Raw genomic sequence first — 55,204 nt, forward strand, 5'->3', positions numbered from 1 at the left:
CCAGTCGGTCGCCGTGTCCCCGGCCCAATGCCACAGGTGGTCTGCGCTCTCCCACGCCAGTTTCAGCCCCAGATCGGCGTTGGTCGGCAGGGCCAGGAAGGCGGCGCAGCGGCGCGTGGCCTCCAGATCGGCGGCCCCCGCCTCCATCCGGGCCGAAACGGCGCGGGCGATTCGCTCGCGCATCTTCAGCGATTTCGCATCGACCTCGGCCAGCACCGCCAGCGCCCGGTCGTCGTGCCGCCGCGACAGCAGGGCCGCCAGATCCCGCGCGCCGTTGGGCAGCAGCAGCTCTTCGTCCCCCGACGACAGGCCGTTTTCGGCGCAGGCCCGCCTCACCATCCGGCTGTTCCATCCCAGCGCGGGGGCCAGCCGCAGGGCCGCGTCCAGCACGGACTGCTCCATCCGGTCGCCCCAGTCTCCTTCAGGCGCGTCGTTCGACAGGTGTGGCGCATCGGTCATGGCGACAGCATATGCCCGTCTCGCGGGCGTTTCGACCCTTCAGATTGAGGCGCGACGATCTGGACAGCGGGGGGGCAAACGTGTATCAGCCCGCCTTCATCCGCGGACCCTGTCCCCGGAAGACGATTTTATTTGTCTGCCCGTCTCCCTTTCGAGGTGCGCGGCGGGCGGCCAAAGGAGAGTTCAACCTGGTACAGATTTTCGTTCGCGATAATAACGTCGAGCGCGAAGGCCTGCTGCCGCCTCCGAAGCCCCGCGTGCCGGGCGTCGGCGGTCCGCGCTCCTGAGCGAACGCTGCACCAGACAGATCAAGGGCCGCTCCGGGAAACCGGAGCGGCCCTTTTTCTTGCTCGGGCTGTCTCCCGGGGCGACCTAGGTCCCCCCGCCCCTGATCGCCGTCCCGAACGCCTTCCAGCTCAGCTTCACATCGGACAGGGCCCCGGCGCGGAAGGCGCGGCCGGCGATCCAGACCATGAACAGGGCGAAGGCGAACATGCCCACGATGGAGCCGATCAGCTCGATCATCGGCGGCTCCGACGGCAGGCGCGCCATCATGACGAAGGGCGTGAAGAACGGGATCATCGAGATGATCTGGATCGCCGGCGCATCCGGCGTCCTGAGCGCCATCTGCATGGTGATCAGGGGGATGATCAGGACCATCATTATGGGCCCCATCAGGGTCTGGGCGTCGCGCGGCGTCTCGCAGAAGGCGCCGACGGCCGCGAACAGGACCGCGTACATCATGTAGCCGCCGACCATGAAGGCCGCGAACCAGCCCAGCATGCCGCCGTTCAGCAGGACGTCGCCGACGTCGCCCGCATACTGTGGCAGCAGCCCGATCATGCCGACCGCGCCGATCGAGCCCCAGGCCGCCAGCACCGTCAGGGTCAGCAGAGCCACCCCCAGCACCTTGCCCGCCAGGATCTCGGTCGCCGAGGCGGACGAAAGCAGCACCTCAAGGATCTTGTTCGACTTCTCCTCCATCACGCTGTTCAGCAGGATCGAGGCGCCGGTGATGATCAGCGACCAGAGCAGGAAGCCGGCGATCAGGCCGATAAGCTGGGGCAGGCGGTCACGGAACGAGACTTCCCCCCCGCTCGCGGACCTCGGCGAGAAGGCCGTCACCTCCGGGCGGAAGGACTCGGTCGCCTCCACCACCGTCCCGTCGATGCCCGCGGCCTCGAACACGGACCGGCGGTTGGCGGCGCGCAGCGCGTCGCGCACGAAATCCTCGACCGTGTCGTCGGTGGCCCGGGCGGTCCAGACGCGGGCGCCGGGCTTTCCGGCGGCGTCGCGGGTCAGGAAGACGATGGCGTCGAGCCGCTGTTCCTTCGGCGTATCCTCGTCGAGGAACCGGCGGACGACCTCGGTCTGGGCCTCGCCGGGCGCGGCCGCCGTGATCTCGGCCGGCGTGGCGACGATGCGCATCCGGGTCCGGTCCAGCGAAGCCAGCGCTCCCTGGGCGGCGTTGGGCGGCGTGGCCATGCCCGTGACCTCCCTCGCCTTCTCCGCCGCTTCCCGGGCGCGTTCGGCCTGACGGTCTGCTTCGCGACGCAGGGCGTCGCTGACCGCGCGGGCCAGTCCGGCCGCGGCGGGGCCCTCCTCGATGACAGCCACTTCCCGGACAGGCTCCGAGGTGCGGATCAGGATCGGCACCGCTCCGCCCAGCACGCCGAACAGCGGAAAGGCCAGCAGCGACAGCCAGAAACCCACGGTCTTGGCGTAGGCGGCGTATTCGCGCCGGGCGATCAGGAAGGTGCGGTTCATCGGGCGGCCTCCGCCACTTTCACGGATTGATCGACGTCAGGATGGTCCCCCGTCAGGTTGATGAAGGCGTCATGCAGGCTGGGTTCGCGCAATTCGAACCGCCGCACGTCCAGCCCCCCGAGGAAGGCCGCCTTCAGCGTGTCCTGCCCCTTGCCGCCCTGGCCCAGCGCGGCCTTCAGCACCCGCACGCCGTCGATTTCGGAAACGACCTCGACGCCGCTGACGCCCGGCAACGCCGCCGCCTGCGCCGCGTCAATCGCGCCTTCCAGCTCGAGAAACCGTTTCGAGGTCGCCCGCGCCTCGGTCACCGTGCCCTCGAACGCCTTCTGGCCGCGGGCCAGCAGCACGACCTTGTCGCACAGGCGTTCGGCGTGCTGCATCACATGGGTCGAGAACAGCACCGTCGCCCCGTCAGCCGCCAGATCGCGGATGACCGCTTCCAGCCCCTGCTGGTTCACCGGATCCAGCCCCGAGAACGGCTCGTCCAGGATGACGAACTCCGGCCGATGCACGACCGAGGCGATCAACTGGACCTTCTGCGCCATCCCCTTGGACAGCTCCTTCATCTTCTTGTTCCTCGATGCGCCCAGCCCCTGGGCTTCGAGCATGTCCTTTGCGCGCCGACGGCCCTCGGCGAGCGGCAGACCTTTCAGCGAGCCGAAAAAGGCGATCGCGTCCACCGGCGTCATCTTCTTGTAGAGGCCCCGCTCCTCCGGCAGGAAGCCGATCCGGTCGCGCACCTTGCGCCCGTCGTCGGCGCCCAGAATCTCGATCCTGCCCGCGCTGACGCCCTGCAAGCCCAGGATCATCCGGATGGTCGAGGTCTTGCCGGCCCCGTTCGGACCCAGAAAGCCGCAGATGGCGCCCTTCTGGACCTCGAAGCTCAGGTCCTCCACGGCCCGGAACTCTCCGTACCGCTTGCTCACCCCGTCCAGCGTCAATGCCGCCGTCATCATCCCCTCCGGCCGAACTCGATATATTTGCACGATGGATAAGAGTGTAAAGGACGTTTGACAACCCGTTGCGAGGGCGGACGATGCTCCGCTGTCATGAATTCCGTGTCATGTTCGCGGGATACGAGTCGCCCGCGCCAGCGAAAGCGTGAATGCCCTACGAAGTCTCATCCTCACCCGTCGCACCGCGAACCGGATCGCGTCTGTGGACGGTCGGCGCCAGCGCCGGGATCGCCATCGTCGCCCTGCTCGTGGCGGCCATACTCCAGCCCGGGGCCGCGGTCTGGCTGTTCGGCGCCGCCGTGCTGATCGGACTCGCCACCTGGACGATCCACCGCCTGCCCGAGGTCGCTGTTGAACCCGTGGGCGCCGCGCAGACGGAGCCGCCGGCCGACCGGCTTTTGCTGGACAGCGTCTTCGAGGCCCTGGCCGACCCTGTGCTGGTGGTCTCGGGCGGCGAGCCTGACGACATTGCCGGCCGCCGCATCGTCCTGGCCAACACCGCCGCGCGCGACCTGCTGCGCATCCAGACCGAGGCCGCCTTGCTGGTCCCCGTCCTGCGCGATCCGGCCGTGCTGGAAGCGGTCGACGAAGCCCTGTTCGGCGGGGTGACCCGCACCACCGACTACGCCGGCGTAGGCGCTCAGACACGACACTGGCGCGCCCTGACCCGTCCCCTGCCCTCGCCCGACGGCCAGACGCTGGCGCTGCTGGTCCTGCGCGACGAGACCGATGTGCGCCGTATGGAGCTGATGCGCGTCGACTTCCTGGCCAACGCCAGCCACGAGCTGAAGACGCCGCTGGCCTCGCTCGCCGGCTTTATCGAAACGTTGAAGGGGCACGCCCGGGACGATCCCAAGGCGCGGGACAAATTTCTCGACATCATGGCGACCCAGGCCGACCGCATGAGCCGGCTGGTCGCCGACCTGCTGTCGCTCAGCCGGATCGAGCTGAACGAACACATCCCGCCCGCCGGCCGCGTCGATCTGGCCCGCGCCGCCGCCGACGTGATCGACGCCGTCAGCGTCCTGTCCGCCGACCGCGCCGTCACCGTCAGCCTGCAGGACCGCGGACTGGGCGCGCCGGTGAACGGCGATCGCGACGAGATCCTGCAGGTGGTTCAGAACCTCGTCGACAACGCGATCAAATACTCCCCGTCCGGCGGCACGGTCGAGATCGTCATCCAGCCCGATATCGCCCTCGACGAGGCCTCCGCGCCCTGGTCCGGCGGCAATCGCGGCGACGGCGCGACCCGGCTGCCGCTGGTCACGCCGGATCGCGAGACCGGCCAGCGCTACGCCGCCATCACCGTGCGCGACCACGGCCCCGGACTGGCCCGTGAGCACCTGCCCCGGCTGACCGAACGCTTTTATCGCGTGGAGGGCCAGAAGAGCGGCGAGCGCCAGGGCACGGGTCTGGGCCTCGCCATCGTCAAACACATCGTCAACCGCCACCGCGGCGGCCTGACGGTGGAAAGCGCCCCCGGCCACGGCGCCCTCTTCACCGCCTATTTCCCCGTCGCGGCCGCTCGCTCCACGACCGCTGTATGACAGCCCGGCGTCACGGGGCCGTGCAGCGTAACAGAACTGTCATTCGCCCGTCGTAATCCGCTGACCATTCCGGGGCAGTTATCGCGACGGGGGCGTACGGGGTGCCGGCGTCCTGATTCCTGTTGTCCCGGACGTCCATGACCTGGCTTTTCCTGCCGATCCTGATCGCAGCAGCCGTTGTCGCCTATCTGGGCGGCCGCAGGCTCGCGCGCCGGCGCGGTGAGGGCCAGCGGCCCCATTCCCGTCCCGGCCAGCACGGCGCCTACGCCCTGATCTGGACCGTGGTCCCGGCGATGGTCATCCTGATCGCCGCCAACGTCTTTTCCGCCCCGATCGAGCAGCAGCTGACCGCCTCTGGCGCGCCCGAAGCCGTGCAGCAGCTCGAGCCCTTCCGCCGCGAGGCCTTCTTCGCCGACGCGCGCTCGGTCGGCGCCGGCCGGCCAGCCGTGCAGATCTGGCCCGCACCCTATGCCGAGCTCCTGCCCGTCGAGGGCCGGCGCGTCTCGCGCATCGCCCTGATGCTCGAACTGGGCGCGGTCGCCGCCGCCGTCGTCGCCGCCCTGCTGGGCGCCCTGTTCGTCTTCAGCCAGATCCGCCCCGGCATGCGCGCCCGCAACCGGGTCGAGGGCTGGATCATCGGCCTGCTGTTCGTCTGCTCGGCCGTCGCCATCCTGACCACCGTCGGCATCATCGCCTCGCTGGTCTATGACTCGATCCGGTTCTTCTCCTCGGTGCCGATCACCGAGTTCCTGTTCGGAACCCAGTGGAGCCCCCAGACCGCCATCCGCGCCGATCAGGTCGGCTCGACCGGTGCCTTCGGGGCCCTGCCCCTGTTCGCCGGCACCTTCCTGATCATGCTCATCGCGATGTTCGTGGCCGCGCCGGTCGGTCTGTTCTCGGCCATCTATCTGTCGGAATACGCCGGGCCCACATTCCGCGCCGTGGTCAAGCCGGTGCTCGAGATTCTCGCCGGCGTGCCGACCGTGGTCTACGGCTTCTTCGCCGCCCTGACCGTGGGCCCCGCCTTCCGGGTCTTCTTCAACGAGATCGGCGCGTTCCTCGTCGGCGGCCCGCTGGACGGTCTCGGCCAGTATCTGATGCTGGTCCAGAACCAGATGGCTCTCGTCGCCGGCATGGTCATGGGCATCATGCTGATCCCGTTCGTCAGCTCCCTGTCCGACGACATCATCAACGCCGTGCCCCAGAGCCTGCGCGACGGCTCCTACGCCATGGGCGCGACGAAGTCCGAGACCGTCAAACGCGTCCTCCTGCCCGCCGCCCTGCCCGGCGTCGCCGGCGCCATGCTGCTGGCGATGTCGCGGGCCATCGGCGAGACCATGATCGTGACCATGGCCGCGGGCCTGGCCGCCCGCCTGACCCTGAACCCGCTGGACACCGTCACAACGGTGACCGTCCAGATCGTCACCCTTCTGACGGGCGACCAGGAGTTCAACAGCCCCAAGACCCTGTCCGCCTTCGGCCTCGGCCTGACCCTGTTCCTCGTGACGCTGGCGCTGAACATCGTCGCCCAGCGCATCGTCCAGACCTATCGGCAGCAGTATGACTGACGCGACCGTCACGCCCGAGATGCGCGCCGACCGCCTGCGGGCCGGTCTGAAGCGTCGCTACGCCCGCGAGGGCCGGTTCAAGCTGTACGGCCTGCTGGCCATCGGCGTGGCCGTCGGCTTCCTGCTGCTGCTGCTGGGCCGCATCATTGAACAGGGCCACACGGCCTTCTACGCCCACACGGTCACCGTGCCGGTCTATATGGACCCGGCCCGCATCGACCGCGGCTATCCGCAGGGCACCAATTTCGAGCTGCTGGTCGCCGAACAGCAACTGGCCCGCTTCGGCATCGCCGATGACGCGCAGGGCTCCAAGGCGACCGCCATGCGCAGCCTGTTCTCCTCGGAACTGAAGTTTGCGGCCGCCGACCGCATCCAGAGCAACCCGAACCTGATCGGCCAGACCGTGCCGATCGCGGCCCCCGTCTCCGACGACGCCGACCTGTTCTTCAAGGGCGAGATTTCGCGCGACACCCCCGCCGACCAGCGCCGCCTGACCGACGAACAGATCGGCTGGCTGGACCGGATGAAGGCCTCGGGCCACGTCGCCGCCCACTTCAACAGCGACCTGTTCACCAAGGGCGACTCCACCGAGCCGGAACTCGCCGGGGTGCTGGGCGCTGTCGTCGGCTCGGCCCTGATGCTGCTGGTCACCGCCATCATCGCCATTCCGCTGGGCGTCGGCGCGGCCCTGTATCTGGAAGAGTTCGCGCCGCGCGGGCGGCTGACCGATCTGATCGAGGTCAACATCAACAACCTCGCCGCCGTGCCGTCGATCATCTACGGCCTGCTGGGTCTGGCCCTGTTCATCAACTGGATGCACCTGCCCCGCGCCAGCCCGCTGGTCGGAGGGCTCGTACTGGCCCTGATGGCCCTGCCGACCATCATCATCGCCACCCGCTCGTCGCTGAAAGCCGTGCCGCCCTCGATCCGCGAGGCCGCCCTGGCCATGGGCGCGTCGAAGACCCAGACCGTCTTCCACCACACCCTGCCGCTGGCCATGCCGGGCGTCATGACCGGCGCCATCATCTCCATGGCCCACGCCCTGGGCGAAACCGCCCCCCTGCTGCTGATCGGGATGGTCAGCTTCATCCCGGGCATTCCGCACAGCATCGGCGAGCCGACCGGCGCCCTGCCGTCCCTCGTCTACATCTGGGAAAACGCCTCCGAACGCGCCTTCCATGAGCGCACGGCGGCCGCCATCCTTGTCCTTCTCGCCTTCATGATCGTCATGAACGCCGCCGCCATCTTCCTGCGCCGGCGCTTTGAACGCCGGTGGTAGTCCGATGAAATTCAACCTTTTCCGGGCTCCCGACGGCGTCGAAGGCGGCAGCCCCTCCGACACGCCCGTCATCGCCGCGCCCCCGGTCGTGCACAACTCGGCCCCCGTCGGCCCGACCAAGATCGCCGCCCGCGACGTGTCCGTCTTCTACGACGGCAAACAGGCGCTCTATGACGTCTCGCTGGACATCCCGGACAAGACCGTCACCGCCCTGATCGGCCCGTCGGGCTGCGGCAAGTCGACGTTCCTGCGGACCATGAACCGCATGAACGACACCATCACCGGCGCCCGCGTCACCGGCCGCATCGAGATGGATGGCGCGGACATCAATGCGAGGTCCGTCGACCCCGTCCTGCTGCGCGCCCGCGTCGGCATGGTCTTCCAGAAGCCGAATCCCTTCCCCAAGACCATCTACGAGAACGTCGCCTACGGTCCCCGTATCCACGGTCTGGCCGCGTCCAAATCGGAACTGGACGGCGTGGTCGAGGCCTCGTTGAAGCGCGCCGGCCTGTGGGAAGAGGTCGCCGACCGCCTGCACTCGCCCGGCACCGGCCTGTCGGGCGGCCAGCAACAGCGTCTCGTCATCGCCCGCGCGATCGCCGTCGAGCCCGAAGTCATCCTCATGGACGAGCCCTGCTCGGCTCTGGACCCCATCGCCACCGCCCGGATCGAGGAACTGATCGACGAGCTGCGCGAGCGCTACTGCATCGTCATCGTCACCCACTCGATGGCCCAGGCCGCGCGGGTCAGTCAGCGCACCGCCTTCTTCCACCTCGGCCGCCTGATCGAGACGGGCGACACCGAGGACATCTTCACCAATCCCCGCGAGCGGCGCACGCTGGACTACATCACCGGAAGATTCGGCTGATGAACCAGCACACCGTCAAGGCCTATGGCGACGAACTGAACCAGCTGACCGCCGAGGTCGCCCGCATGGGTGGTCTGGCCGAGGCCCAGGTCGCCGACGCCGTCGATTCCGTNGAGTTGTTCCGCTCCGCCAGCAACGCTGGACTACATCACCGGAAGATTCGGCTGATGAACCAGCACACCGTCAAGGCCTATGGCGACGAACTGAACCAGCTGACCGCCGAGGTCGCCCGCATGGGTGGTCTGGCCGAGGCCCAGGTCGCCGACGCCGTCGATTCCGTAGCCCGCCGCGACATCGCCCTTGCCCGCGCCGTGGTCGAGCGCGACGGCCGCCTAGACGCCATGCACCGCGACATCGAGCGCAAGGCCATCCGCCTGATCGCCCTGCGCCAGCCCGTCGCCTCGGACCTGCGCCGCACCCTGGCCTCGATGAAGCTGGCGGTGGATCTGGAACGCACCGGCGACCTCGCCAAGAACATCGCCAAGCGCGGCCTGATCCTCGCCGAGGGCGATCCCATGCCGCCCCTGACCCGCTCGATCGAGCGGATGGGCAAACTGGTCTCCATGCGCCTGCGCGACGTGCTCGACGCCTACGCCGCCGCCGAAATCGACCGCGCCATCGCCGTCTGGAACACCGACGACGAGGTGGACGAGCACTACAACGCCCTGTTCCGCGAGTTGCTGACCTACATGATGGGCGACCCGCGCACGATCACGGCGGGGACCCACCTGCTGTTCATGGCCAAGAACCTCGAGCGCATCGGCGATCACGCGACCAACATCGCCGAAACCATCTACTACGAGATCACGGGCCAGGAATTCACGGGCGAGCGTCCCCGCTGGAGTCCTGACCAGACCGCCGACGCCGACCCGACGCCCGACCCGACCAAGTCCGCCTGACCGGAGAGTTCGACGTGCAGCCTTATGTTCTGGTGATGGAAGACGAGGACGCCCTGGCGACCTTGCTCTCGTACAATCTCGAAAAGGAAGGCTATCGCGTCGTCGTCGCCGCCGACGGCGAGGAAGGCATGCTCCAGATCGACGAGCGCCTGCCCGATCTGGTCCTGCTGGACTGGATGCTGCCCAAGCTGTCGGGCATCGAGGTCTGCCGCCGCATCCGGGGCCGGGCCGAGACGCGCAACCTGCCGATCATCATGCTGACCGCCCGCGGCGAGGAAAGCGATCGCATCCGCGGCCTCGACACCGGCGCCGACGACTATCTGACCAAGCCGTTCTCGATGAGCGAGCTGATCGCCCGCATCCGCGCCGTGCTGCGCCGCATCCGCCCGGGCCTGGCCGACCACCTCGGCCCCACCGAATTCCGCCTGCTGGACCACCTGATGCAGCACCCGGGCCGGGTGTTCAGCCGCGAACAGCTGCTGGACGCCGTCTGGGGCAGCGACGTCTACGTCGAGGCCCGCACCGTCGACGTGCACGTCGGCCGCCTGCGCAAGGCCCTGAACGTCGAGGGTACGGTCAATCCGATCCGCACCGTCCGCTCGGCCGGCTATTCCCTCGATCTGGGCGGCTGAACCCGAACCGGCGGCGGCGTGCGTCCCAGCTCGCGAATGAAACCGTCCTGCCGTCCCGGAAGGCCGTAGGAAATCGGTGCAGGACAGCCCCTGACCGTCCGGTCCAGCAACAGATAGCGGCGGACCTCGCCGTCCTGCCGGTACGTCAGATCGGGGCGCAGTTCCGGGGACCCGGACGGCTCATCAATCCTTTGAAATCCACCGCCGTCGCAGCGAGCGAGGGTCACGCCGTTGGCGTCGGTCACCCGCAAGCGAACCCGGGGCTCCGGCGGCGCGACGGTCGCGGCGGTCGTGAGGGGGTCCTGTATCAGCATCAGCAGAAGCGGCAACATGACAACGTCTCCGTGCGCGCACAGCCTACTCCCGATCGCAGCGCGCGTCATCCGGTTGCAGACCCGCAAGGATCGGACTTCCCAGCGCCGATGAAGCGGCTAGGGTCCCCTCCTCAGTTCCGGGAGCCGCCCATGCGCCGTCGCACCTTCCTCTCCACCCTGCCCGCCGGCGCCCTTCTCGCCGGCGCCGGCGCGGTAACCGCCGGCGCACCCGCCACAGCCGCCCCTCCTCGCCAAACCGCACCCGCCGACCCCTTCGCCGGCGTAGGTCCCGGCAACCGCAACAGCGGCGTCCAGTTCGTCGGCCGCTCGACCGTCTGGGGACAGAACGGCGCCGCCGCCACGGCCCATCCGCGCGCCACCCTGATCGGCATCGACACCCTGAGGCGCGGCGGCTCGGCCATAGACGCGGCCATCGCCATCAACGCCGCCCTCGGCTTCCTCGAGCCCACGGCCAACGGCATCGGCGACGTCATGAGCACACGCCCCAAGGTCATCNACGGCGCCGCCGCCACGGCCCATCCGCGCGCCACCCTGATCGGCATCGACACCCTGAGGCGCGGCGGCTCGGCCATAGACGCGGCCATCGCCATCAACGCCGCCCTCGGCTTCCTCGAGCCCACGGCCAACGGCATCGGCGGCGACGCCTTCTGCATGCTGTGGGACCCGGCGCAGCGGAAGGTCGTCGGCTTCAACGGCTCGGGNGGCTTCCTCGAGCCCACGGCCAACGGCATCGGCGGCGACGCCTTCTGCATGCTGTGGGACCCGGCGCAGCGGAAGGTCGTCGGCTTCAACGGCTCGGGAAACAGCCCGCGCGGCCTCTCGCTGGAAACCGCGCGTTCGAAGAAGGCCGAGGACGGCTACCTGCCCCCCTATGGCGCGGTCACCGTCAACGTCCCCGGAACGGTCGACGCCTGGTGGAGCGCGCACCAGCGCTACGGCAAGCTGCCGTGGAAGGACGTCCTGCTGCCCGTCGCCGAGCTGTGCGAGGAGGGCGTGCCCATGCCCCAGCTGATCGCCTGGTACCTCGAGCGCAATATGGCCAATTTCGATCGCCGGTCCGCGATCATCGAGGAAAACTACAACCGCAAGAAGGTCTACGCCCCGGACGGCCGCACCCCGAAGGTCGGCGAGGTCTTCGCCAACCCCGATCTTGGCCGCACCCTTCGCCTCATCGCCGAGGGCGGCCGCGACGCCTTCTACGACGGCGTCATCGCCGACCACATCGAACGCTATTTCCGCCGCATCGGCGGCTGGATGACGAAGGCGGACCTATCCCCCCACCGCACCGAATGGGTCGAGCCGATCCGCACCGACTACCGCGGCGTCGACGTCTACGGCCTCGGCCCCAACACCCAGGGCCTGTCGACCAACCAGATCCTCAACATCTGCGAGAATTTCGACCTCAAGGGCATGGGCTTCCAGTCCGCCGCCTCGGACCGCGCGAAGTGGTTCGCCGACGAGCGCTTCAGCCGCACGCCCGTGGAGTATCTGAACTCGAAAGCCTACGCCGCCGAACGCGCCCGCCTGATCCGCCCCGACCGCGTCATGGACCGCGCCTTCCCGGGCGACGCCCCGACACAGGGCGACACCACCTATTTCAGCGTCGCCGACAAGGACGGCATGATGGTCAGCTGGATCCAGTCCAACTACCGCGGCATGGGCTCGGGCCTCGTCCCCGACGGCCCCGACGGCTCCACCCTCGGCTTCATGTTCCAGGACCGCGGCGAGTTGTTCGCCCTGACCGACGGCCACCCCAACGTCTACGCCCCCGGCAAACGCCCCTTCCACACCATCATCCCCGGCTTCGCCTGCAAGGGCGGCGAACCTTGGATGGCCTTCGGCGTCATGGGCGGCGGCATGCAGCCGCAAGGGCAGGCCCAGATCATCATCAACATGGTCGACTACGGCCTTGATCCGCAGGAGGCCGGCGACAGCCCGCGCTGGCAGCACGAGGGTTCGTCCGAGCCGACCGGCCACCCGTCGGAGGGCGTCGGGACCCTGTTCCTCGAAACCGGCGTCCCCGCGGCGTCAAAGGCGCAGCTGGAGGCCATGGGCTGGGTCCTCGGCGGCCCGAACGGCGGCTTCGGCGGCTATCAGAACGTTGTGCGCCAGTCGAACGGCCGCGGGCCCTGGACCTATGGCGCGGCGACGGAGATGCGGAAGGACGGCATCGCGCTGGCTTACTGACACCAGAACCATGCATCCAGGCGAACCGGGATGCATGGAGTTGAAACGCGATCAGCCTTCCGCCGTGATCTCTTCCGGCTCGAGCTCATAGACCGTCGCGCAGTATTCGCAGGTCACCCGGATCTTGCCGTCGGCCTCGACCATTTCGGCCCGCTCCTCGGGCTTGAACGAGGTGAGCACGCCCGCGATCCGGTCGCGCGAACAGCGGCACTGGGCCACCAGCGCCCGCGCGTCCTCGAGCCGCACGCCGTCCTCGTGGAACAGGCGGAACAGCAGGGTCTCGGGCGTGATGGTCGGGTCCAGCAGCTCGTCGTCGCCCAGCGTCTGGAAGAAGGCCCGCGAGCGGTCCCACGCCTCTTCCGTGGAGCCGCGCGCGTCGTCGCCCGCGATCAGCTGGATCAGCGCCCCGCCGGCCCGCCAGCCCGTGCCCTCGTCGGTCGTGATCGAACCGACCGACAGCCGGACCTTGGTCGGGATCTGCTCGGACTGCTGGAAATAGTGTTCGGCCGCCAGCGACAGGCTCTCGCCCTCGATCGGCGTGATGCCCTGCGTCCGCTCGAAGTCGGGGCCGCGGTCCAGCGTCATCACGAACACGCCCTGCCCCAGCAGCGAGCGCGCGCCCGGCCGCGCGAAGCCCTGCGACGCCTCGGCCACCTCGGCCTCGTCGAACCGGCAATAGCCGCGCATATGTCCCTGGGTATCGTAGTCGGCGACCACGTAGCGCACCGGCCCGTCGCCCTGCGCCTGCACGATAAGCCGGCCCTCGAATTTCAGGCTCGATCCCACCAGCGCCGCCAGCGCGCAGGCCTCGCCCAGCAGGGCCGCGACCGGCTCGGGATAGTTGTGGGCCGACAGGATGGCGTCGATCGTCTCGCCCAGACGCACCAGCCGCCCGCGCACGGGCCAGCCCTCGATCTGGAAGGCGGCGGCCAGATCGTCGGCGGGATTGGCGGGCGTCGTATGCGCGTGATCGGTCACGGGCGATCCTCGAAGGGGAAAAGGGAGCCCGCCAAGATAGGGAGCCGATGCAGCGATGATAAGGCGCCCCTCAACGAGGTGAATCGCAGGAGCCAAGCTTGCCCGCCCCCGGAATGACGGGGATACAGGTCATACGCCCCAACGATGAGTCCGCGACCATGACCAAAGCGACCCTCAAGCCCCTGAACCAGCAGGCCATCGTCATCACGGGCGCGACCTCCGGCATCGGTCTGGCCACGGCGCGTCGGGCGGCCAGGGCCGGGGCCTGCGTCTTCCTGATCGCGCGCGGCGAAAGCGACCTGAAAGCCCTGTGCGAGGAACTGCAGGGCCTCGGCGCCCGCGCCGCCTGGGCCGTCGCCGACGTGTCCGACCACGCCGCCCTCGCGGAGGCGGCGGAAAAATGCGTGCGTCTGTTCGGCGGCTTCGACACCTGGATCAACAACGCCGGCGTCTCGATCTACGGCAATATCAGCGCCACCAACCTGGACGACCAGCGGCGGCTGTTCGAGACCAACTACTGGGGCGTGGTCAACGGTTCGCTGGTGGCGGCCGAGCACCTGCGCGGGCGCGAAGGCGGCGGCGCCATCGTCAACGTCGGCTCCATCATGTCCGATGCCCCCCTGCCGATCCAGGGCGTCTATTCCGCCTCCAAACACGCGGTGAAGGGCTTCACCAACGCCCTGCGCATGGAGCTGATGCACGAGGGCGCCCCGATCACCGTCAGCCTCGTCAAGCCGGCCGCCGTCGACACGCCGTACAGCAAACATGCCCGCAATCTGACCGGCTATGCGATCCAGCGCCCCCAGCCGGTCTATGCGACCCACGTCGTGGCCGACACCATCCTGTACTGCGCCAGCCACCCGATCCGCGAGATCACCGTCGGCGGCGGCGGGCGGCTGATCGCCAGCTTCTATTCCGCCCTGCCCGGTCTGGCGGAACCACTTTTGGCCCGGTTCGCTCCTAGCCTCATGCGGGACAGGAGTTCCGCCTATCAGCCGTTCGACGACGGTCTTTACGACCCGACCGACGACGGCCTCGATGAAGAGGTTTACTATCCCATGGTCCGCCAGTTTTCCGCCCTCGCCGAAGTTCGCAAACATCCGGGCATCACGGGCGGCGTCGTCGCCGTGCTCGCCGGCGTCGGCCTCGCCGCCCTCCTGCTGAACCAGCGCTCCGGCCCGACCCGCTACGAGCGGCTTCGCGGCCGTATCGACCCGCGCGGCTGGGTCGATACGCATGCCCTGCGCGATCGCTTCGGCGATCTGGCCGAAACGGTCCGTCACGGCTTCGCCGACGCAGGCGAACGCGCCTCTGACCTGAGCGAGGAGGCCCGCCACCGCGGCGAGCGCATCCTTCACGGCGCACGACATTCCTCGCGCAAGGCCTTGAAGAAACACGGCAAGACGGCGCGCCGCTATGCCCATGACGCCGGCGCCTACGCCAAGGATCATGCCCGGGAGGGCGGCGCCGCCCTCGCCCTGCTGACCATTGCCGCCGCCATCGGGGCGGCCGCCATGGACGCCCGCCGCCCCGACAGCCGCCTGCGCAGCCTCGGGAAGTTCTGACCTGCGTCCGTTTCTGACGTAGCAGTCTGACAGGGTGATCGCCGGTCGTCCCTCACGGGGCGGCCGGCGCTTTCATGTCCACCGGCGTCCCGACGGAGCGAATGAGACTCATGAGACTCATGAGACTGTTTTTTTGAACCGCCCGCGACCCGTTGCTGCAACTGCGAAGGTAGGCCAAGCTCCCGCCATGGCTGATCCGGCGACCTTCATCTTCGACTTCGATTCCACCCTCGTCCGCATCGAGACGCTGGAGGCCCTGGCCGATATTGCGCTCGCCGGCGCGCCTGACGCCGAGGCGATCCGCGCCGAGATCGTCCGCCTGACGGATCAGGCCATGACCGGCGAGATACCCTTCGGCGAGGCCCTGCGCCGCCGCCTCGAACTGCTGCCCCTCACCCGCGACGACGTCGCCGAACTGGCCGCCCGCATCTTCGACGAGGGCACGCCGTCGGTGCGGCGCAACCTGCGCTTCTTCCACGAGAACGCAGACCGTATCGCCATCCTCTCCGGCGGCTTCCGCGAAGTCATCGCCCCCTTCGCCGCCCACCTGCACATTCCGCCGGAGCGGGTCATCTGCAACGACCTGACCTATGACGCCGGGGGCCGCGTCACCGGCGTTGATCAGGACAATCCTCTCGCCCACGCGGACGGCAAGTCGATTGCGGTCCGCGCCGCCGACTTCCCACACCCGGTCGTCATGATCGGCGACGGCTGGACCGACGCCGAGGTGCGCCTGTCCGGCGCCGCCGATCGTTTCCACGCCTTCACGGAGATCGTCAGCCGCGACCGCGTCGTCGCCGCCGCCGATGTGGTTTCCCCGTCGATGGACGAGTTCCTGCACGCGGAGGGTCTCGCCGGACGCTGGTCCTACCCTCGCGCCCGCATCCGCATTCTGCTGCTCGAGAACGTCCACCCCGCCGCCGTCGAACGCCTTCATGACGCCGGCTATTCGGTGGAAACTGTGAAGGGCGCCCTCGACGAGGACGCCCTGATAGAGGCGCTGCAAGGCGTCCATGTGCTGGGCGTCCGCTCCAAGACGCAGGTCAGCGCCCGCGTGCTTGAGGCCGCCCCGCGCCTGATGGCCATCGCCGCCTTCTGCATCGGCACCAACCAGATCGACCTGGACGCCGCAACCGCGAAAGGCGTCGCCGTCTTCAACGCCCCCTATTCCAACACACGCTCGGTTGTGGAGTTGGCCGTGGGCCTGACCATCGCCCTGATGCGCGACGTGGCCGACAAGTCCGCCGCCATGCACCGCGGCGAATGGAACAAGTCCGCGACCGGCTCGCGCGAGCTGCGCGGCAAGACCCTCGGCATCGTCGGCTACGGAGCCATCGGCTCGCAACTGTCGGTGCTGGCAGAGGGTCTGGGCATGCGGGTCATCTTCCACGACCTGACCGAGCGTCTGGCGCTGGGCAACGCCCGCCGCATGGCCTCGCTGGACGCCCTGCTGGCCGAGAGCGACGTGATCAGCCTCCACGTCGATGGGCGCACCGACAACACCGCCCTGATCGACGCCGCCCGCCTGTCGAAGATCAAGCCCGGCGCCCTGCTGCTGAACCTGTCGCGCGGCCACGTCGTGGACATCGGCGCCCTGGCCCAGGCGCTGGGATCGGGTCGTGTCGCGGGCGCCGCCCTCGACGTCTTCCCCGAAGAGCCCGCCACCAACGCCGACCCGTTCGACAGCCCCCTGCGCGGCCTGCCCAACGTCATCCTCACCCCTCACATCGGCGGATCCACCGAAGAGGCCCAGGAAGCCATTGGCGAGTTCGCGGCCGAACGCCTGCTGGCCTATCTGAACCGCGGCGACACCACCTTCTGCGTCAACCTGCCGAATGTGCAGCTGGCCGAGGTCTCCGGCGCCCATCGCATCCTGCACATCCACCGCAACCAGCCCGGCGTTCTGGCCGAGCTGAACCGCGAACTGGCCGCCGCCGGGCTCAACATCCTCGGTCAGCACCTGAAGACCGACGAGCGCACTGGCTACGTCATCACCGACGTCGATCGCGACTATGATCCGGAGTCGCTGCGAACCCTTAGGGGTGTTGCCGGAACGCTGCGTTTCCGGATGCTGCACTGAAACCTTCCCCGACGGCATCTTGCGCAAGCGCAATTGTGGATCAGAGTGCACCCAACGGTCGCATCGTGACGACCGAGGGAGGATCATCGATGTCTCGTTTCCTGCGCGGCGCCGCGCTTGCCGCACTGACGGTTGCAGCCACCGCCGCCATGGCCTCGGCCGCCAACGCCCAGTCCTACGGCCGTCTCGTCGTCTTCGGCGACAGCCTGAGCGACAACGGCAACCTGTATGCCGCGACCGGCAACACTACGCCCCTTTCGCCGCCCTACTTCCAGGGCCGCTATTCCAACGGCCCGGTGTTCACCGAACTGCTCGGCTTCACCGCCGGCCGGTCCGCCGCCGGCGCGCCCCGCACGGGCAGCATCAACTACGCCTATGGCGGCGCCCGCACCGACAGCTCCGCCTTCCCTCCCGGCATGCGCAACCAGTTGCTGCAGTACACCAGCGGCGGCGGCGTCTTCGGAGCCAATGATCTGGTCAGCGTCCTGGGCGGCGCCAACAACATCTTCCAGGCCATTCCGGCGGCCGGCGCCTCGTCCAACCCGACCGGCGCCATCCAGTCGGTGGCCCTCGCCGCCGCGACCGACATCAATTTCATCGTCAACAGCGTCGCCACGGCGGGCGCGGGGACGATCCTCGTGTCGAACCTCCCGAACCTGGCGCTCACGCCCCAGTTCAATCAGGGACTCGGCGCCCCGGCCGCCCCGCTGGCCGACTTCGCCGCCGGGCAGTTCAACGGCGCGCTGCTCACCGGTTTGATGACGACCGCGGCCGCCCGGCCCGGGACGAACATCATCCTGATGGATCTGTACAAGATCGGCACGACCCTCGCCGGCAACCCCGGCGCCTTCGGCCTGACCAATGCGAAGGACCCGTGCTTCAACGGCGTCACCGTCTGCGCCACCCCGGGAACCTACCTCTACTGGGACAGCGTCCATCCGACGGCCGCCGGTCACCAGCTGCTCGCCCGGCTGGCGACGGACTATCTGTACTACGGCGACATCGGCGCCCAGTCGACGGTGCAAGCCGAGACCGCCTTCCGTCAGCGTGAGGACCTTCTGGACCTGTCCAGCGAGGGCCTGTCGGGTCGCGCCGCCTGGGAAGCCGGCACCCACCTGACCTTCGGCGCCATCGCCGACAGCGTCGAGATCGACGCCCGCGGCCCCGTGGCGGCGGCGGATGCGACCGGCTGGGGCGTCCGCGCCGGTCTGGACCACGTCATGTCCGACAGCTCGCGGATGGGCTTCACCGCCACCTACCGCACGGCAGAGGTCGAGGCCGGCCCCATGGCCTTCGATGTGGAGTCCTTCGCCATCGACGCCTTCGCCGGCTGGCGCTCGGGCGCCATGTTCGTGAACGGCACGGTGGGCGGCTCGGTCGACCAGTATGACGACATCACCCGCGTCACCTCGCTGGCCCCCATCGTCCACAGCGGCGAAACGGACGGCGGCAGCATCGGCGCCCGGCTCCAGGGCGGCGTCTGGTTCGACATGGGCGGCATCGGCCTGTCGCCGCGCGCGGCGGTCACCTGGGTGTCCACGGACGTCAACGGCTACACCGAGCAAGGCGTCGGCGCCCAGTACGAGTATCAGGATCGCACCGTTCAGGCCTTCAGCGGCGAGATCTCGCTGCGGGCCGAAGGCGGCGGCGACGGCTTCACCTTCTACGCCGAGGGGGGCTATCGCGACGCCTTCGGCGACAGCAGCGACGCCGTCGGCACGCGGATCACCGCCAACCCGGCGCAGATCCTGTCGCGGGAAATCGAGGATCCGTTCGGCGGCTCCCTGATCGCCTCGGCGGGCGTCGACGCCGATCTGGGTCCGGTGACCATGAACCTCGGCTATCGCGGCCGCTTCGGCGACCAGGCCGACGCCCACGTGGGCGCGATCACCTTCCGCCTGCCCCTGTAGCACAAGGCAAATCCTCCAACGGGGCGCGCGATCCGGCCGGGTCGCGCGCCCTTTTTCGTTCCATCCTGCGACGAACTGCCACCCCTCCTCGCCCCAAAGTGGCCCCAGCGACCCCCGAAAAGCGCCCCTCACCGGTCGCTGGCCGCAGTGCGTCGCGTTTGTTGCGGCCCGCCGGCGCCCCTCCCCCACGCTCTTCCGAGCCGAAAACGGAGCCGCCGCCGCATGCGACGCCTGTTGCCGACCGCCCGGTCGTTTCTCATCCATTCCGGTCAGGCCGCCGCCCTGGCGGGCGTCGCCGTGCTGGCCATGGCCGCCGCGCCGCTGTCCGCGCCCGATCCTGTGGCGCCGGTCGAGACCTTCGCCGTTCCCGAAGCCCCTCCGGTCACCGCCGTGGCCGAGGCCGCTGGCCCGGTCACCCGTTTGATCGCCTTCGACACGCCGGTGAAAGGCTATTCGATCAACTCGCCCTTCGGCCCGCGGCGGATGCCAGGGCAGGCGCTGCGCAACCACGAGGGCGTCGACATCGCGGCGCCCCAGGGCACGGGCGTCTTCGTGTCCGCCGAGGGCTCTGTCGTCCGCACCGGCTATGACGCCGCGGGCTATGGTCGCTTCGTCGAGATTCGCCATCCCAATGGCATGAGCACCCTCTACGGCCACCTCAGCCGGCTGGACGTGGCCACGGGCGATCGCGTCGAAGGCGGCCAGCGCATCGGCCTGGTGGGCTCCACGGGCCGATCGACTGGTCCTCACCTGCATTTCGAGGTCCGCCGCGGCGACCGCCAGGTCAATCCGGTGAAGGTCATGGGCCGCGAGTTCGCGGTTGTGGTCCAGGCAACCGCAGCCTGAATTTTCGCCTTCCGGCGACGGTTTCTTCACCACTCCTCCGCGATAGTCCTCGCGGGAGGGCGTGTTGGAACGCATCATCTACTGCATCGCGTTCGACCATGACTGGCGCTGGACTCTGGCGGCCGGGCTGGTCTGCGTGCTGGGCCTCGCGACCGCCGTCCATCTGCTCGCGCAGGCGGTCACGTTCGGCCGCAACGAACGACGGCGGCGTATCGGCCTGGCCGCCTTTGTCGGCGGACTGACGGCCTTCTCAACCCATTTCCTCGCCATGCAGGGCTACCAGCCCGGCGGCGAGATCCGTTACGACGTCGGCCTGACCATCGTCTCCCTGCTGATGGTTCTGGGCGCCATGGGGCTGGCCTGCCTGCTTGTCATGGCCCACCCCGGCCGGATCGCCCGCGGCGCCGCCGCGCTTCTGGCCTTCTCCGGCGTCGCCGCCATGCATTTCACCGGCATGGCTGCGCTGGAGTTCCCCGGCCATATCAGCTGGGATCCCGGCTACGCGGCGCTTGCCGTCGTCGCCGGCCTGACCGTCGCCGGCCTGACCGGCGCCCTCCTTTGCGGCCCCGGCGCTGCGAGAATGATCGGCTCCAGCCTCGGCGGTTCCCTCTCGATCATCGTCCTGCATTTCACGGCGATGAGCGCCCTGACCATCACGCCGGAAGCGGCGGCCGTCAGCGGCTTCACGGTTTCAGGCGTGGTCATGAGCGCGGTCCTGGCCGCCATGATCGCGGGCATCGCCACCCTGGGCGGAGTTCTGACCTGGCTGGACTGGCGGTCGCGTTCGGACGCCCTCGCCCAGATTCGCGAAGCCATCGACGCCATGCCTGACGGCATGGCCTTCTACGACGTCGATGACCGGCTGGCCCTGTGGAACCACCGCTACGCCGAGGTGAACCCCGAACTGTCGTCCAACCTCCAGGTCGGGATGAGCTTCCGCGAGATCATCAAGATCGGGCTGAGCGAAGGCCTCTACGCCGACGCCATCGGCCGCGAGGAGGCGTGGATCGCCGAGCGTCTGGAAAGCCGCAAGGCGCTGACGACCACGATGGAGCAGCGCATCGCCGGCGACCGCTGGCTGCGGGTCTCGGACCGCCGCACGGCCGCCGGCGGCATCGTAACCGTCTGCACGGACATCACCGACCTCAAGAACGACGCCGCCCTCCTGGCCGAGGCCCGAGACGCCGCCCAGGCGGCCAGCAGCGCCAAGAGCCAGTTCCTCGCCAATATGAGCCACGAGATCCGAACGCCGCTGAACGGCGTCATCGGCCTGGCCCAGGTGATGGCGCGCACGGATCTTTCGACCGAACAGCATGAGATGCTGGAGCTGATCCAGTCCTCCGGCCGAACCCTTCAGGTCCTGCTCAGCGACATCCTTGACCTCGCCCGCGTCGAATCGGGCCGGCTGGAGCTCTCCGAGGAAACCTTCGACCTGGGTCGCGCGGTCCGCGAGTCGGCACGCCTTTATGAAAGCGCGGCCAGCGAGAAGGGCCTGCAGTTCTTCGTGGAGATCGCGCCCGAGGCGGACTGCTGGATTGACGGCGACATCGTGCGGCTCAAGCAGATCCTGACCAATCTCGTCTCCAACGCCGTGAAATTCACCAGCACCGGTTTCGTCAGCCTCACCGCTGCCCCGGGTCCGGACCGCAACGGTGCGCCCACCCTGCGGTTCTCGGTCGAGGATACCGGCATCGGCTTCGACTGCGAGACGCGCGAGCGCCTGTTCAGCCGGTTCGAACAGGCCGACGGCGCCATCACCCGGAAATTCGGCGGTTCCGGCCTCGGCCTCGCCATCTCGCGCCAGTTGGCGGAGATGATGGGCGGCGATCTGGATTGCGAAAGCGAACCCGGCGGCGGCTCGGCCTTCATGCTGACCATACCCTTCCGGGCCGTGGACAAGCCGGAAGCTGCGGCGCTGGCGACTGCCGAAGCGGAGGACGGTGGCCAGCCGGCGATCCGGGTTCTGCTGGCCGACGATCACCCCGTAAACCGCAAGGTCGTCGAGTTGATCCTCGCCCAGGCGCCGGTCGAACTCGTCTCGGTCGAGGACGGCGCCCAGGCCGTCCAGGCTTGCCGCGACGGCGACTACGACCTGATCCTCATGGACATGCAGATGCCGGTGATGGACGGCCTGACCGCCACACGCGAAATTCGGCTGCATGAAGCGGCCATGGGTCTGGGCCGCACGCCCGTCGTCATGCTGACGGCCAACGCTCTTCCCGAACATATCTCCATGGCCGAGGCAGCGGGCGCGGACCGCCATCTGGCCAAGCCGTTCGATGCGGCCGAGCTTCTGAAGCTGGTTGTCGCCCTGCCCCGCGCCTCGGCCGAGGCAATCGCCGCCTGATCCCTATTCGTAGCCGTGGGCGGCTTCGTTGATGACCTGCGAGGGCATGGACGAGAAGTCGACGCTTACGGGCTGGGCCGCCTTGGCGCGGAAGGTCTTGATCACATGCTCCAGCCGGCGGCGCACCTCGCGCTCGGCTTCCGTGCCGTCGGTCAGGTTCAGCGGAGCCAGGCAGAAGTCGATGATGGCGGTGGGATTGTTCAAAGGTTGCATGGGTCTCTCCTGATTATTCGGCCGCCACGAACTGGGCGGTCTCGGTGGAATCCTTCAGCGCCGTCGTGGACGACTGGCCGTTGGAGATGACGGTGGCGACCTGATCAAAATAGCCGGTGCCGACCTCGCGCTGGTGCCGGGTGGCCGTGTAGCCCGCCGCCTCATTGGCGAACTCGCGCTGCTGCAACTCGGAATAGGCGGCCATGCCCCGGTCGCGGTAGCCATCGGCCAGTTCGAACATGCTGTTGTTCAGGCTGTGGAAGCCGGCCAGCGTCACGAACTGGAATTTGTAGCCCATGGCCCCCAGCTCGCGCTGGAATTTGGCGATGGTGGCGTCGTCCAGCTTTGCCTTCCAATTGAACGACGGCGAGCAGTTGTAGGCCATAAGCTTGCCGGGATGCTCGCGGTGCACCGCCTCGGCGAACCGACGGGCGTCGTCCAGATCGGGATGCGACGTCTCCCACCACAGGACGTCCGCGTATTTCGCATACGACAGACCGCGGGCGATGCAGTGGTCCAGACCCGTCCCCGGCTTCAGCCGGAAGAAGCCTTCGGGCGTTCGGTTGTCGCGGTCGATGAAGGGCCGGTCGCGCTCGTCGACATCGCTGGTGATCAGCTGGGCGCTTTCGGCGTCGGTCCGGGCGACCGTCAGGGTCGGCGTGCCCATGACGTCCGCGGCCAGCCGCGCGGCGATCAGATTGCGCTCATGCGCCTGCGTCGGGATCAGAACCTTGCCGCCCAGATGACCGCATTTCTTCTCGCTGGCCAGCTGATCCTCAAAGTGAACGCCCGCGGCCCCGGCCTCGATGAAGGCCTTCATGATCTCGAAGCTGTTCAGCGGCCCGCCGAAGCCGGCCTCGGCGTCGGCGACGATGGGCGCGAACCAGTCCCGCCTGGCCCCGCCTTCCGCATGTTCGATCTGGTCGGCGCGCTGCAGGGTCCGGTTGATCCGGCGGCACAGCTCCGGGGCGGCGTTGGCCGGATACAGCGACTGGTCCGGATACATGGCCCCGGCGGTGTTTGCGTCCGCCGCCACCTGCCAGCCCGACAGATAGATGGCCTTCAGCCCCGCCCGGACCATCTGCATGGCCTGGTTGCCGGTCACAGCGCCCAGCGCATTCACGAACGGCTCGTCGTGCAGCAGCTCCCACAGACGGTTCGCGCCCCGCGTCGCCAGGGTATGGGTGATCGGGACCGAGCCGCGCAGCCGCTGCACGTCCTCAGGCGTATAGGGCCGCTCGATGCCGTCGAAACGGCCGTAGGGCGAAGGGACGAGATCGGCGAAGGTTGTCATGGCGGTCTCTGCTCACGGGCACACCGATGCGGTGCGGGTAGCGTGAGCAGAACACGCCGCAGTCATGATTTACACAGCGAGCGCGTCAACCATCGTGTCATTGAGTCATATCGTGACACTTCTCATTAAGTCATTTTATGACCTAATGCGTTCATGGACGCCGCTCCGGATCGCAAACTCTTCCTCGGCGGCCGCCTCAAGCGGCTGCGACGCGAGCTCGCCCTGACCCAGACGGCCATGGCGGCCGACCTTGGCGTCTCCCCCAGCTATCTGAACCACATTGAGCGGAACCAGCGCCCCGTCTCGGCCCAGCTCCTTCTCCGGCTGGCCGACACCTATGACGTCGACCTGCGCACCCTTGGCCAGTCCGGCGGCCCCGCGTCCGAGGCCGAACTCACCGAGGCCTTCGCCGACCCCCTGTTCCAGGGGCTGGCCGTGCCGCGGCACGAGATCGTCCAGCTGGCCGAGGACCAGCCGGCCGCCGCCGACGCCCTGCTGCGCCTGTATCGCGCTTTCGCGGCCCGCCGCACCCGCGACCGCGCGGAAACCGATGAGTTTGGGGGGCGTGACGCCGACAGCCCCGCCGACTGGGTCCGGGAATACATCCAGTCACGCCGCAACCACTTCCCCGAACTCGACGCCCTCGGCGAGACCTTGTCGGACGCCATGGACGCCGAAACGCCCGGCGAGGCCTTTGAAAACCGCGCCCGCGCCCGGCTCCTGACGCGCCACGGCCTCACCGTCCGCACCCTGCCCGCCGAGGTCATGGTGGAATGGACCCGCCGCTATGACCCGCACCGCAAGCGGCTGCTGCTGTCCGAGACGCTCGGCGCCTCCTCCCGCGCCTTCGCTGTCGCCTACCAGCTGGCCCTGGCCGAGCACGACGCTGAACTGACCGCCCTGGTGGAGGCGGCGGGTGCGCCTGACGAACCCACCCGCCGTTTGCTCAAGGTGTCCCTGACCAACACCCTCGCCGCCGCCACCATCATGCCCTACGGCGCCTTCCAGCACGCGGCCGAGGACACCGCTTATGACTTGGCCCGCCTTCAGGCCCGGTTCGGCGTCGGCTTCGAACAGGCCGCCCACCGCCTGACAACCCTGTCGCGGCCCACGGCACGAGGCGTGCCTTTCTTCCTGATGCGGGTCGATCAGGCCGGCAACATCTCCAAACGCTTCGCCTCGGGCGCCTTTCCCTTCTCGCGCTTCGGCGGCGCCTGCCCGCGCTGGCGGCTGCACAGCGCCTTCCGCACGCCGGGCAAGATCATCACCCAGATCATCGAGACGCCGGACGGCGGTCGCTGGTTCACCCTCGCCCGCACCGTCGACCGTCAGGGCCACGACGCCTTCACCGAAGGCCACGACCTCGCCATCGGCTTGGGCTGCGAGCTAAAACACGCTCACCGCCTGATGTATGCGCGCGGCCTTGACCTCACGGCTCCCGAGGTCACCCCCATCGGCCCCGCCTGCCGCCTCTGCCACCGCCACCCCTGCGCCGAACGCGCCGCCCCGCCCGTGGATCGCCCGCTCGCGGTCGACGACTGGGCCAAGTCCATCAGCCCGTATCCCTTCGGCGGCCAGGAAATTCCTGCATAGATGCAACGAACTCGCGCCCCCGGGCTTGATGCGGCATGACCGATCCGGGACAGAAAACGCACCGCGGTTCTTTCATCAAACGCCACGGCCTGTTCGTCCTTGTCGTGGCCGAGGCGATCCTTGCCGCCGGCCTGTTCGGCTATGTCGCGAGCGGCTTCTGGCTGTAGTCGGGATCAGGACGCCGGCTGGGCAACGGCCGCCGCGAGAAAGGCTCCCGCCACGGCCTGTGCAGCCGGTGCGTCATAGTTGCCGAACACGGCGTAGGACCAGCCGGTCTCCCAGACGATCATCGCGTCCGTATTGATCCCGGAGTTGGGGCCGCCGCCGCTATGGCCGACCATTTTCCGCTCGCCGACCGGGATGATGCTGAAGCCCTTTCCATACCGGTTCTGCCCGTTGGGCTCGGCCGTCAGCAGGGCCTCAGCCATCGCCGGCGAGACCAGCCGGCCATCACGGAAGGCGTTGAGGAATCGGGTCATATCCGCCGTCGTGGAATAGGCCCCGCCGGACGGGCCGCCGCGGTCGAGCAGAAAGGGCGCGTTCGACTCCCGCGGCATGACCCCGAGCGCGTCATCGGCTCCATAGCGGTACCCCTGCGCCGTATCAGCGGCCAGGGGCCCCGGCCGGTCGAACGCCGTGTCCGCCATGCCCGCGCGGTCGAACACCTCCCGCTGGATCACGTCGTAGTAGCTTTCGCCCGTCACCGCCTCGATGACCGCACCCAGCACGGTGTAGCCCTCATTGCTGTAGCTGGCCCGGCTGCCGGGGGTGAACGCCAGCGGTGTGGCTGCGATCCCCGCCAGACTGTCGCTGACGCGCTCGGGATCGGCGTCCTTCGGCGATGTCGGCTCGACATAGGGTAGGCTGATGCCGGAGGTGTGGCTCAGCAGATGGGCGATCGTGATGGCCTCCGCCGCCGCCCGGTCCGGATAGTCCGGCAGCACGTCGATCAAGCGCGAGTCGAAGCGCAGCTTCCCGTCCTCGATCAATCTGGCGATCGCCACGGCCGTGAACATCTTGCCCATGGAGGCGATGTGGAAGCGGGTATCGGGCTGGTTGGTGACGCCGTTCTGCCGGTCAGCCAGCCCCGCCGTCGCCTGACCGACCACGCGCCCTCGGTCCGCCAGTACGGCCACGCCCGAAAACTCGTCCAGCCCGGCGCCGAACTCCACCCGGGTGCGGACAAGCATCGCCAGCGTCTCGTCGTCGGCCTCGGCCCGGATCATGGGCCCGGGCCACGCCGTGGGCCAAACGGCTATGACAAAGCTGGCCACGCGGTCCGACCCCTCGGGATCGGCGAAGAGGCCGAACCGCCGCATGGCGCCGTTTTTCGTTTTAACCCACACCCGCAGCTCCCGGCTCGCCGTCGGAGGATCGACCCGGTCGAGCGTCAGCGGAGCCGCCGTCCGGGCGATCCGTCCGAACCAGTCCCGCCAGTTGCCGACGCTGTTGGTCGGACTGAGGATGACGTTCGCGCCGATCCACTGATCAAGCGCCTGTCCGCCGCCCGCATTGAGCGCGCTGATCAGCTGGTCGACCATCAACTGCTGGCCCGGCGTCACGACAGCGGGTGCAGGCGCAGCCGCGGCGGCCTGACCTTGCCCCGCTGAAACCTGCGCGTTCCCGGACTCAGCGGCCGACACAGTCGCATGAGTGGAAAGGGTGACGACGGCCGCAGCCATCAGGACTTGCCAGTTAGATGCCATCTCGGCCCCTTGGATTTGCAGCTTTCTCGTCGTTCTAATCAGCGAGGTCGGCCTCATGCATGTACAAATCGGAACAGCCCTACGGTTCAGAATCCGCCCGTGCACGATTTCGCCCTGACATTCCGGTCGCCTCCCGCTGATCTGGCGCCGTGGGTGCTGGGCCTCGCCGAGCGCCGCGACGCGACGTCGTGTGACGCGTCGCACGAACTGCCGATCCCGAACGCCATGCTTCAGTTCATGCTGGGCGGCGACTATCTGATCGGACAGGCGCCCGTGCCGCGCGCCGCCTTGTGGGGTCCGACCAGCGCCGCCTCCCGCGCCCGCACCAGCGCGCCCGCCCACGTCTTCATGGTGATGCTCAGCGCCTTGGGCGCTGCCGCCCTCTCACGCATGGAGATCGCCCATCTGATGGACGAGCGGCTGGCGATGGAAGACATGGGCGCCCGGTGGAGCGGGCTCGACGACCGGCTCGCCGAGGCGGCGGATTTCGACGAACGCGTTCTGATGGCGACGGATCATTTGCGCGGCGTGCTGCACGGGCAGGATCACAGACCCAACGCCATTCTCGCCATGGCAGACAGCGTCACGCGCCATACCCTGCGGGCGCCCGTCTCGGCCATGGCCGATCTGGCCGGCATGTCGCCCCGTGGGCTGAACAAGGCCTTCATCCGGTCCGTAGGGTGTGGCCCCAAACGCCTTCTGCGGGTCGCCCGGCTCCAGCGCGTCCTGCGCGCCCTGCACCCCAGCCCGTGGTCTCCCGATGCACCCCACGACCCGTTTCTGGAATACACGGATCAGGCCCACCTCGACCGCGACTTCCTCGACCTGACCGGTCTGACGCGCTCGAGCTATGTGGCCACGAAACGGGAGCGCCGCGACCGTCTGGTGCATACGGTCGTCTAGTCCGCGCCCGCCTCCAGTCCGCGTCTCGCCGCCTCCAGCTCGCCCTTCATCACCGCCTTCAACCGCGCCGGCGCGACGATCGAGACCTGATCGCCCCAGCTGAACAGGTGCCAGGCCAGTTCACGCATGCCCGAGGCCCGGAACCGCACGACAACCCCTCCGTCGGCCTGCTCCTCCACCGTCTGCGTCGGGTGCCAGCGCCAGGCTCGCGCCTCGGCGGCGCCTTGGGGCGTGACCTTCAGCACCACATCCTCGATCTCGTCCTGATAGATGCCGAACGACTGGCTGGCGAAGACCTGCAGGTCAAAGTCCGCGGGCGGCGTCGCCACCCCCGCCTCGGCTTTGACCGCGCTCATCCGGTCAAGACGGAAGGTCTGGATGCGGCCGCTCTCGCGGTCGGCGGCGACCAGATAGTTGGCGCGCCCGAACATCACCCCGCACGGCGCCGCGCTACGCCGACGCGCCTCGGCGCCGGGCCGGCTGTAGATAAAGCCCAGCGGCTGGCCCGCCAGAATGGCCTGACGGATCTCCGTCAGCACCGCCTCGTCCGCCGACGGCCGCGGACCCGCCTGTACGGCGATGGTCTCGGCCCGCACCAGCGCCTCCAGATCGGGAGCCAGCCGGTTCAGCGTCGTCGACCGCATCGCCGACTTCAGCTTGCGCTCCAGCCCCTCCAGCGCCGCCGCCCGCCCCGGCTCGCCGGTCGCGCGCAGCCCCTGCGCCGCCTTGTTCAGCTCGACCAGCTCTTCGGTCGTCGGCGCCTGTTCAAAAGCTGAAAGACCGCCGCGGATGCGCCAACGCTTGTTCGGCGGGTCCGACACCTCCTCCGCCTGAGGAAACAGCGCCAGCACCGCGTCACGCAGCCGCTCGGCCGAACGGCGCCCCACCCCCGCCTCGCGTGAAATCTCGTCGAGCGTGATCCCTTCGGCGCTGGCGGCCATCCGCCGCGCCATTTCGATCACCAGGGCCGCCTTGTCGTGTCTCATGCAACGAAAGTCGCATACGACCGTTTTTGACGCAACGCTGCTTCATGGTCGGTTTCAACAGAGACCTGAACCCCGGAGACATTCCATGGCCCGCGCTTTCGCCCCCCAAGCTACCGTCACCGCTTCCCGCTACCTGATCGTGCCGTGCGACGCCGACGGCTGCAGCGATCTGGCCGTCATCTGGGACCGGCTGGAGGAACAGGTCATCGACGTGATCGACGCCAGCGCCAGCGCCCGCTACGCCGACGAGGACGCCCTGTGGGACGAGGCCCGCCCGGCCTTCAGCCCGGCCGAAGACTTCCGCTTGGCGGCCTAGGACTCGGGATAACGCTTCCGGTTTTCGGCAAGCGACTGGACGGCCATTTCACGCACGATGTCCATATCCACGTCAGCCAGTTTGTTGACGTACAGGCACGCCACGCTGGTCTTCGCCTTGCCCAGCCGCGCGAGCAGTTCATCCTGCCCGTCGAACCCGCCGAGGATGTAGAGCACCGTCTGGGCCTTGCGCGGCGAGAACCCCAGCCGGGGCGCATCGCCCTCATGCCCGCTGGCGTACCGGTAGTGGTACTTGCCGAAGCCGATGATGGACGGCCCCCACATCGTCGCCGGTTCGCCGCTGATTTCCCCGAACAGCGCGCACAGCGTCTCGGCGTCGGCGCGGCGCGTCGGGTTCTCCACAGCGGCGATGAAGTCGGCCACCGAGACGTCAGTAACCCTGGTCTTGGCCTCGTAAGCCATGGCCCCTCCGGATCAGGCGGCGCCCCTCAGCTCCGTCGCATGGGGCGGATACGGGGCAGAGGGTACAGCGGTGGGCGGCAGCTTGGCCAGAGTGCTGGCGAAACCGTGGTTGACGTCCCGGTGATGCGCCTCGTCGGCCCGCACCTTGAGCACGACGTCGCGCAACGTCGCGTCCGCCGCCATCTTCCAGTAATGGATGGCGATTGCCGGGGCCGGGACGTTCGGCGACCGTCCCTCGTCAATTTCCTTCAGATACAGCGTGTAGCTGATGACGGCCTCTTCCTCGAAATAGCCGACGACACGGTGCGCCGTCCGCGACGACACGAGGTAGAGCAGGAAGAAGCCCACATAGAAGATCGCTTGGGCCAGCTGAACCACCAGCCGCTCGAACCAGGTCGGCTGGGCCACCGCGATGAAGGTCATCAGGTGCATCCGCTCGTTCTCCGCCTCCTCCATGAGGGTGCGGATCCAGCCGTCGTCGTCCTTCATCTCACGCAGACAACGCAGGTGCTGCAACGTCGCCCCGACCATGCCGGGCACGGCGGCCACGGTTTCCAGCACGATGGCGCGGTGACCGTATTTCTTGGCGAAGAAGGTGTCGGCGCAGACGCGCAGAAGCTTGGTGAAACCCAGGGCGAAATGGTCGGAGAAGCCCTGAGGCTCGTGGTGGATGACCGGTTCGGCGTCCCGTTCCTCGTCGAGGGCGCGAGCGTCGGGGGCGAGGATCTTGTTGACCATGGGACCTGTCCAGAGCGGAGGCTCTCGAAGCGAGAGCCATACCCAACCCGGTGTCGAGACGAACCGCGCCAGCGCGAGCGTGATCTAAAATCCCTAGAAGTTTTGTGGATATTGGGTCAAGCGGCCAAAATGCCGCGGCGCCTACGGACGACGCCTAGAGCGCCTTCACGATCCCCTCGACCATCTTCTTGGCGTCGGCGAACAGCATCATGGTGTTGTCGCGGAAGAACAGCTCGTTCTCCACTCCGGCGTAACCCGCCGCCATCCCGCGCTTGATGAACAGCACCGTCCCCGCCTTCTCCACATCCAGCACCGGCATGCCGTAGATCGGGCTCTGAGGATCGGTCTTGGCGGCCGGATTGGTGACGTCATTGGCGCCGATGACGAAGGCCACGTCGCAGCTCGAGAATTCGCTGTTGATGTCCTCCAGCTCGAACACCTCGTCATAGGGGACATTGGCCTCGGCCAGCAGGACGTTCATGTGGCCGGGCATGCGGCCGGCGACGGGGTGGATGGCGTATTTCACCTCGACGCCCTCCTCCTTCAGCTTACGATGATGACCTTCGAGGCGTTCTTCATGATGAAGGCCGCGTCGTCGGCGCTGCCCTGTTTAACGGGGCGGGTTTCGACCGCGCCAGCGCCCGCTGCCGCTGTATCGCCGCCGAATCCCCCAAGGATGACCGAGATGAAGCTGCGATTCATCGCCTTGCACATGATGTAGCTCAGGATCGCGCCCGAGCTGCCGACCAGCGCGCCGGTGATGATCAGGGCGATGTTCTCCAGCGTGAAGCCCAGCGCCGCCGCGGCCCAGCCGGAGTAGGAGTTGAGCATCGACACCACCACCGGCATGTCGGCCCCGCCGATAGGGATGATCAGGGTCGCGCCGAGGATCAGGGCAAGCAGGAAGACGCCCCAGAACGCCCAGGTCGCCGTGCCGTCCGTCGCGATCATCACCCCGATCAGCACCACCAGTCCCAGCGCCAGCCCGATGTTGATCAGGTGCCGCGCCGGCAACAGGATCGGCGCGCCCGACATACGCCCGTCCAGCTTGGCGAAGGCGATGACCGAGCCGGTGAAGGTGATGGCCCCGATAGCCACGCCCAGCGCCAGTTCGATGATCGACTGGATCTTGATGCCGCCCGCCCCGTCGGCGATGCCGAAGCTCTCGGGCGCATAGACGGCGCCCACAGCGACCAGACAGGCCGCCATGCCGACCAGACTGTGGAAGGCCGCCACCAGCTGGGGCATCTGCGTCATCTGCACCCGCGCGGCGATCAACGCCCCTGCCCCGCCGCCGACGATCACCCCACCCGCAATCAGGCCGAGGGTCACCGGATCCAGCGTCCCCGTGCTCCACAGCGTCAGCAGCGTCACCCCGACCGCCAGCGCCATGCCGATCATGCCGAAGGTGTTGCCCTGCCGGCTCGTCTCCGGGCTCGACAGGCCCCGCAGGCTGAGGATGAACAGCACGCCGGAGACCAGATAGGCCAGGGCCGCGAAGGATGCGTTCATGCCGTGTCCCCGAGTTTCAGCATCAGAAAAATCCCACGGCGGCCGGTCTGGCCGGGTCAGTCGTGACCGCCACCTGAGACTCGCCGTTCTTGATCATGGCGATGGCCACCGCCCCGCGCCCGCCCGTCTTGGTCACCGTACAGCTGCCGTTGTCCGACGGCAGCCGCCCGCCCTTCGAACCGCGTCCGGTTTCAGCGATCCGGTTGGCCCAGGCTTCCTTGTTGTAGGTCGAGGCCTCGTAGGTCACCGGCTTGAACCGGCACACCAGCGACCAGCTGGCGCCCTGCAGCGCCGCGACGTGCCATGGCAGGCCGCTCTCGATATCCGCGCCGAGGCGGGTCTGCGCATCGGCCGCCGAAGCGCCCGCGACCAGCAGCACGATCAACCCGAGCCGCCCCGCGCGCATCTCAGCGCCCTCCCGGCGGGCAGGCTGTGCGCGCCAGCCGCCACAGGGCGGCGACGATGAACAGAGGCGCCACGAACACCATGGCCCAGTCCCAGACGCTCATCGGCTTGTCCTGCGCCACGATGCGCAGCAGCACCGAGGCAAACAGCAGCACCACGCCGCAGTCGAGAAAGCGCATCTTGCGGATCGCATCCTTCTCGCCGAACCAGCTCCACAGCCACAGGCCGACCCCGATCGCCGTCGCGACCCAGGACGCGCCGACCGCGAACTGATGGGCGTCCAGCATCATGCCTTCCGGAACCTCGGGAACAGTGTGCGGGTTCGCAGCGCCAGAACGAACTGGACCGCGAAGGAGGCGATCAGAACCAGCATTATGCTGACCATGAACCAGTCGCCTTCCTGCTGATACGCCCAGGCCTGCGATGCCCAGGTCAGGATAAAAGCGGGGTAGGCGATCAGGATCAGACCGAGTTCGACACGTCTGCGCACCGCCTCGCTCATCCGGCCGCTCAGCAAAACGAAGCCCAGCACCAGCAGAAGCGCCAGCGGCACAAGCGCTGTGAAGAGAATGGCCTGCGTCACGACCCGGCCGCCTCCGCCGGCTTCGCGGGCCGTTCCTTTTTCTTGTACATGGCCAGCATCCTTCGGGTGACCATGAATCCGCCGAAGATGTTGACGCTGGCCAGGGTCACGGCCGCGACTCCCGCCCCCTTGGCGATCCAGCCGCCGTCCGCGCTGGCCGCCGCCGCCGCGATCAGCCCGCCGACGACGATCACCGAGGAAATGGCGTTGGTCACGGCCATCAGGGGCGTGTGCAGGGCCGGCGTGACGCTCCAGACCACATAGTAGCCGACGAAGATCGCCAGCACGAAGATGGCCAGGCGGAAGACGGTGGGATCGACGTGTTCCATCAGTGATGCTCCAGCGCGGAATTCTTCTGGTTCAGCGCGGTTTCCAGTCGGCGGACCCGCTGGAAGAGCAGGGCCAGCATGACGAACGCAAGCGCCACGACCATGAGCAGGAAGATCTCTGACTGGTCGTCCATCCGTCCTGTCGTCACTTGCCTGAACACCAGCGCGCCGGCGCACACAAATGAAAGGACCGCCATGAGTGACGAGAGCCGGGTCATCCCCTCACCCCCTCGTGCACCACGGCCCCGCCGTGCGTCACCGCCGCCGCCTTCAGGATCTCGTCCTCGAGGTCCAGCGCCAGCGCCCCGTCCACAATCATCAGCCCGACGAAGGCGACCAGGTTCTTGGCGTAGAGGGCCGAGGCGTCCGCCGCGATCCGGCCCGGCAGGTTGGTGTGGCCCACGATCTGCACGCCGTTCGCCGTCGTGACGACCTCGCCCGCCTTGGCGCCCTCGACATTGCCGCCCGCCTCGACGGCCAGATCTATCAGCACCGATCCCGGCTTCATCGTCGCCACCTGATCCGCCGTAACCAGCACGGGCGCGGCCCGGCCCGGGATCAGGGCCGTGGTGATGACGATGTCCTGTTTCCTGATGTGCTCGCCGGTCAGCACGGCCTGTTTGGCCTGATACTCGGGGCTCATCGGCTTGGCGTAGCCGCCGGCCGTCTGTGCGTTTTTGAACTCGTCGTCCTCGACGGCGAGGAATTTGGCGCCCAGCGATTCCACCTGTTCCTTGGTCGCGGGCCGCACGTCGGTGGCCGTGACCACCGCCCCAAGCCGCCGCGCCGTGGCGATAGCCTGAAGCCCCGCCACGCCCACACCCATGACGAAGACCTTGGCCGGGGCGACTGTGCCCGCCGCCGTCATCATCATCGGAAAACCCTTGCCGTACGCGTACGCCGCCTCGATCACCGCGCGGTATCCGGCCAGATTGGCCTGTGACGACAGGGCGTCCATCACCTGCGCCCGCGAAATCCGCGGCACGAACTCCATGGCGAAGGCGGTCGCATTGGCCTGCGCCAGCGCCGTCACCGTCTCCTTGTCGCGATAGGCGTCCAGCAGGGCCACGACGATGGCGCCGGGCTTCAGCGCGCTGGTCTCCTGCGCCGTCGGCCCGCGCACCTTCAACACGATGTCCGCGCCCGACAGCACGGCCTTGGTGTCCTTGGCCACGGTCGCGCCGGCGTCAGCGTATTCGTTGTCGGGGATCGAAGAGCCCGCGCCCGTCCCGGCCTCGACCGTCACGGTCGCGCCCATGGCGATCAGCTTCTTCACCGTCTCCGGAGTTACGGCGCAGCGCGTCTCGCCGTCTCGGCGTTCGCGGGTCACGGCGATGGCGACAGCCAAGCGAATCCCTCCGTCATCTCTCGGTGGACGACGTTAGGCTGATCGGAGAGGCTGCGTCAAAGCGCCGGCGCTCAAGGAGCGGCCGACCGCGTCGGACGCGTAAGCGCCCCAGGAAGTCAGTGGGCTTTCTTGCCCGACTTCAGGGCGAAATAGCCCAGCACCAGCATTACAACGGCGACGATCGCGCCGCCGATGAAGCTGCCGCCCGGCTGGAACCAGATCACCAGGAAGGCCAGCAGGGCCGCGATCCACAGCGAACCCCACTTCGACATCTTGATGAAGGCGTGGAAGGTCGAGGACTGCTCGCTGATCTCTTGCGAGCCGCGAACATAGGCGTCGTGGGAGTCGGCGTGGTGCGGGTCGGCCATGTCGGTGTCCGGGAATCTGGAACGTCGGTTGGCGCTCTTATAGCGGGGCCTGCCGTCGGCTCAAGCGGCGGCTGACAATTCCCGTCACTCGAGCGCGGCCAGCACGTCGCGGGTGAAGGGGATGAAGTTGAACGGCTTTCCGGCCGGATCCTCCCCGCGCCGCACGATGACGATGTTCCGGCTCGGCACGATGATCACATATTGGCCCCTGTTGCCGTTAGCCGAGATGGCGTCAGCGGGAATACCCTCCGACCTGTTGAACAGCCAGAAGGTCGCGCCATACCCCTGCTCGCCGGTTGGCGGCTGCGGCCCCGACGGGCGCGAGACATGGTCGCGCCAGCCCTCGGGCAGGATGCGCTGCCCGTCCACCATCCCGTCGTTCAGATACAGCCGCCCGAACCGCGCCAGATCGCGCACCGTCGACCAGACCTGGCTGGACAGCATGTAGTTGCCGCGCCAGTCGGTCTCGGCCCAGGTGTCATTCATCCCCAGCCGCCGGAACAGCTCGCTCGGCGGATGGGCCTCGAAGGTCGGAGCGATGGCCATGACGGCCAGCAGGATGTCGTTGTTGGCGTAGCGGAACCGCGTTCCCGGCGGCGCGATCAGCGGCCAGGTCGGCGCCTGTTCGTCCACGCCCACGCCGCCGAAATACAGGGCGTCCGTGCGATTGCCCGCCGTATCGCTGGTCAGGCCCGACCCCATCCGCATCAACTGGTCCAGCGTAATGGCCGCGCGCGGATCGCCTTCGCGGCCCCAGTCCGCGATCGCCGCCGGCGCATTCACATCGGCCTCGCCGCGCTGCACCGCCGCCCCGATCACCGTCCCCGCCAGCGACTTGGCCACCGACCAGGTCCGCTGCGGCGTGTCGGGCCCGAAGCCCTCGGCGTATTCCTCAGCCACCACCCGGTCGTTCTGCAGCACCAGCACGGCGGTGGTGTTGGAACCCGCGCCATAACCGCCCTCGAACGCCTGTTCGACCGCCTCGTTCAGCAAGGCGGCGTTGCCCGCCGGCTCTCCCCGTGTGAAGGCCTGATCCGACGGTCCTCGCGGCGGCAGGGTGGCGATCTGCTCGCCCGTCCAGCCCACCGGCATGATTATGCAGCCCCCGCCCTGCCTCCACACCGCCGAGCGCGGCGGCATGGCGTCGTCCCAGGCCACCGCCACCCGCGCCGGAAACACCTCGACCGGCATCTCCCGCACCAGCGGATCCAGCTCGGGATAGATGCCCGTCAGCTCATTGGCCTCGATGCTCTCAAGCGTCCGCGTCCCGCCCGCGGCCTCGGCCGTCTTCAGCGCGCTGCACACCGTCAGGGCCTTGTACCCCGCCGCCATGGCGCGAACGCTGGCGGACGGCGCCGCGGGTGCCGGCGTCTGGGCGAAGGCGGCGAACGGAGAGGCGGCGATGAGGGCCGCGGCGAGGATCAGGGTGCGCATGGCGGGACGCTCGCCCGCCCCGCCCCCGCCGTCAACTCAGACCAGCGCCTCGAACCGGTCGATCAGCCCTTCCAGCCGCTTGGTGCCGATGGTCCAGAACGCCGGATCGCGCGGGTTCAGCCCGAACGGCGCCAGCGCCTCGACGTAGCCCTTCGACCCGCCGCCCGCGAGCAGCTCGCGGTACAGCGGTGTGAAGCCCGCCGGGTCCTTGGCCCGCGTCTCCATCAGCGCCGCCACCAGCAAGTCGCCGAACGCATAGGCGTAGACGTAGAAGGGCGAGTGGACGAAGTGGCTGACATAGCTCCACCAGTGCTCATAGCCGGCGTTCAGCGTCACCGCAGGCCCCAGCGACGCCCCCATCTCCTCCATCCACAGCTCGCCGATCCGCTCGACCGGCACCTCGCCCGCCTCCCGCTCGTCGTGGAACCGCGTCTCGAACCGGTGGAAGGCGATCTGGCGCACCACGGTGTTCAGCCCGTCCTCGATCCGCCCGGCCAGCAGGCCGCGCTGCTCGGCCTTGGGCGCAGTCTTCAACAGCCGGTCGAACGTCAGCCCCTCGGCGAAGATCGACGCTGTCTCGGCCAACGTCAGCGGCGTATCGGCCAGCAGACTGCCCTGCCCCGCCGCCAGCGTCTGGTGCACCCCGTGCCCCAGCTCATGCGCCAGCGTCAGCACGTCGCGCCGCTCGCCCATCCAGTTCAGGAAGACATAGGGGTGCCGGTCCGACGTCACCGGGTGCGCATAGGCCCCGGACTGTTTCCCCGGTCGCGCCTTTCCGTCGATCCACGGCCTGTCGAAGAAGCCGCCGGCCCGCTCTGCGAACTCCGGCCCCAGATCGGCGAAGCTCTCCAGCACCAGCTGCTTGCCGGACGCCCAGTCATAGCCGCGCGGCGCGCTGGTTTCGATCGGCGCATTCCGGTCCCACTGGTCCAGCGTCGCCTTGCCCATCGCCCGCGCCTTCAGCGCGTAATAGCGGTGCGACAGCCTCGGATAGGCGGCGGCCACGGCCTCGGCCATCGCATCCACCGACTCGCCATCGACCTCGTTGGACAGATGCCGCCCGTCGGCCGGTCGCTTGAAGCCCCGCCATTTGTCTTCCAGCGCCTTGTCGGCCGCCACCGTGTTCATGACCATGGCCATGGTCGCCGTGCGCGCGCCCAGCGCCTCGTTCAGCCCCTCGGCCGCCGACTTGCGCCGCGCCGCTTTGGGGTCCGACAGCCGGTTCAGGGCCTCGGCCAGCGTCAGTTCGTCCTTGCCCGCCTTCACCTTCATCGCCGCCAGCGTCTCGTCGAACAGGCGCGGCCACTGGGCGCTGATCGGTCCGCGCTCGGCCAGGAAGGTCTCCAGCTCCTGAGACAGCTCATGCGGCTTCATCGCCCGAACCCGCCGCAGCCAGGGCGTCCAGCGCGCGCCCGCCGGATGCGCCGTCAGGGCGGCCTCGATCTCGGCCTCCTCCAGCTGGTTGACCTCCAGCGTCACCCAGACCGTCGGCGTCGCGATGGCCGTCATCTTCTCGCGCACCGTGGCCTCAAAGCCGGTCGCTCCCGCATCGTTGCGGTTCGTCGAGGCCGCCAGGAACGCATAGGCCCCCAGCCCGCCGAGAACGTCCGACGCCTGTTCATACAGGGTCACTGCCCGGTCCAGCCTCTGGCCCAGCGTCGCCGCATCGGCCCGCGCCGCCACGAGCTGGCCCTGCAGGGCGTTCAGCTCGGCGACCAATCCCCTCGCCTTCTCAAGATCGGCCTCGATGCGAGCGTCGTCGCGCGAGGCGTACAGGTCGGACAGGTCCCACAGCGGGGCGTCCAGCGGATCGGCGGGGGTCTTGAAGGGAGCGTTCATGCCCTCCGTTGTGGGGACGCCGGGCGCTGTGCGCAACGTCCGGAAGCCGCCAGACCCACGATCTCCCGCCCCTCATATCGGCCGCGAAGGAGATATCGCATGAGCTTCCGCATCCTGCCCCTGCCCCTCGACGCCTTCCGGCCGCTGTTCGCCATGGACGACGCGGCGCTGGAATCCATCGGCGCGCGCCGCATGATCGCCGACGCGCTCCACAGCGCGCCCTGCCGCGTCAGCCTGGCCGACGCCGAACCCGGAGAACGGCTGATCCTGCTGAACCACCGTCATGTCGACGACCCTTGCAGCCCCTTCCGGTCCGAAGGCCCGATCTTCGTCCGTGAAGCCGCGTCCGAAGTCGCGCCGGCGCCCGGCTTCGTGCCCGACATGCTGTCCCGACGCCTGCTCTCGGTCCGCATCTACGACGCCGACTGGATGATGATCGACGCCGATGTGGTCGAGGGCGCCGACCTCGCACCCCGCCTATGCGACTGGTTCAGGGGCGAGAACGTCGCTGTGACGCATATCCACGCCGCCCGGCGCGGCTGCTACATGGCCGCGGCGGTCCGGGACTGACGAGTCAGGGCGCGGGACGCGCCGCCGTCGAGGCGGTCAGGATTGCGCCGTTCGAGAACCAGCCGTCAAAGCCCGACCGGCCGTCGCCCAGCGATACGCCCCGGGCTCTCGGCTCGTCCCGCGCGGTCATGGGTCCGGCCGCGCACGTCAGGCGGCATTGGAGCGCCTCGCCGCCCGCGCGGACGAACGAGAGAGTGAGCGTGTCCTCGGGCGGTAGAAACTGGGCCATAGAGCGGAAAGGCGGTTGCTGCGACGCAAACCCCTCCTTGTCCGCATGCCCCAGACCGGTGAGCGCCAGCATTCGGGCTCCCGGCGAGCGCCCGACCGCCGCCATCAGCTGCGCCGCCATATAGCGCTCTCGCAACTCCGTGGTGCCCGGTGTCTCGATCACATGATCGAATGCAACCAGCGCCACCTTGGCGCCCGCGGCCTTTAGCTGCCGCACCCGTTCAATCAGTTCCAGCATCGCCAGACTGCCTCGCCCGCCCGGCTCGTTCCATGCGGACGCCTGCAGCAGGACAGCCCGCGCGTCCGCGCCTCCGTCAGACGCCATATACGCGTCCAGCGCCGCCTGATTGGCTGGCCCATGCTCGACGCCGACCAGCAGCGGGCGACGGTCCGCCGTCAGGGTGCAGGCCAGATCCGCGAACAGCGCCGGCAACTCCACCGTCCCATGCGCCTCTCCCACCACGATGAAGTCGGCGTCCGCGTCGAGAAGCGCCTGGCTTCCGGGCAAATCGGGACATCCGGCCTTCGCGATGGCGGGGCAGACGAGCAGCATGAGCAGGGCAAGGATCAGTCGCATCCTGTTTTGATGCCACTACCAGCGCCTCATGCAATCCCGACGCGTCGAGATTTCGATCAGGAGGCGCCCTGACCCGCGAAGGCCGCGATCAGCGCCTTCAGGTCGGGCTCGTCGACCCGGCGCACGGCCTCGTCCTGGCTGACCCAGACCCGCTCGCGCTGGCCGCGCTCCTGCCAGTCGTCGTGCTGGGTGTGGACCTCCAGGGCGTAGACGGCGACCACGCACCAGCGCGGCGCCCGGCGTTTCAGGATTTTCAGGTAGCGGAAGGTGCCCAGCGGCTCGTGGGCGATCTCACCCTCGATCCCCGCCTCCTCCAGCGCCTCGATGGCCGCAGCCTCGGCGTCCGTCTTGCCGGGCATCCGCCCGCCCTTGGGCGTGACCCAGCGGCGCGTTTCGCGCGAGGTCACCAGCATGATCTCGAGCCCCGCCCCGGTCTTCCGCCACGGCAGGGCCGCGACCTGACGCCGCTCGGCTGTCTGGGTGCGGATCACATCACCGGTCATCAGGTCAGGAACGCCCCGCCGATCCAGAAGAACAGCGCCGCAATGGCCGCCGAGGCCGGCATGGTGATGAACCAGGCGGTGACAATGCTGCGCGCCACGCCCCAGCGCACCGCCGAGGCCCGACGCGCCGCGCCGACGCCGACGATGGCGCCGGTGATGGTGTGGGTCGTCGACACGGGGATGCCTAGGCCCGTGGCCATGAACAGGGTGATGGCGCCACCGGTCTCGGCGCAGAAGCCCTGCTGCGGGCTCAGGCGCGTGATCCGCGATCCCATGGTGTGGACGATCCGCCAGCCGCCGAACAGCGTGCCCAGGGCGATGGCCGCCTGACAGGTGATGACCACCCAGAACGGCACCATGAACTCCGATCCCGGCGGCGCGCGCGAGTACAGCAGCACGGCGATGATCCCCATCGTCTTCTGGGCGTCATTGCCGCCGTGCCCCAGCGAATAGGCCGAGGCCGAGACGAACTGCAGACGCCGGAAGACCTTGTCCGCGAACGACGGATTGGCCTTCACGAACGCCCACGAGACGATGAAGACCAGCACCAGCGCCAGGGCGAACCCGACCGCCGGTGACACGAAGATCGCCGCCACCGTCTTGGTCACCCCCGCCACCACGATGACGCCCGGCCCGGCCTTGGCGATCCCCGCGCCCAGCAGGCCGCCGATCAGGGCGTGCGAGCTCGACGACGGAATCCCGGCCAGCCAGGTGATGACGTTCCAGCTGATCGCCCCCATCAGCGCACCGAAGATCACCTGATCGGTGATGATGTCGGGATCGATGATGCCCCGCCCGATCGTGTCGGCGACATGCAGGCCGAAGAACAGGAAGGCGATGAAATTGAAGAAGGCGGCCCAGCCGACGGCATAGACCGGCGGCAGCACGCGCGTCGCCACGATGGTGGCGATGGAGTTGGCGGCGTCGTGCAGGCCGTTCAGGAAGTCGAACAGCAGGGCGACGGCGATCAGAAAGATCAGGATCAGCAGGGGGCCGTCCATCGGGCCGCCTCCTTACAGGTGTTCGACAAGAACGCCGTTGATCCGGTTGGCGACGTCCTCGAACCGGTCGACCACCTTCTCCAGGTGGTCATAGACCTCGGCGCCGGTGATGAAGGCCATCGGATCGCTGCCCTTGTGCGCCTGATACAGCGCCTTCATGCCCTGGTCGTACAGGGTGTCGCTGTCGCTCTCAAGCCGGGCGATCTTCTCGGTCAGTTCGTTCAGGCGCTCGTGGTTGCGCCGCATGGCCGGCAGCAGGCTGACCGCCTCGACCGTCAGCAGGGCCGCGTCCACGGCGATGTCGCCCAGCTGGCGCATGTGCGGCGCGAAGTCCCGCATCTCGTACAGGGTGATCACCTTGGCGGTCTTCTGCATCTGGTCGATGGAGTCATCCAGCGAGTTGGTCAGGCCCCGGATGTCAGACCGGTCGAACGGCGTGATGAAGCTGCGCCGCACGGCGAACAGCACCTCCCGCGCCACCTCGTCCGCCTCATGCTCGTGATCGACGATCTTCTGGCACCAGTGCGGGACCTCGTCGCCGCCCTCCAGCACCTTGCGCAGCGCCTCTGCGCCCTTGATCAGGGTTGCGGCGTGCGCGTCGAACAGGCGGAAGAAATTGTCTTCCTTCGGCAGCAGTGTCTGGAACCAGCCCAGCATCGACGAATCTCCCGCTTAACCCTGTGCGGTCACTCCCGCGTCCGCGCTGATGCGTCAACCCGTCAGTCGTCGGACGGTTCAGTGACGCCGAAGGGTCCGGGGGCCGGGATTCAGTTCCTAGGCTTGCCGTCCAGGGGCAGCGCGGATCCGTACGCTTCCCCCTGCATCATCGCCCTCATTTCCGCGGCGTCGCATCCGAAGCGCGCGCAGACCCGGGTGGCCATCTTCTCGAACAACTGGGGCATGACGGACATCATCGCCGCATTGACCTCCGGCGCGCTCGAGATGCTCTTTCCGGCGATGGACCGGCCCAGCTCCGAGTCGAAGAAGGCCACCAGAGCCGTCAGTTCCGGCTCGGAAAAGGTCCGGGCGTAGACCGGGACCAGTCGCTCCATCATCTGCGGCATCAGGTCGACCGTCAGTTCGGTCGCCAGATCGACCATGAAGGCCTGATCTTCGGCAGGCATCTCGCGCATCGACGGATCCGCGGCGGCCTCGCCCACGATCAGTTGCCGGATCGCCTCCTCCATCTGGTCGCTCTGGGTCAGCTCGATGTAGCGCCGGCTCAGATGCATCTGCCGGGCGGAAGGCTGTTCGACGCCAGGCGGCGGCGTCACCTTGGCCTGCGCCATGGCGCCCGACGCCAGCGCCATGGCCGATAGAAGAACGATCCAGAAGCGCATAACGACCCTCGTGTGCGCGAAGTATGCGCCCGCGCAATCATCTCACAACACAAAAGACCGGGTTGCAGCCGTCTCCGGGTGTCAAGTCAGGTCCCGACCCGATCGCGCCCGGACAAACGAAAAGGGCGGCAGACCTGCGGTCGCCGCCCTTCCCGTTGCAGTTCAAAGGTCGATCAGACGTTCAGCGACGCCGGGTCGATCTTGAAGCCCGGTCCCATGGTCGAGGACAGGGTGATGCGCTTGACGTAGGTGCCCTTGGCGCCGGCCGGACGGGCCTGGCTTCGAGGGCTTCCTGGGTGAAGGAGGCCTTGCCGATGCCGCCGTGCGCGATGCCGGCCTTCTCGACGCGGAACTCGACCGCACCGCCCTTGGCGTCCTTGACGGCCTGGGCGACGTTCGGAGTCACGGTGCCGACCTTCGGGTTCGGCATCAGGCCGCGCGGGCCCAGCACCTTACCCAGACGGCCGACCAGGGCCATCATGTCCGGGGACGCGATGACGCGGTCGAAGTCCATGAAGCCGCCGTTGATCTTCTCGTACAGATCCTCGGCGCCCACGACGTCGGCGCCGGCAGCCAGAGCCTCAGCGGCCTTGGCGTCCTTCGCGAACACAGCCACCCGGACGTCACGACCCGTGCCCGAGGGCAGGTTCACGACGCCGCGGACCTGCTGGTCGGCGTGACGGGGATCAACGCCCAGGTTGACGGCGATCTCGATCGACTCGTCGAACTTGGCGGTGGCGTTGGWTTTGACGGCGGCGATCGCCTCGGCGAAGCCCATCGGGGCGACGGTGTCGCCGGTGCGGGCTTTGACGCGCTTGGTTTGCTTGGCCATGTGCTTAGCCCTCCACGACGTTGAGGCCCATGGCGCGAGCCGAGCCTTCGATGATCTTGGTCGCGGCGTCCAGGTCGTTCGCGTTCAGATCCTTCATCTTCTTTTCGGCGATCTCACGCAGCTGGCTGCGCTTGATCTTGCCGGCCACTTCGCGGCCCGTCATCTTCGAGCCCGACGTGATGCCGGCGGCCTGCTTGATGTAGTGGGTCGCGGGCGGGGTCTTGGTGACGAAGGTGAAGCTCTTGTCCTGGTAGACCGTGATCACGGTCGGCAGGGGGGTGCCCTTCACTTCCTTCTCGGTGCGCGCGTTGAACTCCTTGACGAAGCCCATGATGTTCACGCCGCGTTGACCCAGTGGCCATTGGTCTCTCCTTACGATGACCCCGAACTCAATCGGGGCCGGTGAGCCGTGGTCTGGCATGGCTGCCTCCCACGGATTTACGTGATCGCTCACGCCGCCCTGTTCAGAGCGAGGCGCGCGTGTAGCAAACACGGGCCTGAAAAGCAAACGGCGGCCCGAAGACCGCCGCTGCGAAACACTTGATGAAGCGGAGCCTTAGCTCGCGCTCTTCTCGACCTGATTGTATTCCAGATCGACCGGCGTCGGACGGCCGAAGATGGACACCGCGACCCGCAGGCGCGCCGCGTCCTCGTCGACGCTCTCGACCTGGCCGTCGAAGCTGGCGAACGGGCCGTCGATGACCTTGACGGTCTCGCCNCCTTCGACATAGAGATCGCGGATGCGCGGCCCGATGCCCTTGACGGCCGAAGATGGACACCGCGACCCGCAGGCGCGCCGCGTCCTCGTCGACGCTCTCGACCTGGCCGTCGAAGCTGGCGAACGGGCCGTCGATGACCTTGACGGTCTCGCCGATGTCGAAGCGGATGGTGGGCTTCGGACGTTCGACGCCCTCTTCCACCTGGCCGATGATATTCTGGACCTCACGCTCCGAGACCGGGAGGGGCTTGGTGCCGCCCGCGGCGCCCAGGAAGCCCGTGACCTTCGGGGTGTTCTTGACCAGGTGATAGGCGTCGTCAGTCATCTCCATCTTCACCAGCACATAGCCGGGGAAGAATTTGCGCTCCGAGTTCACCTTGCGGCCGCGGCGGATCTCGACGACGTCTGAACGGTGCGCGCGCCCTTGAGAGCGACAACCGACGGCTCAACCTGAGCGAAACGCGGAAGGACNGCGCCGCAAGGAGCCGATGGATCACGGCGCGGCAGGTGATAGGCGTCGTCAGTCATCTCCATCTTCACCAGCACATAGCCGGGGAAGAATTTGCGCTCCGAGTTCACCTTGCGGCCGCGGCGGATCTCGACGACGTCTTCGGTCGGCACCAGGATTTCGGAGAAGCAATCCTCCAGACCCTGCTGGCGCGCCTGATCCGTCAGGTGCTGGGCGACCTTCTTCTCGAAGTTCGAATAGGCGTGGACGATGTACCACTTGTGCCGGGGATTGGCGGCGGGCTTGGGCGTTGCGTCGGTCATTGGGGGATCTTTCTTACTGGCCGATCGCGAGCACGATGCGCGACAGGAAAGCCAGGCCAGTGTCGACGACGAAGAAGAAGATCGCGGCGATGACAACCATGATGAACACCATCACTGAGGTGATCCAGGTTTCCTTGCGGCTCGGCCACACGATCTTGCGCCCTTCGGCGCGAACCTGGCTGGCGAACTGCGGGATCGAGGTCCGCTTCTTCGGCGCAGTCGGTTCAACCGCGACGGCCGCGCCGGCGATGGCGGGCTGGACGGTCTGTGTACGGCGCCCCGAAGGGCTCTTGGCCTTGGCCATGCTCGGTTCTCGTTCTCAACGCAGTCTGACGATGCAGATGGGGACCCGCACCGTCAGTGAAAAGTGGCAGGAGTGGAGGGACTCGAACCCACGACCCTCGGTTTTGGAGACCGATGCTCTACCAGCTGAGCTACACTCCTAGGTCCCGGTGGAAACTACAACGCGCCAGAGGGTAAGTCCCCCGGGCGCGTTCGGCCTCCCCAGACCGGGCCGTATGCCCGACCGCGCCGGGGTTTTCAAGCACGGATACGGTCAGTCCTCGTACTGCGCCGCGACGGCCCGCGCCTCGTCCTGGGCGTTGATCACCTGCCTGAACAGCAGCTTGTCGATCCGGCGGTCGTCCATGTCGATGATCTCGACCTCGAACCGGCCCAGTTGCAGCACCTCGCCCTCGTGGGGCACGCGCGACAGCTGGTGCAGCACCAGGCCGGCGATGGTGTGGAAGCCGTCGGCCTCGCCAAAATCCTCTCCCAGCGTATCGGCCAGTTCGTCGATGTCGGTCTGGCCGTCGACCAGCCAGCTGCCGTCCTCGCGCTGCCGCACGTTGACCTCGGCGTCGTCGTGACCCTCGTCGAAGTCGCCTGCGATCATTTCCAGCAGGTCCGTCGCCGTCACCACGCCCTCGAAGGCGCCGAATTCGTCGACCAGGAAGGCCATGTGGACCTTGGACGCCTTCAGGATCTCCAGCGCCTTCAGTACCGACGTCGACTGCGGGATGAAGGCCGGCGTCTGGACGTGCTTCTCGATATTGAACTCGCCATTGTCCAGCAGGCTGTCCAGCAGGTCCTTCTTGTGGACGACGCCCAGCGGGTTATCGACGTCGTTCTCGCGCGCCACGACGATGCGCGAATAGGGGCATGTGCGCACTTCCTGGCGCAGCTGTTCCTCGGTGTCGTCCAGGGCGACCCAGAACACCTCGTGACGCGGCGTCATGGCCACGCGGATGGGGCGGTCACCGAGACGCAGGATCTCCTCGATCATCTCCTGCTCCTCGGGCTCGATCAGACCGGCCGAGGTGCCCTCGGCGATCATGGTCTCGACCTCTTCCTGGGTGACGTCCGAACCGTCGCGGTCCTTGACGCCCATGATCTTGAGGATTCCCGACGTCGAGACGGTCAGCAGAACCACGAATGGTTTGAGCACGACCGACAGGGTCGAGATCGGCGCCGCCATCTTGGACGCGATCGATTCGGGGAAGATCAGCGCCAGCCGCTTGGGCACCAGCTCGCCCACGATCACCGATACATAGGTGATGAAGACGACGACGATCGCGGTGGCGATGACGTGCGACCACTGGGCCAGAGCCGGAATCGAGGTTTCGATGATCCGGTTCAGCTCGCCGCCGATGGCCGCCTGGCCGTAGGCGCCCGCCAGAATCCCGATCAGGGTGATGCCGACCTGGACCGCGGACAGGAAATGGGTGGGGTCCTCAGCCAGACGCAGGGCGGCGCGGGCGCCCTTGTCCCCGCGCTCGGCGCGGCTCTGAAGCTTGGATCTGCGCGAGGAAACGACCGCCAGCTCGGTCATGGCGAACAGGCCGTTGAGCACCACGAGGAGCAGAACGACGACGATGGCGAGGGCTAACATCTAGTGGGGGCGGAACCGGCGCGGCGCGACAGTCGGCGTCCGCGGGACCGATGATAGGGCGAATCCGCCCTCGCCGCCACGGTTTCCTTGCGGTGTCACCCGGTGCGGCCGACCTCGACCGCGCCGTAGGGGCCGCGCGCGCCGTCGTCGGGCATGGCCGCACAGGCCGACATGCCCAGGAAGGTGCCGATGAACAGGCCGATACGGATCGCGCGTCGCATGGTTACTCAATTCCTAACGTCGAAGCTCCGAACGTAGGAACCGGTGCGGGGTTGCACGCAAGCGACTGCCCCCTGAAGGCGGGCCGTTAACCGGCCTGCACCCCCGACGCGCGAATCCCTGTCGCGCAGACCGGCGATATGTCAGTCTCGGCCCGGGAGGAGCAGATCATGATGCTGACCCGAAGGGCCGCGCTGCTGGGGCTGGCCGGCACGGCGACGCTGGGCGCCGCACGCATCTCCGGCGATCCGGATGTGGTCGTGGTCGGCGCGGGCTCGGCGGGCATAGCCGCCGCGCTCACCGCCCGGGCCGACGGACTCAGCGTGGTCGTTCTGGAGGCTGCGGCCCGGATCGGCGGCCGCGCCTTCACCGACACCGCAACCTTCGGCACGCCCTTTGATGTCGGCTGCGCCTGGCTGCACAAGGCGGATGACAATCCGTACACCGGCTACGCCCGCGACAACGGCTTCACCCTTCAGGCGCACGAATACGACTTGGAGCGCGTCTGGCTGGGCCCCGAGCCCTCCCCCGCCCATCTCGTCAACGAAGCCGAACACGCGATGAGCGAGGCCATCACCGCCGCGCCGGAGGATGTCGCGGCCGCCTCCATCGTCGATCTTTCCTCGCCGGTCAGTGAGGCCGCGGGCGACTATCTCGGTGCGCTCGACATGGCCGTCGATCTCGATGAGTTGTCGACCTTCGACTACGCCAACGCCGACGAGCTGGCCCCCAACTTCCTGTGCGCCCAGGGCTACGGCTCCATCGTCGCCCATCGCGGCCGCGATCTGCCCGTAAGGCTGAACACCCCGGTGCGCGGGATCCGCTGGGACGGCCCGGGCGCCTTGGTCGAGACCGACGCCGGCTCCCTCCGCACCCGGGCCGTCATCGTCACCGCCTCGACGGGCGTCCTCGCCTCGGGCGCGATCCGCTTCACGCCTGACCTGCCCATCCCGACGCAGGACGCCATCGCCGACATTCCCATGGGGATGCTGGCCAAGATCCCGCTGCAGATCCGCAATCAGCGGTTTGGCCTCGAACCCTTCACCGACGTCCTGCTGGCGCGGCGCGGGCGGCGCGACCTCTATTTCCTCAGCTTCCCCTTCACCAGCGACCTGATGGTCGGCTTCGTCGGCGGCGATCTCGGCTGGGAGCTGTCCGCCGCGGGCGAGGCCGCCGCCGTCGACTTCGCGACCCAGGGGCTGGTCGAGATGTTCGGGTCTGACGCCGCGCGCGCGGTCGTGAAGGGCGCGCTGACGCCCTGGGCCTCCAATCCGTGGACGCGCGGCGCCTACGCCGCCGCCAGCCCCGGCCGCTACGGCGCGCGAGAGGCTCTCGCCCGTCCCGTCGGCGACCGCATCTTCTTCGCCGGCGAGGCGGTCGCAGGCGGCCTGATCCAGACCTGCGGCGGGGCTTACCGGTCCGGCGAAGCGGCCGCGCGGGCCGTGCGCGGCGTGCTGGCCTGATTACGGCTCTTGAGGGTCGGCCGGACGGCGATAGGTAAAGTCGTACCGCGCGCGCCAGGTCTCGCCATGGTCGCTCGACATGTCCGACCATTGCCGCACCCCGCCGTCTTCCAGCGGCTGCAGTCGCATGCGGATCAGCAGCGGCGCCCGGCCCGGTCGGTTCTGGATGGTCATCAGACTCATACGCGCACCGTCCCAGCGGCCGGTGAACTGCATCCTCGCGCCCGTAGAACCCGTCCCGAACTGGACCCATTCGCCGGCGGCGCGGTCCCAAAGACTGGTGCTGCCGCCCTCAAACCCGTCAGCGCCCTGATAGGTCTCGCGCAGGGCGCAGCCCTTGTAGACCGGTTCGATCCGGCTTTGTCCGACGGATGCGCCGGTCGCGGTCTCCGTCACGCTCCAGTTTCCCAGCCAGAAGTCGAGCTGGCGATGTTCGGCCGCGGAACAGTCCGCCGGCGCCGCAATGGCGGCCTGCATGGCCAGGGCGATCAAGATCATCAGCGTGCTCCTCGGCGTGGCTTATGCACGGCCCGGCTGGACGCGCCAGCGACGGGCGACAAAGCGGGGCGACAGGACGCCCAAACAGCAAAACGGCCCCCGGATCGCTCCGGGGGCCGTTCGCATTCAGATCGTCAGATCAGCGAGAAGACTATTCGTTGATCTTGGAGACGACGCCGGCGCCGACGGTGCGGCCGCCTTCACGGATGGCGAAGCGCAGCTTCTCTTCCATGGCGATCGGGGTGATCAGCTCGACGTTCAGCTCGGCGTTGTCGCCGGGCATGATCATCTCGACACCTTCCTTGAGGTGCACGATGCCGGTCACGTCCGTGGTGCGGAAGTAGAACTGCGGGCGGTAGTTGGTGAAGAACGGGGTGTGACGGCCGCCCTCTTCCTTGGTCAGGATGTAGGCCTCGGCCAGGAACTTGGTGTGCGGGGTGATCGAACCCGGCTTGCACAGAACCTGACCGCGCTCGACGTCCTCACGCTTGGTGCCGCGCAGCAACACGCCGACGTTGTCGCCCGCCTGGCCCTGGTCCAGCAGCTTGCGGAACATTTCCACGCCCGTGCAGGTCGTCTTCTGGACNTCCTCACGCTTGGTGCCGCGCAGCAACACGCCGACGTTGTCGCCCGCCTGGCCCTGGTCCAGCAGCTTGCGGAACATTTCCACGCCCGTGCAGGTCGTCTTCTGGACGGGGCGGATGCCGACGATCTCGACTTCCTCGCCGACCTTGACGATGCCGCGCTCAACGCGACCGGTGACCACGGTGCCGCGGCCCGAGATCGAGAAGACGTCTTCCACCGGCATCAGGAACGGCAGGTCAACCGGACGCTCCGGCTGCGGGATGTAGGCGTCGACGGTTTCCATCAGCTTCAGAACCGACTGCTCGCCGATTTCCGGGTTCACGCCGTCGGTGGCGGCCTTGGCCGAACCGGCGGTGATCGGAATGTCGTCGCCCGGGAACTGGTACGACGAAAGCAGCTCGCGCACTTCCATCTCGACCAGCTCCAGCAGCTCGGCGTCGTCCACCAGGTCGACCTTGTTCAGGTAGACCACCAGGGCCGGCACGCCGACCTGACGGGCCAGCAGGATGTGCTCGCGGGTCTGCGGCATCGGGCCGTCAGCGGCCGACACCACCAGGATCGCGCCGTCCATCTGCGCGGCGCCCGTGATCATGTTCTTCACATAGTCGGCGTGGCCGGGGCAGTCGACGTGGGCGTAGTGACGGTTGGCCGTCTCATATTCCACGTGCGCGGTGTTGATCGTGATGCCGCGGGCCTTCTCTTCCGGGGCCGCGTCGATGTCCGCATAGGCCATCGCCTTGGCGCCGCCGGCCTTGGCCAGCGTCATCGTGATCGCAGCCGTCAGCGTCGTCTTGCCGTGGTCCACGTGACCGATCGTGCCGATGTTGCAGTGCGGCTTGTTACGTTCGAACTTTTCCTTGGCCATTCTCTTCTCTCCGTCCCCTGAACAGGGGGGTCGTGGTCAAGGCCCGTAACTCNGTGATCGCAGCCGTCAGCGTCGTCTTGCCGTGGTCCACGTGACCGATCGTGCCGATGTTGCAGTGCGGCTTGTTACGTTCGAACTTTTCCTTGGCCATGGCCAAAACTCCTGTGGCCCGGGAAGGGGCAATTGGGTCAGCTTAAGAATTCTGGAGCGGGTAGACGGAATCGAACCGACATATTCAGCTTGGAAGGCTGCTGTACTACCATTGTACTATACCCGCACGGAGACGGCCTCGGGCCCGAAAGCCTTCGACCGCCGACCCGATATGGGGTCCGTTCCTTCGTTTCGAAACCGCGTGGTGGGGGAAGCAGGACTCGAACCTGCGAAGCTTACGCAGGGGATTTACAGTCCCCCCCCTTTGCCGCTCGGGACATTCCCCCAGCGCGTTTTCGAACCGTCGGACCGATGTCTCGCAAACCTTTCGGTCGTCGAAACAACAAAAGCTCTCGGTGTCCCGCGTCGCCTGGTTTAGGAGGGGCGCCAGACCCGAAAGCCCTCAGGGCTCCAAATCGGAGGGCGTCTTATAGTGTCGAGAAATCCAGAACGCAACGACCGGAAATCGGGCAACGGGCCCGGAGCGGGCGCCAAGGGTAAACCCGAGGGCGGTCCCGACCGCGGCGGGTGGAACCCCAATCCCAAGCCCAAGGCCTTCTCTGATTCCGCCCCGCGCGCATCGCGGGCGAAAGCCGACGCCGACAATTTCGTCTGGGGCCGCCATCCGGTCGTCGCCGCCCTCGCCAACCCCGCCCGCAAGGGCATGGGCCGGCTGCTGGCGACCGCCGACCGCGCCGCCGAGCTGGAGCGGGACAAACTGGCCCACGGCCACAGGATCGAGATCATCGAGGTCCAGGCGCTGGACCGCATGCTGCCGCCCGGCGCGGTGCATCAGGGTCTGGCCTTCAAGGTCCAGCCGCTGGAAGGCGTGGCGCTGGAGGATATCGCAGGCGAAGGCGGCGTCATCGTCATGCTGGACCAGCTGACCGATCCCCAGAACGTCGGCGCCATCTTCCGCTCGGCGCTAGCTTTCGGAGCCAAGGGCATCGTCGTCCAGGACCGCCACTCCCCCGCCCTCGCCGGCGCCCTGGCCAAGGCCTCGGCCGGCGCGACGGAACGCCTTCCCTGCGCCCGCGTGACCAATCTCAGCCGCGCGCTGGAGAAGCTGGCCGACATGGGCTGGCGCGCCGTCGGTCTGGACGGCTCGGCCGAGCTGACGCTGGATCAGGCCCTCGACAATCGTCCGACCGTGCTGGTCATGGGCTCGGAAGGCGACGGCATCCGCCGTCTGGTGGCCGAGCACTGCGATGTGCTGGCGAAGATCCCCATGCCCGGCGGGTTCGAGAGCCTGAACGTCTCCAATGCGGCGGCGGTGGCGCTTTATGAGGCGTCGCGGAAACAGACCGCCTGATCCCGCATTGAAGCCCGACTGATCCTGCCCTAGAGCCCGCCCATGGAATTTCTCTCGTCTCCCGAACTCGCCTCCCAGCTCTCGGCGCTGGGCAAGGTCGTCATGATGGACCTCGTGCTGGCCGGCGATAACGCCGTCGCCGTCGGTCTGGCCGCCGCCGCCCTGCCGCAGGAGCAGCGCAAGAAGGCGATCATGATCGGCCTGATCGCGGCCGTGGTCATGCGGATCGGCTTCGCCCTGATCACCGTGCAGCTTCTGGCCATCGTCGGCCTGATGTTGGCCGGGGGCCTGCTGCTGCTCTGGGTGTGCTGGAAGATGTGGCGCGAACTGCGCGAGCAGGCGACCCACGATCAGGCGGAGGCCGAGCGCGAGCTCGAACTGGCGCTCAGCATCGAGCACGGCAAGGGCCCCTCGCCCGAGGAACTGGGCCTGAAGCGCAAGACCTTCGGCGCGGCCCTGGTCCAGATCATGATCGCCGACATCACCATGTCGCTGGACAACGTCCTGGCCGTCGCCGGCGCGGCGCACGACCATCCGTGGATCATGGTCTTCGGCCTCGTCCTGTCGATCGCCCTGATGGGCGTGGCGGCGACCTACATCGCCAAGATGCTGCATCGCTACCGCTGGATCGGCTACCTCGGCCTCGTGATCGTCATGTACGTGGCCCTGCACATGATCTGGGACGGCTACCGCTCCACCGTGATCCGCACCGGCAACGTCGGCCAGCACAACGCCGCCGTGCCCGCCATGCTGGATATCGGCCAGAAGGAAGTCGACAAATACTGCAAGGCCGAGTCGTCGACGACCCGAGCGACCTGTCTGGCCCAGCTGGCGCCGCCGGTTACGGCCGTTCCGGTCCCCGCTCCCGCCCCGCCGCCCGGCGCCTGAGCCGGTCCGGGGGACGGACTCTCCGTCAGGCGGCTTCGGCGCCGCCGAAGCGCCCGGACCATTCGGCGACCTGCGCGTCCTCGATCTTGGTGAACAGCACCCCGGCCGCGGCCACAGTCTGACCGCGCGGCAGGGCGTCCAGCAGCGGCGCGTCGGCCGAAGGCCAGCTGAGGTCCGTCGCCCCCACCGCCGCCGCGATCCTCACCGCCGAGTCCGGCATGACCGGCGCAGCCAGACGCGCGAACAGGGCCACAAGGTTCAGGCCCGTGCGCACCCCGACCGCCGAGCGTTCGACGTCGGTCTTGAAGGCGGTCCAGGGCGCCGCCTCCTGCAGATACTCATTGCCCAGCACCCAGACGGCGCGCAGGGCGACCGCGGCCTTGCGGAACTCCATGGCCTCGAACTGGGCGGTGGCCTCGGCGATGCCCGCGCGCAGATCAGCCTCCAGCTTCGCCTCGAGCGGACCGGGCTCTCCGGCGTCCGGGACCAGCCCGTCGAACTTGCTCTCGGCGAATTTGACGATGCGGTTGACGAAATTGCCCAGCACGTCGGCCAGATCCTTGTTCGTCGTCGACTGGAATTGCTCCCAGGTGAAGGCCGCGTCGGAATGCTCCGGCCCATAGGCCGTCAGGTGCCAGCGCCAGTAGTCGGCGGGCAGCAGCTCCAGCGCCTGATCCATGAAGACCCCGCGCTTCTGGCTGGTCGAGAATTTCCCGCCGTACCAGTTCAGCCAGTTGAAGGCCTTGAGCGTGTCCACCGTCTTCCACGGCTCGCCCGAGCCCAGAATGGTCGCCGGGAAGCTGACGGTGTGGAAGGCGACGTTGTCCTTGCCCATGAACTGGACGTAGCGCACGTCGTCCGCCCCCTCGTCCGTTCGCCACCAGTTGCGCCAGGTTCCACCCGTCGCATCGGCCCATTCCTCGGTCGCGCCGATGTATTCGATGGGGGCGTCGAACCAGACGTAGAAGACCTTGCCCTCCATGCCCGGACGCGGTCCGCCGTCAGGACCCACCACCGGCACGCCCCATTTCAGGTCGCGCGTGATGCCCCGGTCGATCAGGCCCTCGTCGAGATGCTTCAGGGCGATGGAGCGCGCCAGCGTTTGCCAGTCGCCCTTCGACCCGATCCACGCGCGGATGCGGTCGGCCAGCTTCGTCTGCAGCAGATACAGGTGGCGCGTGTCCCGGACCTCGAGGTTCCGCGAGCCCGACACCGCCGAATACGGATCGATCAGGTCGGTCGGGTCCAGCAGCCGGCCGCAGTTGTCGCACTGGTCTCCGCGCGCACCGACGTGGGCGCAGTGCGGGCAGGTGCCCTCGACATAGCGGTCCGGCAGGAAGCGGGCGTCGTCGACGGAATAGATCATCCGGTCGACGCGCTCCTCGATCAGACCATTCTTCTCCAGCACGTTTGCGAAATGCTGGGTCAGGCGCTGGTTGGGGGCGTTCGAGGACCGGCCGAACCAGTCGTAGCTGAGGCCGAAAGCCCGCCCGGCGGCCTTCTGGACCTCGTGCTGCTCGTCGCAATAGGTGCGCACGTCCTGACCGGCCGCGGCGGCCGCCAGTTCGGCCGGGGTGCCGTGCTCGTCGGTGGCGCAGATGTAGAGGACCTCATGGCCCTGCGCCCGCTTGAAGCGCGCATAGACGTCCGCCGGCAGCATCGAGCCCGCCAGATTCCCCAGATGCTTGATGCCGTTGATGTACGGCAGCGCCGAGGTGATGAGGATGCGGGCCATGGGAATCCAGAACTTGGGGAGCGGACGGATATAGAGGGCCGGGCCGCTGGCGTCACCTCAAGCCGTGCGTTCAGGGCGCGCTGACGATCGCGAGGGCCAGTTGGGCCGCCATGGCGGCCAGGGCGAAGACGCCCGCTCCGAACACATAGAACCGCCGCCGGACGTTGTTCCCGTTCAGATGCACGAGGCTGTGACCGATCCGGCTGGCGACAAACACCCAGGCCGCGACGACCATGCCGATCCCCGTGGCGCCCAGATGCAGCGCCATCAGGATCAGGGCGTAGAACAGGACCGGGCTCTCGAACTGGTTGGCGTAGTTGTTGGTCAGCAGCCGCACCGGCTTCGGCCAGGCGTCATTCGATATGGCGATGGCGCTCATCCGCACCTCCCGGCGCTTCAGCGCGCCCCAGCGGGCGCCGGCCAGCAGGACGGTGGTGGCGAGGGTAAGGGCGATCTGGACGAGGAAGGGGATGACAAGCGACACCGACAGTACTCCGTTTCGAAACGATACTGTCTTCCGGATCGTCCTTTATGGCAACGCTTGCTGGCGCGCCTCCAGACGCCGCGCCACGCGCACGAACCGCCCCGTCAGCAACACCGACGACACCAGACTGGCGATGATCACGGCCCAGACGAGGCCATCGACGCCGATCTGATGCGCGAACCACCAGCCCAGCGGCATCATCACCAGACTGTAGGCCGCGAAATGCATGATCGTCGGCCACCAGACGTCGCCCGCCGCGCGGTTGGCCGAGGCCGAGACCACCTGAATGCCGTCGGCGACGAAGAACAGCGTCGTCAGGACCAGCGCGGGAATGACCACCGCCAGCAGCTCCGGATCGCGGT

At 68.0% G+C, this 55,204-nt stretch carries 55 protein-coding genes, 3 tRNA genes and 9 pseudogenes (2 of these 67 cut by a window edge); 23 read left to right on the forward strand and 44 right to left on the reverse strand.

What is annotated here, in order from left to right; all coding sequences use genetic code 11:
- The 3 genes from ASD25_RS22745 to ASD25_RS22755 form a co-directional block, all read right to left on the reverse strand.
- Window positions 1-459, reverse strand: partial view of a COQ9 family protein gene (locus ASD25_RS22745; protein WP_056620711.1) — the 5' portion only. It extends 216 nt beyond the left edge of the window; 459 of the gene's 675 nt are visible here — the first part of the coding sequence; the start codon lies at window positions 457-459; the stop codon falls past the left edge of the window.
- A gap of 372 nt (window positions 460-831) precedes the next feature.
- Window positions 832-2,226, reverse strand: coding sequence for an ABC transporter permease (locus ASD25_RS22750; RefSeq protein WP_056620712.1), 1,395 nt, complete (start codon window positions 2,224-2,226; stop codon window positions 832-834).
- On the reverse strand, window positions 2,223-3,179 hold the full coding sequence (locus ASD25_RS22755) for an ABC transporter ATP-binding protein (RefSeq protein ID WP_056621391.1): 957 nt from the start codon (window positions 3,177-3,179) through the stop codon (window positions 2,223-2,225). Before ASD25_RS22755 ends, ASD25_RS22750 begins: the two co-directional genes overlap by 4 nt.
- A gap of 152 nt (window positions 3,180-3,331) precedes the next feature.
- Here ASD25_RS22755 and ASD25_RS22760 point away from each other — a divergent pair, with 152 nt between their 5' ends.
- The 6 genes from ASD25_RS22760 to ASD25_RS22785 all read left to right on the forward strand — a co-directional run bounded on the left by ASD25_RS22760 (window position 3,332) and on the right by ASD25_RS22785 (window position 9,975).
- Window positions 3,332-4,729, forward strand: coding sequence for a cell wall metabolism sensor histidine kinase WalK (locus tag ASD25_RS22760; protein WP_056620714.1), 1,398 nt, complete (start codon window positions 3,332-3,334; stop codon window positions 4,727-4,729).
- A 137-nt stretch (window positions 4,730-4,866) separates the two neighbouring features.
- The gene (gene pstC / locus ASD25_RS22765) at window positions 4,867-6,297 is read left to right on the forward strand and encodes a phosphate ABC transporter permease subunit PstC (RefSeq protein ID WP_056620716.1); all 1,431 of its coding nucleotides are present in this window, start codon (window positions 4,867-4,869) and stop codon (window positions 6,295-6,297) included.
- Window positions 6,290-7,576 carry a phosphate ABC transporter permease PstA gene (gene pstA, locus ASD25_RS22770; RefSeq protein ID WP_056620718.1) on the forward strand — a complete coding sequence of 429 codons (1,287 nt, stop codon included), beginning with the start codon at window positions 6,290-6,292 and terminating at the stop codon, window positions 7,574-7,576. The genes pstC and pstA overlap by 8 nt, the downstream gene beginning before the upstream one ends.
- 4 nt (window positions 7,577-7,580) lie before the next feature.
- A complete protein-coding gene (gene pstB / locus ASD25_RS22775; RefSeq protein ID WP_056620719.1) occupies window positions 7,581-8,444 on the forward strand; it encodes a phosphate ABC transporter ATP-binding protein PstB in 864 nt (287 codons plus the stop codon).
- A 167-nt stretch (window positions 8,445-8,611) separates the two neighbouring features.
- The gene (gene phoU / locus ASD25_RS22780; RefSeq protein WP_056621392.1) at window positions 8,612-9,343 is read left to right on the forward strand and encodes a phosphate signaling complex protein PhoU; all 732 of its coding nucleotides are present in this window, start codon (window positions 8,612-8,614) and stop codon (window positions 9,341-9,343) included.
- Window positions 9,344-9,357: 14 nt separating this feature from the next.
- Entirely contained in the window at window positions 9,358-9,975 is a 618-nt protein-coding gene (locus ASD25_RS22785; protein WP_056620721.1) for a response regulator, read from the forward strand.
- Here the strand turns inward: ASD25_RS22785 and ASD25_RS22790 are convergent.
- Window positions 9,951-10,307 (reverse strand): hypothetical protein, encoded by a 357-nt coding sequence (locus ASD25_RS22790; RefSeq protein ID WP_056620723.1) that lies wholly within the window; start codon window positions 10,305-10,307, stop codon window positions 9,951-9,953. The two genes, ASD25_RS22785 and ASD25_RS22790, sit on opposite strands and share 25 nt — an antisense overlap.
- Window positions 10,308-10,439: 132 nt before the next feature.
- Here ASD25_RS22790 and ASD25_RS31365 point away from each other — a divergent pair.
- The 3 genes and pseudogenes from ASD25_RS31365 to ASD25_RS22795 all read left to right on the forward strand — a co-directional run.
- Window positions 10,440-10,805: gamma-glutamyltransferase (locus ASD25_RS31365; protein ID WP_235562848.1), on the forward strand; the 366-nt coding region annotated here is incomplete at its 3' end.
- A 54-nt stretch (window positions 10,806-10,859) separates the two neighbouring features.
- Window positions 10,860-11,011, forward strand: a 152-nt coding sequence (locus ASD25_RS32870) for a gamma-glutamyltransferase (protein ID WP_255356191.1), incomplete at its 3' end; no start/stop codon positions are given.
- A gap of 1 nt (window position 11,012) precedes the next feature.
- Window positions 11,013-12,497 (forward strand): annotated as a pseudogene (locus ASD25_RS22795) (gamma-glutamyltransferase family protein); the annotation flags it as partial.
- Window positions 12,498-12,548: 51 nt separating this feature from the next.
- Here the strand turns inward: ASD25_RS22795 and ASD25_RS22800 are convergent.
- Entirely contained in the window at window positions 12,549-13,475 is a 927-nt protein-coding gene (locus tag ASD25_RS22800; RefSeq protein ID WP_056620727.1) for an Hsp33 family molecular chaperone, read from the reverse strand.
- A gap of 158 nt (window positions 13,476-13,633) precedes the next feature.
- Here ASD25_RS22800 and ASD25_RS22805 point away from each other — a divergent pair, with 158 nt between their 5' ends.
- The 6 genes and pseudogenes from ASD25_RS22805 (at window position 13,634) to ASD25_RS22825 (ending at window position 22,223) form a co-directional block, all read left to right on the forward strand.
- On the forward strand, window positions 13,634-15,040 hold the full coding sequence (locus tag ASD25_RS22805; protein ID WP_056621394.1) for an SDR family oxidoreductase: 1,407 nt from the start codon (window positions 13,634-13,636) through the stop codon (window positions 15,038-15,040).
- A gap of 187 nt (window positions 15,041-15,227) precedes the next feature.
- Window positions 15,228-15,758, forward strand: a pseudogene (locus ASD25_RS33380) (HAD-IB family phosphatase); the annotation flags it as partial.
- A 105-nt stretch (window positions 15,759-15,863) separates the two neighbouring features.
- A complete protein-coding gene (gene serA / locus ASD25_RS22810; RefSeq protein WP_235562877.1) occupies window positions 15,864-17,120 on the forward strand; it encodes a phosphoglycerate dehydrogenase in 1,257 nt (418 codons plus the stop codon).
- Window positions 17,121-17,209: 89 nt separating this feature from the next.
- Window positions 17,210-19,030: an autotransporter domain-containing esterase gene (locus tag ASD25_RS22815; RefSeq protein WP_056620730.1), complete on the forward strand. Its 1,821-nt coding sequence runs from the start codon at window positions 17,210-17,212 to the stop codon at window positions 19,028-19,030.
- Window positions 19,031-19,252: 222 nt separating this feature from the next.
- Window positions 19,253-19,876: a M23 family metallopeptidase gene (locus ASD25_RS32970; protein WP_056620732.1), complete on the forward strand. Its 624-nt coding sequence runs from the start codon at window positions 19,253-19,255 to the stop codon at window positions 19,874-19,876.
- Between the two features lie 61 nt (window positions 19,877-19,937).
- Window positions 19,938-22,223, forward strand: a complete 2,286-nt coding sequence (locus tag ASD25_RS22825) for an ATP-binding protein (protein ID WP_235562849.1) — start codon at window positions 19,938-19,940, stop codon at window positions 22,221-22,223.
- A gap of 3 nt (window positions 22,224-22,226) precedes the next feature.
- Here ASD25_RS22825 and ASD25_RS22830 read toward each other — a convergent pair whose 3' ends face one another.
- Together ASD25_RS22830 and aceA are read right to left on the reverse strand one after the other, a co-directional pair.
- Window positions 22,227-22,436, reverse strand: coding sequence for a hypothetical protein (locus tag ASD25_RS22830; RefSeq protein WP_055830004.1), 210 nt, complete (start codon window positions 22,434-22,436; stop codon window positions 22,227-22,229).
- A gap of 13 nt (window positions 22,437-22,449) precedes the next feature.
- Window positions 22,450-23,730: an isocitrate lyase gene (aceA, locus tag ASD25_RS22835; protein ID WP_056620737.1), complete on the reverse strand. Its 1,281-nt coding sequence runs from the start codon at window positions 23,728-23,730 to the stop codon at window positions 22,450-22,452.
- Between the two features lie 153 nt (window positions 23,731-23,883).
- On the opposite strand from aceA, the gene ASD25_RS22840 reads away from it, so the two are divergent.
- Both ASD25_RS22840 and ASD25_RS32875 read left to right on the forward strand, forming a co-directional pair.
- Entirely contained in the window at window positions 23,884-25,323 is a 1,440-nt protein-coding gene (locus ASD25_RS22840; protein WP_056620739.1) for a short-chain fatty acyl-CoA regulator family protein, read from the forward strand.
- Window positions 25,324-25,358: 35 nt separating this feature from the next.
- On the forward strand, window positions 25,359-25,490 hold the full coding sequence (locus ASD25_RS32875) for a hypothetical protein (protein WP_255356187.1): 132 nt from the start codon (window positions 25,359-25,361) through the stop codon (window positions 25,488-25,490).
- A 6-nt stretch (window positions 25,491-25,496) separates the two neighbouring features.
- Here the strand turns inward: ASD25_RS32875 and ASD25_RS22845 are convergent, their stop codons facing one another.
- Window positions 25,497-27,005: a serine hydrolase gene (locus ASD25_RS22845; protein ID WP_162252095.1), complete on the reverse strand. Its 1,509-nt coding sequence runs from the start codon at window positions 27,003-27,005 to the stop codon at window positions 25,497-25,499.
- A 123-nt stretch (window positions 27,006-27,128) separates the two neighbouring features.
- On the opposite strand from ASD25_RS22845, the gene ASD25_RS22850 reads away from it, so the two are divergent.
- Complete coding sequence (locus ASD25_RS22850; protein ID WP_056620743.1) at window positions 27,129-27,932, forward strand: hypothetical protein; 804 nt, start codon at window positions 27,129-27,131, stop codon at window positions 27,930-27,932.
- Here ASD25_RS22850 and ASD25_RS22855 read toward each other — a convergent pair.
- Window positions 27,929-28,918, reverse strand: a complete 990-nt coding sequence (locus ASD25_RS22855; protein ID WP_056620748.1) for a YafY family protein — start codon at window positions 28,916-28,918, stop codon at window positions 27,929-27,931. The two genes, ASD25_RS22850 and ASD25_RS22855, sit on opposite strands and share 4 nt — an antisense overlap.
- An 85-nt stretch (window positions 28,919-29,003) precedes the next feature.
- Between ASD25_RS22855 and ASD25_RS22860 the strand changes: the two genes are divergently transcribed.
- Window positions 29,004-29,234 (forward strand): hypothetical protein, encoded by a 231-nt coding sequence (locus ASD25_RS22860; RefSeq protein WP_056620750.1) that lies wholly within the window; start codon window positions 29,004-29,006, stop codon window positions 29,232-29,234.
- Here the strand turns inward: ASD25_RS22860 and ASD25_RS22865 are convergent.
- The 12 genes and pseudogenes from ASD25_RS22865 to ASD25_RS22915 form a co-directional block, all read right to left on the reverse strand.
- A complete protein-coding gene (locus ASD25_RS22865; RefSeq protein ID WP_056620752.1) occupies window positions 29,231-29,656 on the reverse strand; it encodes a DUF1801 domain-containing protein in 426 nt (141 codons plus the stop codon). The two genes, ASD25_RS22860 and ASD25_RS22865, sit on opposite strands and share 4 nt — an antisense overlap.
- 12 nt (window positions 29,657-29,668) lie before the next feature.
- On the reverse strand, window positions 29,669-30,394 hold the full coding sequence (locus tag ASD25_RS22870; protein ID WP_082572567.1) for an alternative oxidase: 726 nt from the start codon (window positions 30,392-30,394) through the stop codon (window positions 29,669-29,671).
- A 154-nt stretch (window positions 30,395-30,548) separates the two neighbouring features.
- Window positions 30,549-31,906 (reverse strand): annotated as a pseudogene (locus ASD25_RS22875) (NAD(P)(+) transhydrogenase (Re/Si-specific) subunit beta).
- Between the two features lie 22 nt (window positions 31,907-31,928).
- On the reverse strand, window positions 31,929-32,312 hold the full coding sequence (locus ASD25_RS22880; protein ID WP_056620754.1) for a hypothetical protein: 384 nt from the start codon (window positions 32,310-32,312) through the stop codon (window positions 31,929-31,931).
- Between the two features lies 1 nt (window position 32,313).
- Window positions 32,314-32,598 (reverse strand): hypothetical protein, encoded by a 285-nt coding sequence (locus ASD25_RS22885; RefSeq protein WP_156389424.1) that lies wholly within the window; start codon window positions 32,596-32,598, stop codon window positions 32,314-32,316.
- A complete protein-coding gene (locus ASD25_RS22890) occupies window positions 32,598-32,894 on the reverse strand; it encodes a hypothetical protein (RefSeq protein WP_056620758.1) in 297 nt (98 codons plus the stop codon). Before ASD25_RS22890 ends, ASD25_RS22885 begins: the two co-directional genes overlap by 1 nt.
- Window positions 32,891-33,223 (reverse strand): NAD(P) transhydrogenase subunit alpha, encoded by a 333-nt coding sequence (locus tag ASD25_RS22895; protein ID WP_056620759.1) that lies wholly within the window; start codon window positions 33,221-33,223, stop codon window positions 32,891-32,893. Before ASD25_RS22895 ends, ASD25_RS22890 begins: the two co-directional genes overlap by 4 nt.
- A complete protein-coding gene (locus ASD25_RS30700; protein WP_156389425.1) occupies window positions 33,223-33,441 on the reverse strand; it encodes a hypothetical protein in 219 nt (72 codons plus the stop codon). Before ASD25_RS30700 ends, ASD25_RS22895 begins: the two co-directional genes overlap by 1 nt.
- Window positions 33,438-34,571 carry a Re/Si-specific NAD(P)(+) transhydrogenase subunit alpha gene (locus ASD25_RS22900; protein WP_056620761.1) on the reverse strand — a complete coding sequence of 378 codons (1,134 nt, stop codon included), beginning with the start codon at window positions 34,569-34,571 and terminating at the stop codon, window positions 33,438-33,440. Before ASD25_RS22900 ends, ASD25_RS30700 begins: the two co-directional genes overlap by 4 nt.
- A gap of 116 nt (window positions 34,572-34,687) precedes the next feature.
- The gene (locus ASD25_RS22905; RefSeq protein WP_056620763.1) at window positions 34,688-34,939 is read right to left on the reverse strand and encodes an aa3-type cytochrome c oxidase subunit IV; all 252 of its coding nucleotides are present in this window, start codon (window positions 34,937-34,939) and stop codon (window positions 34,688-34,690) included.
- A gap of 84 nt (window positions 34,940-35,023) precedes the next feature.
- Window positions 35,024-36,373 (reverse strand): serine hydrolase, encoded by a 1,350-nt coding sequence (locus ASD25_RS22910; RefSeq protein ID WP_056620765.1) that lies wholly within the window; start codon window positions 36,371-36,373, stop codon window positions 35,024-35,026.
- Between the two features lie 36 nt (window positions 36,374-36,409).
- Window positions 36,410-38,212, reverse strand: a complete 1,803-nt coding sequence (locus ASD25_RS22915; protein WP_056620767.1) for a M3 family oligoendopeptidase — start codon at window positions 38,210-38,212, stop codon at window positions 36,410-36,412.
- 99 nt (window positions 38,213-38,311) lie between these two features.
- On the opposite strand from ASD25_RS22915, the gene ASD25_RS22920 reads away from it, so the two are divergent.
- On the forward strand, window positions 38,312-38,782 hold the full coding sequence (locus ASD25_RS22920) for a DUF1203 domain-containing protein (protein WP_056620769.1): 471 nt from the start codon (window positions 38,312-38,314) through the stop codon (window positions 38,780-38,782).
- Between the two features lie 4 nt (window positions 38,783-38,786).
- On the opposite strand, the gene ASD25_RS22925 is transcribed toward ASD25_RS22920, so the two are convergent.
- The 14 genes and pseudogenes from ASD25_RS22925 to ASD25_RS32880 all read right to left on the reverse strand — a co-directional run bounded on the left by ASD25_RS22925 (window position 38,787) and on the right by ASD25_RS32880 (window position 46,864).
- Window positions 38,787-39,587: a hypothetical protein gene (locus ASD25_RS22925; protein ID WP_056620771.1), complete on the reverse strand. Its 801-nt coding sequence runs from the start codon at window positions 39,585-39,587 to the stop codon at window positions 38,787-38,789.
- 56 nt (window positions 39,588-39,643) lie between these two features.
- A complete protein-coding gene (locus ASD25_RS22930; protein WP_056620773.1) occupies window positions 39,644-40,090 on the reverse strand; it encodes an NUDIX hydrolase in 447 nt (148 codons plus the stop codon).
- Window positions 40,090-41,091, reverse strand: a complete 1,002-nt coding sequence (locus ASD25_RS22935) for an inorganic phosphate transporter (protein WP_056620774.1) — start codon at window positions 41,089-41,091, stop codon at window positions 40,090-40,092. Before ASD25_RS22935 ends, ASD25_RS22930 begins: the two co-directional genes overlap by 1 nt.
- A gap of 12 nt (window positions 41,092-41,103) precedes the next feature.
- Window positions 41,104-41,748 carry a DUF47 domain-containing protein gene (locus tag ASD25_RS22940; protein WP_056620776.1) on the reverse strand — a complete coding sequence of 215 codons (645 nt, stop codon included), beginning with the start codon at window positions 41,746-41,748 and terminating at the stop codon, window positions 41,104-41,106.
- 110 nt (window positions 41,749-41,858) lie between these two features.
- On the reverse strand, window positions 41,859-42,431 hold the full coding sequence (locus ASD25_RS22945) for a DUF2059 domain-containing protein (RefSeq protein ID WP_056620778.1): 573 nt from the start codon (window positions 42,429-42,431) through the stop codon (window positions 41,859-41,861).
- Between the two features lie 173 nt (window positions 42,432-42,604).
- A pseudogene (gene rplA, locus ASD25_RS22950) lies at window positions 42,605-43,263 on the reverse strand (50S ribosomal protein L1).
- Window positions 43,264-43,267: 4 nt separating this feature from the next.
- Window positions 43,268-43,618, reverse strand: a pseudogene (gene rplK, locus ASD25_RS22955) (50S ribosomal protein L11); the annotation flags it as partial.
- A 201-nt stretch (window positions 43,619-43,819) separates the two neighbouring features.
- The coding region (locus ASD25_RS29725) for a KOW motif-containing protein (RefSeq protein WP_235562878.1) at window positions 43,820-43,981 on the reverse strand (162 nt) is incomplete at its 5' end.
- Window position 43,982: 1 nt separating this feature from the next.
- Window positions 43,983-44,387: pseudogene (gene nusG, locus ASD25_RS22960) on the reverse strand (transcription termination/antitermination protein NusG); the annotation flags it as partial.
- Between the two features lie 66 nt (window positions 44,388-44,453).
- Window positions 44,454-44,752 (reverse strand): annotated as a pseudogene (locus ASD25_RS22965) (transcription termination/antitermination NusG family protein); the annotation flags it as partial.
- A gap of 13 nt (window positions 44,753-44,765) precedes the next feature.
- Entirely contained in the window at window positions 44,766-45,056 is a 291-nt protein-coding gene (gene secE, locus ASD25_RS22970; protein WP_056620782.1) for a preprotein translocase subunit SecE, read from the reverse strand.
- 64 nt (window positions 45,057-45,120) lie between these two features.
- Window positions 45,121-45,196: transfer RNA gene (locus tag ASD25_RS22975), tRNA-Trp, on the reverse strand.
- A gap of 112 nt (window positions 45,197-45,308) precedes the next feature.
- Window positions 45,309-46,643, reverse strand: a complete 1,335-nt coding sequence (locus ASD25_RS22980; RefSeq protein ID WP_200943695.1) for a hemolysin family protein — start codon at window positions 46,641-46,643, stop codon at window positions 45,309-45,311.
- A gap of 95 nt (window positions 46,644-46,738) precedes the next feature.
- Window positions 46,739-46,864, reverse strand: a complete 126-nt coding sequence (locus tag ASD25_RS32880; protein ID WP_255356188.1) for a hypothetical protein — start codon at window positions 46,862-46,864, stop codon at window positions 46,739-46,741.
- A gap of 171 nt (window positions 46,865-47,035) precedes the next feature.
- On the opposite strand from ASD25_RS32880, the gene ASD25_RS22985 reads away from it, so the two are divergent.
- Window positions 47,036-48,325 carry an NAD(P)/FAD-dependent oxidoreductase gene (locus ASD25_RS22985; RefSeq protein WP_082572617.1) on the forward strand — a complete coding sequence of 430 codons (1,290 nt, stop codon included), beginning with the start codon at window positions 47,036-47,038 and terminating at the stop codon, window positions 48,323-48,325.
- On the opposite strand, the gene ASD25_RS22990 is transcribed toward ASD25_RS22985, so the two are convergent.
- The 6 genes and pseudogenes from ASD25_RS22990 to ASD25_RS23005 form a co-directional block, all read right to left on the reverse strand.
- Entirely contained in the window at window positions 48,326-48,823 is a 498-nt protein-coding gene (locus ASD25_RS22990) for a hypothetical protein (RefSeq protein WP_056620784.1), read from the reverse strand.
- 151 nt (window positions 48,824-48,974) lie between these two features.
- Window positions 48,975-49,409, reverse strand: a 435-nt coding sequence (locus tag ASD25_RS32355) for an EF-Tu/IF-2/RF-3 family GTPase (RefSeq protein ID WP_255356189.1), incomplete at its 5' end; no start/stop codon positions are given.
- Between the two features lies 1 nt (window position 49,410).
- Window positions 49,411-50,273, reverse strand: a pseudogene (gene tuf / locus ASD25_RS22995) (elongation factor Tu); the annotation flags it as partial.
- A gap of 53 nt (window positions 50,274-50,326) precedes the next feature.
- Window positions 50,327-50,424, reverse strand: a pseudogene (locus ASD25_RS32975) (GTP-binding protein); the annotation flags it as partial.
- 52 nt (window positions 50,425-50,476) lie between these two features.
- Window positions 50,477-50,550 (reverse strand) — tRNA-Gly (locus tag ASD25_RS23000).
- Window positions 50,551-50,626: 76 nt separating this feature from the next.
- Window positions 50,627-50,710 (reverse strand) — tRNA-Tyr (locus tag ASD25_RS23005).
- Between the two features lie 146 nt (window positions 50,711-50,856).
- On the opposite strand from ASD25_RS23005, the gene rlmB reads away from it, so the two are divergent.
- Together rlmB and ASD25_RS23015 are read left to right on the forward strand one after the other, a co-directional pair.
- Window positions 50,857-51,735 carry a 23S rRNA (guanosine(2251)-2'-O)-methyltransferase RlmB gene (gene rlmB, locus ASD25_RS23010; RefSeq protein ID WP_082572571.1) on the forward strand — a complete coding sequence of 293 codons (879 nt, stop codon included), beginning with the start codon at window positions 50,857-50,859 and terminating at the stop codon, window positions 51,733-51,735.
- Window positions 51,736-51,777: 42 nt separating this feature from the next.
- Window positions 51,778-52,623 carry a TerC family protein gene (locus ASD25_RS23015; RefSeq protein ID WP_056620788.1) on the forward strand — a complete coding sequence of 282 codons (846 nt, stop codon included), beginning with the start codon at window positions 51,778-51,780 and terminating at the stop codon, window positions 52,621-52,623.
- Window positions 52,624-52,648: 25 nt separating this feature from the next.
- Here the strand turns inward: ASD25_RS23015 and metG are convergent, their stop codons facing one another.
- From metG to ASD25_RS23030, 3 genes are all read right to left on the reverse strand, one after another.
- Window positions 52,649-54,358, reverse strand: a complete 1,710-nt coding sequence (metG, locus tag ASD25_RS23020; RefSeq protein ID WP_056620790.1) for a methionine--tRNA ligase — start codon at window positions 54,356-54,358, stop codon at window positions 52,649-52,651.
- Window positions 54,359-54,428: 70 nt separating this feature from the next.
- Window positions 54,429-54,842, reverse strand: coding sequence for an MAPEG family protein (locus tag ASD25_RS23025; RefSeq protein WP_056620792.1), 414 nt, complete (start codon window positions 54,840-54,842; stop codon window positions 54,429-54,431).
- Between the two features lie 45 nt (window positions 54,843-54,887).
- On the reverse strand, window positions 54,888-55,204 hold the end of the coding sequence (locus ASD25_RS23030; protein WP_056620794.1) for an MATE family efflux transporter. Its footprint extends 1,042 nt past the window's final position; the window shows 317 of its 1,359 coding nt (coding positions 1,043-1,359); the start codon falls outside the window, past its right edge — the gene reads right to left on this strand; its stop codon occupies window positions 54,888-54,890.

The sequence above is a fragment of the Brevundimonas sp. Root1423 genome (assembly GCF_001426805.1).

Excerpts from the sequence above, each read along its gene's own strand:
- secE (WP_056620782.1), bottom strand. The coding sequence starts at position 45,056 with ATGGCCAAGGCCAAGAGCCCTTCGGGGCGCCGTACACAGACCGTCCAG.
- ASD25_RS22805 (WP_056621394.1), top strand. The coding sequence starts at position 13,634 with ATGACCAAAGCGACCCTCAAGCCCCTGAACCAGCAGGCCATCGTCATC.
- ASD25_RS22750 (WP_056620712.1), bottom strand. The coding sequence starts at position 2,226 with ATGAACCGCACCTTCCTGATCGCCCGGCGCGAATACGCCGCCTACGCC.
- pstA (WP_056620718.1), top strand. The coding sequence starts at position 6,290 with ATGACTGACGCGACCGTCACGCCCGAGATGCGCGCCGACCGCCTGCGG.
- serA (WP_235562877.1), top strand. The coding sequence starts at position 15,864 with ATGGACGAGTTCCTGCACGCGGAGGGTCTCGCCGGACGCTGGTCCTAC.
- ASD25_RS22755 (WP_056621391.1), bottom strand. The coding sequence starts at position 3,179 with ATGACGGCGGCATTGACGCTGGACGGGGTGAGCAAGCGGTACGGAGAG.
- ASD25_RS22915 (WP_056620767.1), bottom strand. The coding sequence starts at position 38,212 with ATGAACGCTCCCTTCAAGACCCCCGCCGATCCGCTGGACGCCCCGCTG.
- phoU (WP_056621392.1), top strand. The coding sequence starts at position 8,612 with ATGAACCAGCACACCGTCAAGGCCTATGGCGACGAACTGAACCAGCTG.
- ASD25_RS22760 (WP_056620714.1), top strand. The coding sequence starts at position 3,332 with ATGCCCTACGAAGTCTCATCCTCACCCGTCGCACCGCGAACCGGATCG.
- ASD25_RS32880 (WP_255356188.1), bottom strand. The coding sequence starts at position 46,864 with ATGCGACGCGCGATCCGTATCGGCCTGTTCATCGGCACCTTCCTGGGC.
- ASD25_RS22815 (WP_056620730.1), top strand. The coding sequence starts at position 17,210 with ATGTCTCGTTTCCTGCGCGGCGCCGCGCTTGCCGCACTGACGGTTGCA.
- pstC (WP_056620716.1), top strand. The coding sequence starts at position 4,867 with ATGACCTGGCTTTTCCTGCCGATCCTGATCGCAGCAGCCGTTGTCGCC.
- ASD25_RS22885 (WP_156389424.1), bottom strand. The coding sequence starts at position 32,598 with ATGCTGGACGCCCATCAGTTCGCGGTCGGCGCGTCCTGGGTCGCGACG.
- ASD25_RS22865 (WP_056620752.1), bottom strand. The coding sequence starts at position 29,656 with ATGGCTTACGAGGCCAAGACCAGGGTTACTGACGTCTCGGTGGCCGAC.
- ASD25_RS22920 (WP_056620769.1), top strand. The coding sequence starts at position 38,312 with ATGAGCTTCCGCATCCTGCCCCTGCCCCTCGACGCCTTCCGGCCGCTG.
- ASD25_RS22830 (WP_055830004.1), bottom strand. The coding sequence starts at position 22,436 with ATGCAACCTTTGAACAATCCCACCGCCATCATCGACTTCTGCCTGGCT.
- ASD25_RS22910 (WP_056620765.1), bottom strand. The coding sequence starts at position 36,373 with ATGCGCACCCTGATCCTCGCCGCGGCCCTCATCGCCGCCTCTCCGTTC.
- ASD25_RS22985 (WP_082572617.1), top strand. The coding sequence starts at position 47,036 with ATGCTGACCCGAAGGGCCGCGCTGCTGGGGCTGGCCGGCACGGCGACG.
- ASD25_RS22905 (WP_056620763.1), bottom strand. The coding sequence starts at position 34,939 with ATGGCCGACCCGCACCACGCCGACTCCCACGACGCCTATGTTCGCGGC.
- pstB (WP_056620719.1), top strand. The coding sequence starts at position 7,581 with ATGAAATTCAACCTTTTCCGGGCTCCCGACGGCGTCGAAGGCGGCAGC.
- ASD25_RS30700 (WP_156389425.1), bottom strand. The coding sequence starts at position 33,441 with ATGACCCGGCTCTCGTCACTCATGGCGGTCCTTTCATTTGTGTGCGCC.
- ASD25_RS32970 (WP_056620732.1), top strand. The coding sequence starts at position 19,253 with ATGCGACGCCTGTTGCCGACCGCCCGGTCGTTTCTCATCCATTCCGGT.
- ASD25_RS22940 (WP_056620776.1), bottom strand. The coding sequence starts at position 41,748 with ATGCTGGGCTGGTTCCAGACACTGCTGCCGAAGGAAGACAATTTCTTC.
- metG (WP_056620790.1), bottom strand. The coding sequence starts at position 54,358 with ATGGCCCGCATCCTCATCACCTCGGCGCTGCCGTACATCAACGGCATC.
- ASD25_RS23015 (WP_056620788.1), top strand. The coding sequence starts at position 51,778 with ATGGAATTTCTCTCGTCTCCCGAACTCGCCTCCCAGCTCTCGGCGCTG.
- ASD25_RS22945 (WP_056620778.1), bottom strand. The coding sequence starts at position 42,431 with ATGCGCTTCTGGATCGTTCTTCTATCGGCCATGGCGCTGGCGTCGGGC.
- ASD25_RS22860 (WP_056620750.1), top strand. The coding sequence starts at position 29,004 with ATGGCCCGCGCTTTCGCCCCCCAAGCTACCGTCACCGCTTCCCGCTAC.
- ASD25_RS22925 (WP_056620771.1), bottom strand. The coding sequence starts at position 39,587 with ATGCGACTGATCCTTGCCCTGCTCATGCTGCTCGTCTGCCCCGCCATC.
- ASD25_RS22930 (WP_056620773.1), bottom strand. The coding sequence starts at position 40,090 with ATGACCGGTGATGTGATCCGCACCCAGACAGCCGAGCGGCGTCAGGTC.
- ASD25_RS22935 (WP_056620774.1), bottom strand. The coding sequence starts at position 41,091 with ATGGACGGCCCCCTGCTGATCCTGATCTTTCTGATCGCCGTCGCCCTG.
- ASD25_RS22980 (WP_200943695.1), bottom strand. The coding sequence starts at position 46,643 with ATGTTAGCCCTCGCCATCGTCGTCGTTCTGCTCCTCGTGGTGCTCAAC.
- ASD25_RS22895 (WP_056620759.1), bottom strand. The coding sequence starts at position 33,223 with ATGGAACACGTCGATCCCACCGTCTTCCGCCTGGCCATCTTCGTGCTG.
- ASD25_RS22855 (WP_056620748.1), bottom strand. The coding sequence starts at position 28,918 with ATGAGACACGACAAGGCGGCCCTGGTGATCGAAATGGCGCGGCGGATG.
- ASD25_RS32875 (WP_255356187.1), top strand. The coding sequence starts at position 25,359 with ATGACCGATCCGGGACAGAAAACGCACCGCGGTTCTTTCATCAAACGC.
- ASD25_RS22990 (WP_056620784.1), bottom strand. The coding sequence starts at position 48,823 with ATGATCTTGATCGCCCTGGCCATGCAGGCCGCCATTGCGGCGCCGGCG.
- ASD25_RS22840 (WP_056620739.1), top strand. The coding sequence starts at position 23,884 with ATGGACGCCGCTCCGGATCGCAAACTCTTCCTCGGCGGCCGCCTCAAG.
- aceA (WP_056620737.1), bottom strand. The coding sequence starts at position 23,730 with ATGACAACCTTCGCCGATCTCGTCCCTTCGCCCTACGGCCGTTTCGAC.
- ASD25_RS22880 (WP_056620754.1), bottom strand. The coding sequence starts at position 32,312 with ATGCGCGCGGGGCGGCTCGGGTTGATCGTGCTGCTGGTCGCGGGCGCT.
- ASD25_RS22870 (WP_082572567.1), bottom strand. The coding sequence starts at position 30,394 with ATGGTCAACAAGATCCTCGCCCCCGACGCTCGCGCCCTCGACGAGGAA.
- ASD25_RS22790 (WP_056620723.1), bottom strand. The coding sequence starts at position 10,307 with ATGTTGCCGCTTCTGCTGATGCTGATACAGGACCCCCTCACGACCGCC.
- ASD25_RS22845 (WP_162252095.1), bottom strand. The coding sequence starts at position 27,005 with ATGGCTGCGGCCGTCGTCACCCTTTCCACTCATGCGACTGTGTCGGCC.